The 56,115-nt window shown below is 72.1% G+C and carries 49 protein-coding genes (1 of these 49 only partly in view); 15 read left to right on the top strand and 34 right to left on the bottom strand.

Annotated elements, in window-relative coordinates; translation table 11 throughout:
- The 4 genes from Cba03nite_RS25400 to Cba03nite_RS25385 all read right to left on the bottom strand — a co-directional run.
- Positions 1-96: the 5' portion of a type IV toxin-antitoxin system AbiEi family antitoxin domain-containing protein gene (locus Cba03nite_RS25400; RefSeq protein ID WP_203751029.1), read on the bottom strand. It extends 888 nt beyond the left edge of the window; the window shows 96 of its 984 coding nt (coding positions 1-96); the start codon lies at positions 94-96; its stop codon lies off the left edge, out of view.
- A gap of 195 nt (positions 97-291) precedes the next feature.
- Complete coding sequence (locus tag Cba03nite_RS25395; protein WP_203751026.1) at positions 292-1,386, bottom strand: branched-chain amino acid aminotransferase; 1,095 nt, start codon at positions 1,384-1,386, stop codon at positions 292-294.
- 135 nt (positions 1,387-1,521) lie between these two features.
- The gene (locus Cba03nite_RS25390) at positions 1,522-2,544 is read right to left on the bottom strand and encodes a 3-isopropylmalate dehydrogenase (protein WP_203751242.1); all 1,023 of its coding nucleotides are present in this window, start codon (positions 2,542-2,544) and stop codon (positions 1,522-1,524) included.
- A 192-nt stretch (positions 2,545-2,736) separates the two neighbouring features.
- Positions 2,737-3,285: a GNAT family N-acetyltransferase gene (locus Cba03nite_RS25385; RefSeq protein WP_203751023.1), complete on the bottom strand. Its 549-nt coding sequence runs from the start codon at positions 3,283-3,285 to the stop codon at positions 2,737-2,739.
- 99 nt (positions 3,286-3,384) lie between these two features.
- Between Cba03nite_RS25385 and Cba03nite_RS25380 the strand changes: the two genes are divergently transcribed.
- Entirely contained in the window at positions 3,385-4,242 is an 858-nt protein-coding gene (locus Cba03nite_RS25380) for an alpha/beta fold hydrolase (RefSeq protein ID WP_203751021.1), read from the top strand.
- Positions 4,243-4,431: 189 nt separating this feature from the next.
- Here Cba03nite_RS25380 and serA read toward each other — a convergent pair whose 3' ends face one another.
- The 5 genes from serA to Cba03nite_RS25355 form a co-directional block, all read right to left on the bottom strand.
- Positions 4,432-6,033: a phosphoglycerate dehydrogenase gene (gene serA, locus Cba03nite_RS25375; protein WP_203751018.1), complete on the bottom strand. Its 1,602-nt coding sequence runs from the start codon at positions 6,031-6,033 to the stop codon at positions 4,432-4,434.
- Positions 6,034-6,357: 324 nt separating this feature from the next.
- Positions 6,358-7,368 carry a ketol-acid reductoisomerase gene (gene ilvC / locus Cba03nite_RS25370; protein ID WP_203751015.1) on the bottom strand — a complete coding sequence of 337 codons (1,011 nt, stop codon included), beginning with the start codon at positions 7,366-7,368 and terminating at the stop codon, positions 6,358-6,360.
- A gap of 126 nt (positions 7,369-7,494) precedes the next feature.
- Positions 7,495-8,013: an acetolactate synthase small subunit gene (gene ilvN / locus Cba03nite_RS25365; protein WP_155372026.1), complete on the bottom strand. Its 519-nt coding sequence runs from the start codon at positions 8,011-8,013 to the stop codon at positions 7,495-7,497.
- Positions 8,013-9,833, bottom strand: coding sequence for an acetolactate synthase large subunit (locus Cba03nite_RS25360; protein ID WP_203751012.1), 1,821 nt, complete (start codon positions 9,831-9,833; stop codon positions 8,013-8,015). Before Cba03nite_RS25360 ends, ilvN begins: the two co-directional genes overlap by 1 nt.
- A 180-nt stretch (positions 9,834-10,013) precedes the next feature.
- Positions 10,014-12,380 (bottom strand): putative bifunctional diguanylate cyclase/phosphodiesterase, encoded by a 2,367-nt coding sequence (locus Cba03nite_RS25355; RefSeq protein WP_203751010.1) that lies wholly within the window; start codon positions 12,378-12,380, stop codon positions 10,014-10,016.
- Positions 12,381-12,514: 134 nt separating this feature from the next.
- Between Cba03nite_RS25355 and ilvD the strand changes: the two genes are divergently transcribed.
- Positions 12,515-14,359: a dihydroxy-acid dehydratase gene (ilvD, locus tag Cba03nite_RS25350; protein ID WP_203751008.1), complete on the top strand. Its 1,845-nt coding sequence runs from the start codon at positions 12,515-12,517 to the stop codon at positions 14,357-14,359.
- Positions 14,360-14,456: 97 nt separating this feature from the next.
- On the opposite strand, the gene Cba03nite_RS25345 is transcribed toward ilvD, so the two are convergent.
- Entirely contained in the window at positions 14,457-15,026 is a 570-nt protein-coding gene (locus tag Cba03nite_RS25345) for a thioredoxin family protein (RefSeq protein WP_203751006.1), read from the bottom strand.
- Between the two features lie 144 nt (positions 15,027-15,170).
- Between Cba03nite_RS25345 and glyA the strand changes: the two genes are divergently transcribed.
- The 3 genes from glyA (at position 15,171) to Cba03nite_RS25330 (ending at position 18,309) form a co-directional block, all read left to right on the top strand.
- Positions 15,171-16,436, top strand: a complete 1,266-nt coding sequence (gene glyA / locus Cba03nite_RS25340; protein WP_203751005.1) for a serine hydroxymethyltransferase — start codon at positions 15,171-15,173, stop codon at positions 16,434-16,436.
- A gap of 82 nt (positions 16,437-16,518) precedes the next feature.
- Positions 16,519-17,538, top strand: a complete 1,020-nt coding sequence (locus tag Cba03nite_RS25335) for a LacI family DNA-binding transcriptional regulator (protein ID WP_203751003.1) — start codon at positions 16,519-16,521, stop codon at positions 17,536-17,538.
- Positions 17,539-17,769: 231 nt separating this feature from the next.
- A complete protein-coding gene (locus Cba03nite_RS25330) occupies positions 17,770-18,309 on the top strand; it encodes a dTDP-4-dehydrorhamnose reductase family protein (protein WP_203751001.1) in 540 nt (179 codons plus the stop codon).
- 73 nt (positions 18,310-18,382) lie between these two features.
- Here Cba03nite_RS25330 and Cba03nite_RS25325 read toward each other — a convergent pair whose 3' ends face one another.
- The 3 genes from Cba03nite_RS25325 to Cba03nite_RS25310 all read right to left on the bottom strand — a co-directional run bounded on the left by Cba03nite_RS25325 (position 18,383) and on the right by Cba03nite_RS25310 (position 21,445).
- Positions 18,383-19,441 (bottom strand): IS110 family RNA-guided transposase, encoded by a 1,059-nt coding sequence (locus tag Cba03nite_RS25325; protein ID WP_203750999.1) that lies wholly within the window; start codon positions 19,439-19,441, stop codon positions 18,383-18,385.
- A 232-nt stretch (positions 19,442-19,673) separates the two neighbouring features.
- The gene (locus tag Cba03nite_RS40005) at positions 19,674-20,360 is read right to left on the bottom strand and encodes a MoaD/ThiS family protein (RefSeq protein WP_239126002.1); all 687 of its coding nucleotides are present in this window, start codon (positions 20,358-20,360) and stop codon (positions 19,674-19,676) included.
- On the bottom strand, positions 20,360-21,445 hold the full coding sequence (locus Cba03nite_RS25310) for a WD40/YVTN/BNR-like repeat-containing protein (protein ID WP_203750996.1): 1,086 nt from the start codon (positions 21,443-21,445) through the stop codon (positions 20,360-20,362). Before Cba03nite_RS25310 ends, Cba03nite_RS40005 begins: the two co-directional genes overlap by 1 nt.
- A gap of 113 nt (positions 21,446-21,558) precedes the next feature.
- Between Cba03nite_RS25310 and Cba03nite_RS25305 the strand changes: the two genes are divergently transcribed.
- Positions 21,559-21,915, top strand: a complete 357-nt coding sequence (locus tag Cba03nite_RS25305; RefSeq protein ID WP_203750993.1) for a PH domain-containing protein — start codon at positions 21,559-21,561, stop codon at positions 21,913-21,915.
- A 187-nt stretch (positions 21,916-22,102) separates the two neighbouring features.
- Here the strand turns inward: Cba03nite_RS25305 and Cba03nite_RS25300 are convergent, their stop codons facing one another.
- The 3 genes from Cba03nite_RS25300 to Cba03nite_RS25290 all read right to left on the bottom strand — a co-directional run bounded on the left by Cba03nite_RS25300 (position 22,103) and on the right by Cba03nite_RS25290 (position 25,021).
- Complete coding sequence (locus tag Cba03nite_RS25300) at positions 22,103-23,026, bottom strand: 2-hydroxyacid dehydrogenase (protein WP_203750989.1); 924 nt, start codon at positions 23,024-23,026, stop codon at positions 22,103-22,105.
- A 115-nt stretch (positions 23,027-23,141) separates the two neighbouring features.
- Positions 23,142-24,518, bottom strand: coding sequence for a hypothetical protein (locus tag Cba03nite_RS25295; RefSeq protein ID WP_203750986.1), 1,377 nt, complete (start codon positions 24,516-24,518; stop codon positions 23,142-23,144).
- Positions 24,515-25,021 carry a SigE family RNA polymerase sigma factor gene (locus tag Cba03nite_RS25290; protein WP_203750983.1) on the bottom strand — a complete coding sequence of 169 codons (507 nt, stop codon included), beginning with the start codon at positions 25,019-25,021 and terminating at the stop codon, positions 24,515-24,517. Before Cba03nite_RS25290 ends, Cba03nite_RS25295 begins: the two co-directional genes overlap by 4 nt.
- A gap of 103 nt (positions 25,022-25,124) precedes the next feature.
- On the opposite strand from Cba03nite_RS25290, the gene Cba03nite_RS25285 reads away from it, so the two are divergent.
- Together Cba03nite_RS25285 and Cba03nite_RS25280 are read left to right on the top strand one after the other, a co-directional pair.
- Positions 25,125-26,246, top strand: coding sequence for a PQQ-dependent sugar dehydrogenase (locus Cba03nite_RS25285; RefSeq protein WP_203750980.1), 1,122 nt, complete (start codon positions 25,125-25,127; stop codon positions 26,244-26,246).
- A 19-nt stretch (positions 26,247-26,265) separates the two neighbouring features.
- Complete coding sequence (locus tag Cba03nite_RS25280; protein ID WP_203750977.1) at positions 26,266-27,786, top strand: metallophosphoesterase family protein; 1,521 nt, start codon at positions 26,266-26,268, stop codon at positions 27,784-27,786.
- 84 nt (positions 27,787-27,870) lie between these two features.
- Here the strand turns inward: Cba03nite_RS25280 and gatB are convergent, their stop codons facing one another.
- On the bottom strand, positions 27,871-29,364 hold the full coding sequence (gatB, locus tag Cba03nite_RS25275) for an Asp-tRNA(Asn)/Glu-tRNA(Gln) amidotransferase subunit GatB (RefSeq protein ID WP_203750975.1): 1,494 nt from the start codon (positions 29,362-29,364) through the stop codon (positions 27,871-27,873).
- A gap of 319 nt (positions 29,365-29,683) precedes the next feature.
- On the opposite strand from gatB, the gene Cba03nite_RS25270 reads away from it, so the two are divergent.
- Positions 29,684-30,349 (top strand): MIP/aquaporin family protein, encoded by a 666-nt coding sequence (locus Cba03nite_RS25270; protein ID WP_203750973.1) that lies wholly within the window; start codon positions 29,684-29,686, stop codon positions 30,347-30,349.
- A 72-nt stretch (positions 30,350-30,421) separates the two neighbouring features.
- Here the strand turns inward: Cba03nite_RS25270 and gatA are convergent, their stop codons facing one another.
- The 7 genes from gatA to Cba03nite_RS25235 all read right to left on the bottom strand — a co-directional run bounded on the left by gatA (position 30,422) and on the right by Cba03nite_RS25235 (position 39,576).
- Positions 30,422-31,897 carry an Asp-tRNA(Asn)/Glu-tRNA(Gln) amidotransferase subunit GatA gene (gatA, locus tag Cba03nite_RS25265; RefSeq protein ID WP_203750971.1) on the bottom strand — a complete coding sequence of 492 codons (1,476 nt, stop codon included), beginning with the start codon at positions 31,895-31,897 and terminating at the stop codon, positions 30,422-30,424.
- Between the two features lie 5 nt (positions 31,898-31,902).
- Complete coding sequence (gene gatC, locus Cba03nite_RS25260) at positions 31,903-32,202, bottom strand: Asp-tRNA(Asn)/Glu-tRNA(Gln) amidotransferase subunit GatC (protein WP_203750969.1); 300 nt, start codon at positions 32,200-32,202, stop codon at positions 31,903-31,905.
- A 261-nt stretch (positions 32,203-32,463) separates the two neighbouring features.
- A complete protein-coding gene (locus Cba03nite_RS25255) occupies positions 32,464-34,506 on the bottom strand; it encodes a putative bifunctional diguanylate cyclase/phosphodiesterase (RefSeq protein WP_203750967.1) in 2,043 nt (680 codons plus the stop codon).
- Between the two features lie 191 nt (positions 34,507-34,697).
- Entirely contained in the window at positions 34,698-35,648 is a 951-nt protein-coding gene (locus Cba03nite_RS25250; protein WP_203750964.1) for a GNAT family N-acetyltransferase, read from the bottom strand.
- A gap of 24 nt (positions 35,649-35,672) precedes the next feature.
- Entirely contained in the window at positions 35,673-37,757 is a 2,085-nt protein-coding gene (gene ligA / locus Cba03nite_RS25245; RefSeq protein ID WP_203750961.1) for an NAD-dependent DNA ligase LigA, read from the bottom strand.
- A gap of 37 nt (positions 37,758-37,794) precedes the next feature.
- Positions 37,795-38,844 carry an ADP-ribosylglycohydrolase family protein gene (locus tag Cba03nite_RS25240; protein WP_373315769.1) on the bottom strand — a complete coding sequence of 350 codons (1,050 nt, stop codon included), beginning with the start codon at positions 38,842-38,844 and terminating at the stop codon, positions 37,795-37,797.
- Between the two features lie 30 nt (positions 38,845-38,874).
- Positions 38,875-39,576, bottom strand: coding sequence for an SDR family oxidoreductase (locus Cba03nite_RS25235; RefSeq protein WP_203750958.1), 702 nt, complete (start codon positions 39,574-39,576; stop codon positions 38,875-38,877).
- A 107-nt stretch (positions 39,577-39,683) separates the two neighbouring features.
- Here Cba03nite_RS25235 and Cba03nite_RS25230 point away from each other — a divergent pair, with 107 nt between their 5' ends.
- Positions 39,684-40,379 carry a winged helix-turn-helix transcriptional regulator gene (locus tag Cba03nite_RS25230; RefSeq protein WP_203750954.1) on the top strand — a complete coding sequence of 232 codons (696 nt, stop codon included), beginning with the start codon at positions 39,684-39,686 and terminating at the stop codon, positions 40,377-40,379.
- A 160-nt stretch (positions 40,380-40,539) separates the two neighbouring features.
- Here the strand turns inward: Cba03nite_RS25230 and Cba03nite_RS25225 are convergent, their stop codons facing one another.
- From Cba03nite_RS25225 to Cba03nite_RS25205, 5 genes are all read right to left on the bottom strand, one after another.
- On the bottom strand, positions 40,540-41,559 hold the full coding sequence (locus Cba03nite_RS25225; protein WP_203750951.1) for a methionine synthase: 1,020 nt from the start codon (positions 41,557-41,559) through the stop codon (positions 40,540-40,542).
- A gap of 132 nt (positions 41,560-41,691) precedes the next feature.
- Positions 41,692-42,771: a tRNA 2-thiouridine(34) synthase MnmA gene (gene mnmA / locus Cba03nite_RS25220; protein ID WP_203750948.1), complete on the bottom strand. Its 1,080-nt coding sequence runs from the start codon at positions 42,769-42,771 to the stop codon at positions 41,692-41,694.
- 222 nt (positions 42,772-42,993) lie between these two features.
- Positions 42,994-44,157 (bottom strand): cysteine desulfurase family protein, encoded by a 1,164-nt coding sequence (locus Cba03nite_RS25215; protein WP_203750945.1) that lies wholly within the window; start codon positions 44,155-44,157, stop codon positions 42,994-42,996.
- 127 nt (positions 44,158-44,284) lie between these two features.
- The gene (locus Cba03nite_RS25210) at positions 44,285-45,241 is read right to left on the bottom strand and encodes an electron transfer flavoprotein subunit alpha/FixB family protein (RefSeq protein WP_203750932.1); all 957 of its coding nucleotides are present in this window, start codon (positions 45,239-45,241) and stop codon (positions 44,285-44,287) included.
- A gap of 14 nt (positions 45,242-45,255) precedes the next feature.
- The gene (locus tag Cba03nite_RS25205) at positions 45,256-46,035 is read right to left on the bottom strand and encodes an electron transfer flavoprotein subunit beta/FixA family protein (RefSeq protein WP_203750930.1); all 780 of its coding nucleotides are present in this window, start codon (positions 46,033-46,035) and stop codon (positions 45,256-45,258) included.
- Between the two features lie 249 nt (positions 46,036-46,284).
- On the opposite strand from Cba03nite_RS25205, the gene Cba03nite_RS25200 reads away from it, so the two are divergent.
- Positions 46,285-46,458 carry a hypothetical protein gene (locus Cba03nite_RS25200; RefSeq protein WP_203750928.1) on the top strand — a complete coding sequence of 58 codons (174 nt, stop codon included), beginning with the start codon at positions 46,285-46,287 and terminating at the stop codon, positions 46,456-46,458.
- 6 nt (positions 46,459-46,464) lie between these two features.
- Here Cba03nite_RS25200 and Cba03nite_RS25195 read toward each other — a convergent pair whose 3' ends face one another.
- Positions 46,465-47,271: a GNAT family N-acetyltransferase gene (locus tag Cba03nite_RS25195; protein WP_203750926.1), complete on the bottom strand. Its 807-nt coding sequence runs from the start codon at positions 47,269-47,271 to the stop codon at positions 46,465-46,467.
- Between the two features lie 18 nt (positions 47,272-47,289).
- Here Cba03nite_RS25195 and Cba03nite_RS25190 point away from each other — a divergent pair, with 18 nt between their 5' ends.
- From Cba03nite_RS25190 to Cba03nite_RS25180, 3 genes are read left to right on the top strand one after another with little or no spacing between them, the layout of a single operon-like run.
- Positions 47,290-47,682: a YidH family protein gene (locus Cba03nite_RS25190; protein WP_203750923.1), complete on the top strand. Its 393-nt coding sequence runs from the start codon at positions 47,290-47,292 to the stop codon at positions 47,680-47,682.
- 28 nt (positions 47,683-47,710) lie between these two features.
- Positions 47,711-48,019, top strand: a complete 309-nt coding sequence (locus Cba03nite_RS25185) for a DUF202 domain-containing protein (RefSeq protein ID WP_203750921.1) — start codon at positions 47,711-47,713, stop codon at positions 48,017-48,019.
- Between the two features lie 17 nt (positions 48,020-48,036).
- On the top strand, positions 48,037-48,441 hold the full coding sequence (locus tag Cba03nite_RS25180; RefSeq protein WP_203750920.1) for a PLD nuclease N-terminal domain-containing protein: 405 nt from the start codon (positions 48,037-48,039) through the stop codon (positions 48,439-48,441).
- Here Cba03nite_RS25180 and Cba03nite_RS25175 read toward each other — a convergent pair.
- The 4 genes from Cba03nite_RS25175 to Cba03nite_RS25160 form a co-directional block, all read right to left on the bottom strand.
- Positions 48,438-49,811, bottom strand: a complete 1,374-nt coding sequence (locus Cba03nite_RS25175; protein ID WP_203750919.1) for a GH1 family beta-glucosidase — start codon at positions 49,809-49,811, stop codon at positions 48,438-48,440. The two genes, Cba03nite_RS25180 and Cba03nite_RS25175, sit on opposite strands and share 4 nt — an antisense overlap.
- Positions 49,808-51,115 (bottom strand): D-arabinono-1,4-lactone oxidase, encoded by a 1,308-nt coding sequence (locus Cba03nite_RS25170; protein ID WP_239126001.1) that lies wholly within the window; start codon positions 51,113-51,115, stop codon positions 49,808-49,810. Before Cba03nite_RS25170 ends, Cba03nite_RS25175 begins: the two co-directional genes overlap by 4 nt.
- Positions 51,112-52,278: an alanine racemase gene (locus tag Cba03nite_RS25165; protein ID WP_203751233.1), complete on the bottom strand. Its 1,167-nt coding sequence runs from the start codon at positions 52,276-52,278 to the stop codon at positions 51,112-51,114. Before Cba03nite_RS25165 ends, Cba03nite_RS25170 begins: the two co-directional genes overlap by 4 nt.
- Before the next feature lie 68 nt (positions 52,279-52,346).
- The gene (locus tag Cba03nite_RS25160; protein ID WP_203750918.1) at positions 52,347-53,636 is read right to left on the bottom strand and encodes an MFS transporter; all 1,290 of its coding nucleotides are present in this window, start codon (positions 53,634-53,636) and stop codon (positions 52,347-52,349) included.
- A 259-nt stretch (positions 53,637-53,895) separates the two neighbouring features.
- Here Cba03nite_RS25160 and Cba03nite_RS25155 point away from each other — a divergent pair, with 259 nt between their 5' ends.
- Positions 53,896-55,968, top strand: coding sequence for a hypothetical protein (locus Cba03nite_RS25155; RefSeq protein WP_203750917.1), 2,073 nt, complete (start codon positions 53,896-53,898; stop codon positions 55,966-55,968).
- The last annotated feature ends 147 nt before the right edge of the window (positions 55,969-56,115 follow it).

Genomic DNA, 56,115 nt, shown 5'->3' with positions numbered 1-56,115 from the left:
GTCGCTGTACCCGGCCTGAAGCACCTGCGCGCGGGTGACCAGCCTGCGCTGTGTGTATGCCGTCTCGTCCAGCACGGCGGCTGCGTCGGAAGTCATGTGCGGCAGCGTCACCGCCGGCTCGTCGCGAGACAATCGATCGCAACGTGTTCCTGTGGACAGGCAAGCGCTTGTGGATAACCCCCGTCAGGGCGGGTGATCTGCTATGCGGCACAAGCCGCAGGTGAGATAGGCGGACGTTAAGAAGGGCACCTTCTATAACGCATAGCGTTAAGAAGGTGCCCTTCCTTTGCTTTAGAGGGTGGTGGTCCAGTTGTGGGGGTCGGGGACACGGCCGAACTGGATGCCGACGAGGGTTTCCCGGAGGGCGGCGGTGACGGGGCCGGTGCCGCCGTCGCCGAGCTTGAACTCGCCGTCGACGCCGCGCACCGTGCCGATGGGGGTGAGCACGGCGGCGGTGCCGCAGGCGAAGGTCTCCACGATCTCGCCGCTGCGCGCGCCGTCACGCCACTCGTCGATGCTGACCGGGCGCTCCTCGACGTGGCGGCCCTGCTCGCGGGCGAGCGTGATGACCGAGTCGCGGGTGATGCCGGGCAGGATCGAGCCGTTCAGCTCGGGCGTGAACATCGAGCCGTCCGCGCGTACGAAGAAGACGTTCATGCCGCCCAGCTCGTCCACCCACTTACGCTCGACGGCGTCGAGGTAGACGACCTGGTCGCAGCCGTTGTCGGCGGCCTGGGCCTGGGACAGCAGCGAGGCGGCGTAGTTGCCGCCGCACTTGGCCGCGCCGGTGCCGCCGGGCGCCGCGCGGGTGTAGTCGTCGGAGACCCAGATGCTGACCGGCTTGAGCCCGCCCGCGAAGTACGGCCCGACCGGCGACGCGATCACGCAGAACAGGTACTCCCGGGCCGGGCGCACGCCGAGGAAGACCTCGCTGGCGTACTGGAACGGGCGCAGGTAGAGGCTGCCCTCGGTGCTGGTCGGGATCCAGGCGCGGTCGATGTTCACCAGCTCCCGGACGGAGTCGACGAACAGGTCCTCGGGCAGCGGCGCCATGGCCATGCGCTGCGCCGACTGCGCGAAGCGGCGGGCGTTGGCATCGGGCCGGAACAGGCCGACGGAGCCGTCGGCGCGGTGGTACGCCTTGAGGCCCTCGAAGATCTCCTGGGCGTAGTGCAGTACCGCGGTCGCCGGGTCCATCGGGATCGGCGCCCGTGCCTCGACGCGCGCGTCGTACCAGCCTTTGCCCTCGGCGTACCGGATGGTCACCATGTGATCGGTGAAGACCCGCCCGAAGCCGGGGTTGGCCAGCAGCGCCTCGCGCTCCGTGGCCGATACCGGCTGCGAACTCGGACGGATCTCGAAGTCGATCGTGCCACCGCCACTCATGCGCGCTGCCCTCCATCAGTCGGGGATCTGGGGAAAACTTACCTCTAACGGTCGTTCATCCCCAGCCCGGCCGATGACCAGGGCGGTTTGTGCGCATCCACCCCGGTCACCGCACGGACCGGGGTTCGTGCGGGGTCATGCTACGAGTACGGATACCCGGTCGCCGACCTCGGCGGTGCGAATGGGCTCGCCGGTGCGCCCGGAGAGCTCGGTGGCGACGGCCTCCTCGATCTTGCGGGCCTCGTCGGGGTGGCCCAGGTGCTCCAGGCACAGCGCCACCGACAGGATCGCCGCCACCGGGTCGGCCTTACCCTGGCCCGCGATGTCCGGCGCGGAGCCGTGCACCGGCTCGAACATCGACGGGAACGCCCGGGTCGGGTTGATGCAGCCGCTCGCGGCCAGGCCGATGCCGCCCGTGACGGCGGCCGCGATGTCGGTCAGGATGTCGCCGAACAGGTTGTCCGTGACGATCACGTCGTAACGCTGCGGGTTGGTCACCATGAACATGGCCGCCGCGTCGACGTGCTGGTACTCGGTGGCGATGTCGGGGAACTCCTTGGCCACCTCGGCGAAGGTCCGCGCCCACAGGCCGCCCGCGTGGGTCAGCACGTTGGTCTTGTGCACCATGGTGACCTTGCGGCGGGCGCGCTTGCCGGCGCGAGCGAACGCGTCGCGGATGACCCGCTCCACGCCGTGCCGGGTGTTCAGGCTCTCCTCGGTGGCGATCTCCGCCGGGGTGCCGCGGTGCAGGCCGCCGCCGGCGCCCGTGTACAGGCCCTCGGTGCCCTCGCGCACCACCACGAAGTCGATCTCGCCCGGCTTCACGCCGCCCAGCGGGCCGGACGTGCCCGGCCACAGCCGGGAGGGGCGCAGGTTGACGTACTGGTCGAAGTCGAAGCGCAGCTTCAGCAGCAGCCCGCGCTCCAGCACGCCCGGCGGCACGCTGGGGTCGCCGACCGCGCCGAGCAGGATCGCGTCGTGCTGGGCCAGCTCGTCGCGCACCGAGTCCGGGAACACCTCACCCGTGCGGTGGTAGCGCGCCGCGCCTAGGTCGTAGGCCGTGGTCTCCACGCCCGGCAGCACCGCGTCGAGCACCTTGAGGCCCTCGGCCACCACCTCGGTGCCGATCCCGTCCCCCGCCACGACCGCGATGCGCATACCAGCCCGCTCCTCAGCAACAACCATGTCCACTGTTCTACCGAACGTTAAGCCCGCCTCCCACACAACGGTACACCCGTTCCACATCGTGGACTCCCGCCCGGCGCCGCCACCACCCGTTGATCATGAACTTGTGGACGTGTTCGGCGGCGTGTCGCCACCCTGCCACCGTGATCAACGCACGAAATCGCGTCACGGGTTGCGGTGGTCGCCGAGGAGGCGGCCGCTGCGGATGAGAGGGCGCTTGGAGACGCCGCGTACGGCGCGGCCGGGGTCGGCGTCGGGCTGGCTGCTGCGGACGAACAGGGTGACCGTCACCGCCGGGGCGAAGCCGTTGCGCGACATCAGCGTGGCCGACGCGTTGTTGGTCTGCTCGACGTCGGTCACCACGCGGGTCGCGCCACCGGCGAACAGCGCCTCGCAGCAGGCGTTGACCAGCCGGCCCGCGATGCCCCGGCCCTGGTACGCCGGATCCACCGCGATCCACTCCAGGTAACCCCAGTCGTCGCGCAGCTCGAACGTCTGCGAGCCCAGCACGAAGCCGACCACCGCCGTCCCGTCCAGCGCGACCCAGCAGGCGCTGTCCCCGCTGTCCAGGTGCTCCGCGACGGCCGTCAGGGACCAGGAGGTGTACGGCTTCACCGTGGTGTCGAAGACCCGGTAACCGAGGTCCAGGACCTGGCGCAGGTGCTCGAAGCCGACCGGCGCGATGACTATCTCCGTCTGGGGCGACTCACTCATGCCGGAATGCTGCCATGAACCGGCCCCCAGAGGCCGGATCAGCACCGCTGTGACATAACTAACCGACCGGTCGTTCTTATTCATTGCTAGCCTCCGGACATGAAGGCAGCGATCCTCCTCACCGGACGCCTCGTCAACGCGACCGCCGCGCTCGCCCCGCCCCTGGGCCGACGCCTGGCCTACACGCTCTTCTTCCGGCCCACCGGCCGGGCGCCCGTGCACCCCCGCGAGCAGGCCGTCCACGCGGCCGCCGGGCGCTCGCAGGTGGACCTCGACGGCGTCCCGGTCGCCGTCTACACCTGGGGCGACGGCGCGCGGCCGGTGCTGCTCGTGCACGGCTGGAGCTCGCGCGGCTCCCGTTTCGCCGGGCTGGTCACCGACCTGCTCGACCGCGGCTACAGCCCGGTCGCCTTCGACGCGCCCGGCCACGGCGACTCCGGCGGCAGGTCGACGAACCTGCTGCAGTACGAGCGGATCATCCGGCAGCTGCAGGAGCGGCACGGCACGTTCGCCGCGATCGTCGCGCACTCGTTCGGGGTGCCGTGCGCCTTCCATGCGCTGCGGACGGGCGTGCGCGCCGACCGGCTCGTCGCCGTGAGCGGCCCGGCCGAGTTCGACCACCTGATCACCGAGTTCGCCCGGCAACTGCGGCTGCGGCCCTCGATCGCCGCCTACCTGCGGGTCCGGTCGGTCCGCGACATCGGCGTACCCGACCTGTGGGAACGGTTCTCCAGCACCTTCGAGCCGGATGCGCTCAAGGTGCCGCTGCTGATCGTCCACGACACCGACGACGACGTGGTGTCGGTCGACCACGCGCAGCGCCTGCACGCGGCATACCCGGGATCGCGGCTGGAGATCACCAGCGGGCTGGGGCACCGCCGCATCCTCGGCGATCCGCTGGTCGTCGGCCCGGTCGGCGCATTCCTCGACGCCGGGACCCCGGCCGCGAAACGGTGACCCGTAGACAGCAGCCGGCCCGGTGAGCTGCGGCAAACAGCTCACCGGGCCGGCATTGCCAGCTTGACTGCTCGGCACGCGTGACGGGCGGAGTCACCCGAAGACCCGTCCGTCCCCGCGTAACGGGCGTGTCCGCAGTGGACACCCCAGCAGGTTACCCAGCAGACACCACGCTACGCAAGCGCCCGCTCACTCATCGGTGAGATCAACGGCGCTGACCGAGCCCGCGCCGATGTTCTCGGCGGCGCGCTGCAGCAGGTCCGCCGGGACCGGCGAGTCGACGGTCAGCGTCATCAGCGCCTCGCCACCGGCCTCACGGCGGGCCACCTGCATCGCCGCGATGTTCACGCCGACCGCGCCGAGCACGGTGCCGACCGCGCCGACCACGCCGGGCCGGTCCTGGTAGCGGAAGAACAGCAGGTTGCCCTCGGCGTCCAGCTCCAGGTCGAAGCCGTCCAGCTCGGTGAGCTTGAGCTGCTCGCGCAGGCCGTGGGTGACCACCGCACCGGCGACCGAGACGGTGCGGCCGTCGGGCAGCGCACCGCGTACCGTCACCAGGTTCTTGTGCTCGTTGACCTCGGGGTTGGTGGTCAGGTCGATCTCCACGCCGCGGTCGGCCGCGATCAGCGGCGCGTTGACGTAGGTGACCTGCTCCTCGACGATCGGGCTGAACAGGCCCTTGCTGGCGGCCAGCTTCAGCACCGACACGTCGTGCTGGTTGACGATCTCGCCGCGCACCTCGACGGTGACCCCGGCGGCCACGCCACCGGCGACGGCGGTGAAGACCTTGCCCAGCTTCTCCGCCAGCGGCAGCAGCGGCCGGACCTCCTCGGCGACCACGCCGCCGGCCTGCACGTTCACCGCGTCCGGCACGAACTCGCCCTGCAGCGCCAGCTTGACGCTCTTGGCGACCGCGAGACCGGCCTTGTCCTGGGCCTCATGGGTCGAGGCGCCCAGGTGCGGGGTGGCCACCACGTTGTCGAACTGGAACAGCGGCGAGGTGGTGCACGGCTCCTTGAGGTACACGTCGATGCCGGCGCCGGCGACCCGGCCCTCGGCCAGCGCGTCGGCGAGCGCCTCCTCGTCGATCAGGCCGCCGCGGGCGGCGTTGACGATCCGCACCTCGGGCTTGACCAGCTGCAGCTCCTTGGCGCCGATGAGGCCTACGGTCTCCGGGGTCTTCGGCAGGTGGATCGAGATGAAGTCGCTCTCGCGCAGCAGCTCCTCCAGGCCCACCAGGCGGACCCCGAGCTGCGCGGCGCGGGCCGGCTGCACGTACGGGTCGTACGCGATGAGGCGGGTGCCGAAGGCGGCGATGCGCTGCGCGAACAGCACCCCGATGCGGCCGAGGCCGACCACGCCGACGGTCTTGCCCTGCAGCTCGACGCCGGTGTACTTCGAGCGCTTCCACTCGCCGTTCTTCAGCGCCGAGGAGGCCGAGGCGGTGTTGCGGGCGACCGCGAGCAGCAGCGCGATGGCCTGCTCGGCGGCCGAGACGATGTTGGAGGTCGGCGCGTTCACGACCATGACGCCACGGGCGGTGGCGGCGGGCACCTCGACGTTGTCGAGCCCGACGCCCGCGCGGGCGACGACCTTCAGGCGCGGCGCGGCGGCGATGGCCTCCGCGTCGATCTGGGTGGCGCTGCGCACGATCACGGCGTCGGCGTCGGCCAGCGCGGCAAGCAGCGCCGCCCGGTCCGTGCCGTCCACGTGGCGCACGTCGAAGTCGTGCGCGAGCACGTCGAGCGCGGCGGGAGCGAGTTCTTCGGCGATGAGAACGACGGGAGTCACAGCTTGCCTCACGGAGAGAGTTGGATGACCTCACAAGCCCGGACCGCCGCACTGCGCTTCGGGCCCCTACCCACGCGATGCTACGGGTTCGGCCGTGCTTCGCACGCCGAACCGGCGCCGTGACGGTACTCACGTTCGTGCTGCTCAGTCCGTTTCCGCCCGACTCGTTAACCGGTCAACCGGGCCCGCTGACGGTGCCGGCGGGGCCGGCCCGGCGAAAGCCGCGAAAACAGAGAAACCGGGCCGTGACCAGGGGTCTCCTGGCACGGCCCGGTAGGCCCAGGCCGCATGGTTCGGCGGCTGGACAGTATGGGAGGGGAAAGATCAGGCGGTCTCGGTGATCGGCCGGTCGACCCAGCTCATCATGGCCCGCAGCTTGGCGCCGGTCTCCTCGATCGGGTGCACGGCCCCCTGCTCCTGCAGCTTGGTGAAGTTCGGGCGGCCGTTGTCGTCCTCGGCGACCCACTCGCGGGCGAACTCGCCGTTCTGGATCTCGCCGAGGATGCGCTTCATCTCCTCCTTGACCCGGGCGTCGACGACGCGCGGGCCGCGGGTGACGTCGCCGTACTCGGCGGTGTCGGAGACGCTGTACCGCATCCGGGCGATGCCGCCCTCGTACATCAGGTCCACGATCAGCTTCAGCTCGTGCAGGCACTCGAAGTAGGCCACCTCGGGCGCGTAGCCCGCCTCGGTGAGCACCTCGAACCCGGCCTGGACCAGCGCGGACGCGCCGCCGCAGAGGACCGCCTGCTCGCCGAAGAGATCCGTCTCGGTCTCCTCCTTGAAGGTGGTCTTGATGACGCCGGCCCGGCTGCCGCCGATCGCCTTGGCGTAGGACAGCGCCAGCGCCTGCGCGCCGCCGGTGGCGTCCTGCTCGATGGCGATCAGGCAGGGCACGCCCTTGCCGTCGACGTACTGGCGGCGCACCAGGTGGCCGGGGCCCTTCGGGGCGACCATGGCGACGTCCACGTCCGCCGGCGGGGTGATCAGGCCGTAGCGGATGTTGAAGCCGTGGCCGAAGAACAGCGCCTTGCCCGAGGTCAGGTTCGGCGCGATGGACTCGGCGTAGATGAACCGCTGCGCGGTGTCCGGCGCCAGGATCATGATGACGTCGGCCTCGGCCGCCGCCTCGGCCGGCGTGACGACCCGCAGGCCCTGCTCCTCGGCCTTGGCCCGGCTCTTCGAGCCCTCCTTGAGGCCGACGCGCACGTCGACGCCCGAGTCGCGCAGCGACAGCGCGTGCGCGTGCCCCTGGCTGCCGTACCCGATCACCGCGACCTTGCGGCCCTGGATGACCGACAGGTCCGCGTCGTCGTCGTAGAAGATCTCAACCATTCTCGTTCCCTCTCAAGGTCGCTCGCGGCGCCCCGGCATCTTCGCCCTCGGCTGCCGCGCTCCGGTCCGCGGCCGTACCGCGTCCCACTAAGTGATCGTCTTACCCCGTCCCGGGGCAACGGGTGGTCAGGCGGCGAGGCGCAGGGCCGGGTTGGCGGTGATGCTGCGGGAGCCGCGGCCGATGGCGACCAGGCCGGACTGCACCATCTCCTTGATGCCGTACGGCTCCAGGTCGCGCAGCAGCGCGTCGAGCTTCTCGGCGGTGCCCGTCGCCTCGATGGTCAGCGCGTCGGGGGCCACGTCCACGACCTTGGCCCGGAACAGCTCGACCGTCTCCAGCACCTGCGAGCGCACCGGGCGGTCCGCCCGGACCTTGACCAGCAGCAGCTCGCGCTGCACGGCGGTGGCCGGCTCCAGCTCCACGATCTTGAGCACGTTCACCAGCTTGTTGAGCTGCTTGGTGACCTGCTCCAGCGGCTGCTCGTCGGCGTTGACGACGACCGTGATGCGGGACACCTCGGGGTGCTCGGTCTCCCCCACGGCCAGCGAGTCGATGTTGAACCCGCGCCGGGAGAACAGCCCCGCGACCCGGGCCAGCACGCCCGGCTTGTTCTCCACCAGCACCGAAAGAGTGTGCTTGCTCATCAGAGGTCGTCCTCGTCGAAGGTGGGGCGCACGCCCCGGGCGAACATGATCTCGTCGTTGCTGGTGCCGGCGGCCACCATCGGCCACACCATCGCGTCCTTGCCCACCACGAAGTCGATGACCACGGGCGCGTCGTTGATCGCCATCGCGGCCTCGATGGTCTTGTCGACGTCCTCGGCCGACTCGCAGCGCATGCCGATGCAGCCGAGCGCCTCGGCGAGCTTCACGAAGTCGGGGATGCGGTGCTTGTGGGTGCCCAGGTCGGTGTTGGAGTAGCGCTCGTTGTAGAACAGCGTCTGCCACTGCCGCACCATGCCGAGGTTGCCGTTGTTGATGACGGCCACCTTGATCGGGATGCCCTCCAGCGCGCAGGTGGCCAGCTCCTGATTGGTCATCTGGAAGCAGCCGTCGCCGTCGATCGCCCAGACCACCGCGTCCGGGCGGGCCACCTTGGCGCCCATCGCGGCCGGAACCGCGTAGCCCATGGTGCCCAGGCCGCCGGAGTTGAGCCAGGTGGCCGGCTTCTCGTACGAGATGAACTGGCTGGCCCACATCTGGTGCTGGCCGACGCCCGCGACGTAGACGGCGTCCGGCCCGGCGATCTCGCCCAGCCGCTTGATCACGTACTGCGGCGCGAGGGTGCCGTCCTCCGGCTCCTCCCAGCCCAGCGGGTAACGGGTGCGCAGATCGTTGAGCTGCGCCCACCACTCGTCCCGCGCCGGGTGGGTCTCGCCCTTCAGCGCGGTGATCAGCTCCTCGATCACGTGCTTGACGTCACCCACGATCGGCACGTCCGCGTGGCGGTTCTTGCCGATCTCGGCCGGGTCGATGTCCGCGTGGATCACCTGGGCGTCCGGGGCGAAGCTGTCCAGCTTGCCGGTGACCCGATCGTCGAACCGCGCGCCCAGCGTGATCAGCAGGTCGCTGCGCTGCAGCGCGTACACCGCCGACACCGTGCCGTGCATGCCGGGCATGCCGACGTGCTGGGCGTGCGAGTCGGGGAACGCGCCACGGGCCATCAACGTGGTGACCACCGGGATGCCGGTCAGCTCGGCCAGCTCCCGCAGCACCTCGGTGGCCTGCGCCTTGAGCACACCGCCGCCGACGTAGAACACCGGCCGCTTCGCCGCCATGATCAGGCGGGACGCCTCGCGGATCTGCTTGCCGTGCGGGTGCAGCGTGGGCCGGTAGCCCGGCAGGTCCAGCGCGGGCGGCCAGCTGAACGTGGTCTGCGCCTGCAGCACGTCCTTCGGGATGTCGACCAGGACCGGGCCGGGGCGGCCGGTGGCGGCCAGGTGGAACGCCTCGGCCAGCACCCGGGGCAGGTCCTCGGCGGCCTGCACCAGGAAGTTGTGCTTGGTGATCGGCAGGGTGATGCCCTGGATGTCGGCCTCCTGGAAGGCGTCCGTGCCGATGGCCGGCCGGGCCACCTGGCCCGTGATCGCCACCAGCGGCACCGAGTCCATGTACGCGTCGGCGATCGGGGTGACCAGGTTGGTGGCGCCCGGCCCGGACGTCGCCATGCAGACCCCGACCTTGCCGGTGGCCTGGGCGTAGCCGGTCGCCGCGTGGCCGCCGCCCTGCTCGTGGCGCACCAGGATGTGGCGCAGCTTCGAGTCGAACAGCGGGTCGTACGCGGGCAGGATCGCGCCGCCGGGGATGCCGAAGACCACCTCGACCCCGAGCGCCTCCAGCGACTTGACGAGGCTCTGCGCGCCGGTCACCGCGACCGGGGCGGACTGTGCGCTGGTGGCGGCGGGGGGCGCGGACCGTTGCGCCGCGGCCCGCTGGGCCAGTGTCTCCGGGCTGGGTCTGGTCATGTCAGATCACCTTTGGCATCTGGAAGGTTCGCATCGGCTGCCGTCCAACAAAAAAGCCCTCGTGCAGTTAACGCACGGGGGCTAGCGCACTCTCGTCAGGTGAGAGAGTGCGCTCAGGTAAGTACTCGGGCAGACCGAGAGGTCGACATGGGCCTAGCTTGGCGCATCTCAGCCGATGAGTCAACTGCTCCCGGATGTTGGGACGACCGTGTCGTGGCGTCCCGCGTTCAGGCCGTTCAGCGGCTGCCCGAGCTTGCCGTGCGGGGCGAGCGCGGCGCCCGGGGCGGGCGGCACCGGCGTGCCGTTCGCCGGTGGGCGGGGCGGTGCCGGGGGCAGCGCCTTGGGCGCGCCCGAGGCCGACGCGGCCAGCCGCGCCTCCAGGTGCTCGGCCGGCACGCCCATGCCGAAGAGCTGGCCCTGGCCGTACGGGCAGCCCGTGGCCTCGACCAGCCGGCGGTGCTGCGGCTCGCTCATGCCCTCGGCGATGACCTGCAGGCCCAGCCGCTGGCCGAGGCGGACCACCACGTCCACCATCGGCGCGCCCGGCAGGTGGTCGGTCGGCCCGTCGATGACCAGGTCACGGTCGATCTTCAGGATGTCCACCGGCATGTTGCGCAGCTGCCGCAGCGACGAGTAGCCCGCGCCGAAGTCGTCCAGCGCGATGCGTACGCCGAGCGCGCGCAGCGAGTCCAGGGTGCGCCGGAACTCGTCCAGGTCGGTGGCGACGGCGTGCTCGGTCACCTCCAGCACCAGCCGCGACGGCGGCACCCGGTGCCTGCGCAGCACGTCCTTGACGCCGGTGACGTACTTGGTGGAGTGCAGCTCGCGCGGCGAGATGTTCACCGACACCCAGACGTCGTAGCCCTCCTGCACCCAGCGCGACAGCTGGCGGCACGCCTGGTCCAGCACCCAGGCGCCGATGACCTCGATCTGGCCGGTCTCCTCGGCGATCGGGATGAACTCCAGCGGGCCCACCTGACCCAGCTCAGGGTGCTTCCAGCGGATCAGCGCCTCGGCGCCCACCGGGCGGGTCGAGGGAAGGGCCACCACCGGCTGGTACGCCAGCGTCAGCTCCTGGCGCTCGATCGCGCCGCGCAGCTCGTGCTCGATCGCGGTGCGGCGGCGCAGCTGCCGGTCGTACACCTCGTCGTACAGCTCGACGCGGTTCTTGCCGCGCTGCTTGGCCGCGCGCAACGCGAGGTCGGCGTTGCGCAGCAGGGTCGGGATGTCGTCGGCCGCGCCGCAGCCGGCCAGGCCGATGCTGGCGGACAGGAAGATGTCCGCCGCGCCGTGCTGGTACGGCCGGGACAGCACGGCCAGCAGCCGCTGGGCGACCTTCGCGGCCTCGGCCGGGCGGCTCCACATGAGCACCGCGAACTCGTCGCCGCCCAGGCGCGCGGCCAGGTCGCCGGGGCGCAGGTTGAGCCGCAGCCGCTGGCCGACCTCGATCAGCACCGCGTCGCCGACGTCGTGGCCGCGCATGTCGTTGACGTTCTTGAAGCCGTCCAGGTCCAGGGTGAGCAGCACGCACGGCGGCCCGCCCGCGGCGTCGAGGTACATGGTGCGCAGCAGGCCGCGCCGGTTGGCCAGGCCGGTCAGCGGGTCGGTGTGGGCCAGCTCGCGGAAGTGCGACTCGCTCTCGGCCAGCCGGTTGTTGGCCCGCCGCACGTCGACGATGGCCAGGTACTGCCGACCGACCATGAAGAAGCCGTTGAGGATGCCGACCAGGGCGGTCACCAGCTCGATGCCGGTGTTGCGGGAGTAGCCGTCCACCGCCACCAGCGAGATGGCCAGCACCGGCGCCAGGCCGGTGGCCAGGCCCGAGCTGGGCGACACCGACTCGGCGTCGCTGATCCGCGGCGGCGGGGGCGGCCCGATGAACCACAGGCCCGCACCGGCAGGGATCGCCAGCGCGCTCACCAGCACCACGGCGCCGGTGCCGTAACAGGCGCCGCCCGCGACCCCGGTCATGCCCAGCGCCAGCAGCGCCGCGCCCGCGCAGTGCCGCAGCAGCGGGCCGCGCCACGGCTGGGCGCGCACCACCAGCACCGTGCTCAACCCCAGCACCACGCAGCACAGCACCGCCGCGACCAGCACCGGCACGCAGGCGCCGGGCAGCGCGTGATGGCCGGGCTTGTCCGGCGCGAGCAGGAACGTCCACGCCACGATGAACAGCCCGGAGGCCACCATCAGCGATTCGAGCATCAGGCGCAGCCGCGCCCCGTCGCCGACCACCTGGTCGGTTATCTCCAGCAGGGCCGCCACCAGCAGCAGCGCCGCGATGGAGGCGGGCAGGCCGAGCAGCCCGCCGAGCACGATGCGGCTGCCGATCCGCTCGTCCCAGCCCTCCGGCCAGCCGGCCGTGTGCAGCCACGCGACCGGGGCGGCGAGGGCGTACACCATCAGCGCACCGGCGCAGAGCCGGTTCGCCCGGACGACCAGGCCGTGCTGGTCGACCAACCGATTCTTCGCCAGTGCCCAGACCGCGGGCACAGCGGTCAACACGCTCGCCAGTACGGCTGTCGCGAGCCCCGGGGGGAGGTCCACGTCAACCACTCTGCCGCAGCGCAGAGCACAAAGCGAGACACCTTGTGCGACATTCCCACCCGCACCGCGTCCCGGCTTGTGGACACAGCGCTGCTGAGCTGGGCGCGCTCCCGGACGAGTGACACACTTACGACATGCCCGAGCTGCGTTCCCGCACCTCCACTCACGGTCGCACCATGGCCGGAGCCCGCGCGCTGTGGCGCGCCACCGGAATGACCGACGACGACTTCGGCAAGCCCATCGTCGCCATCGCGAACAGCTTCACCCAGTTCGTCCCGGGGCACGTACACCTCAAGGACCTCGGCGGCCTGGTCGCCGACTCGGTCGCGCGGGCGGGCGGCGTGGGCCGCGAGTTCAACACCATCGCCGTGGACGACGGCATCGCCATGGGCCACGGCGGCATGCTCTACTCGCTGCCCAGCCGCGAGCTGATCGCCGACGCGGTCGAGTACATGGTGAACGCGCACTGCGCCGACGCGCTGGTGTGCATCTCCAATTGCGACAAGATCACGCCCGGCATGCTGCTGGCAGCGCTGCGCCTGAACATTCCGACGGTGTTCGTCTCCGGCGGCCCGATGGAGGCCGGCAAGACCGTCGCCGTCGAGGGCGTGGTGCACACCAAGCTGGACCTGATCGACGCGATGATCGCCGCCTCCAACGACGCGGTCAGCGACGAGCAGCTCGGCCAGATCGAGCGCTCGGCGTGCCCGACCTGCGGCTCCTGCTCCGGCATGTTCACCGCGAACTCGATGAACTGCCTCACCGAGGCGATCGGCCTGGCGCTGCCCGGCAACGGCTCCACGCTGGCCACCCACGCCGCCCGCAAGGCGCTGTTCGAGCGGGCCGGCGAGCTGATCGTGGACCTGTGCAAGCGCCACTACGACGGCGACGACGCGTCGGTGCTGCCGCGCGCCATCGCCACCCGCGAGGCGTTCGAGAACGCGGTCGCGCTCGACGTGGCCATGGGCGGCTCCACCAACACGGTGCTGCACCTGCTGGCCGCGGCCCGCGAGGCGGAGCTGGACTTCGGGGTGGCCGACATCGACGCCGTCTCCCGGCGCGTGCCGTGCCTGGCCAAGGTCGCCCCGAACAGCCAGCAGTACCACATGGAGGACGTGCACCGGGCCGGCGGCATCCCGGCCCTGCTGGGTGAGCTGAACCGCGGCGGCATGCTGCACACCGGGGTGCACTCGGTGCACTCGCCGGACCTGGCGAGCTGGCTGTCCGACTGGGACATCCGCAGCGGTGCCACGCTGCCCGAGGCGGAGCGGCTGTTCCACGCCGCGCCCGGCGGGGTGCGCACCACCGAGCCGTTCAGCACCGAGAACGTGTGGTCCACCCTGGACACCGACGGGGCCAACGGCTGCATCCGCGACGTCGCGCACGCGTACTCCGCCGACGGCGGCCTGGCCATCCTGTTCGGCAACCTCGCCCCGGACGGCGCGGTGGTCAAGACGGCCGGTGTCGCCGAGGAGAACCTGCGCTTCACCGGCCCGGCCAAGGTGTTCGAGTCGCAGGACGACGCGGTCACCGCGATCCTGGGCGGCGAGATCGTCGCCGGTGACGTGGTCGTCATCCGCTACGAGGGCCCGCGCGGCGGTCCCGGCATGCAGGAGATGCTCTACCCGACCTCGTTCCTCAAGGGCCGGGGGCTGGGCAAGGCCTGCGCACTGATCACCGACGGGCGGTTCTCCGGCGGCACCAGCGGCCTGTCCATCGGGCACATCTCGCCCGAGGCGGCCGGCGGCGGCCTGATCGCGCTGGTCCAGAACGGCGACACCATCGCCATCGACATCCCGGCGCGCTCGCTGGTGCTGGACGTGCCCGAGCCGGTGCTTGCGGAGAGGCGTATCCTTCAGGACAAGCGGGAAAAACCGTACACGCCGGTGGACCGGCAGCGCCCGGTGAGCGCCGCGCTGCGGGCGTACGCCTCGATGGCCACCAGCGCGAGCGACGGCGCGTACCGCCGCGTCCCGTAGATCTCCCAGCCCCCGCGTAGGCACCGCCCCCGCGGGATGGCTCCCTCACGCCGGTCGGCCGTGAACCTCCAGTTCACGGCCGACCGGCGTGTCCGCGTCAGGAGGGGTCGTTGCCCGGGAGCCATTTGATCGAGCAGCCGACGCTGGGATACTGCGGCTCCGGCACCGGTTGACCGGCCAGGACCAGGTCGATCGCGGCGGACAGCGTCGCGCCGGTGACGGGGACGTCGTTGCGCGGGCGTGCGTCGTCGAACTGCCCGCGGTACGCCAGGCGGCGCTGCGCGTCGTAGAGGAACAGGTCCGGGGTGCAGGCCGCGCGGTACGCGAGCGCGACCCGCTGGTCGGCGTCGTGCAGGTACGGGAAGCCGAACCCGGCTCGCTTCACCTGCCCGGCGAGATGCTCGGGGGCGTCGTCGGGGTAGTTGCCGGTCTCGTTGGCGCTGATGCCCACCACGGCCAGCCCCTGTGCCGCATACCGGGCGGCGACCTCGCCGAACACCGACTCGATGTGCCGCACGTACGGGCAGTGGTTGGACAGGAACGCCACCAGCAGCGCGGGCGCTCCCGCGAAGTCCTCCAGCGCGACGGTCTCCCCGCTGACCACGTCGGCCAGCGCGAACCCCGGCGCCGGCGTCCCCAGCTCCACCATGAACGAATTGACAGCCATGCACCCATTCTCACCCGCCCGCCGCCCCCGCGGTGATCACGGCCCCGGGGTGGCGACACGCCGCCCATCACGTCCATAAGTTCATGATCAACCCAGCTGAGGGGGGCGGTGGGGGGTGATCAATGCGGGCATAGGATGTTGCGCATGCACGAGCCGAGACTGCCTCATCTGACCGCCGCCGATCCGGCGCTGGCCGCGCTGGTGGAGGGGGAGGCGCGGCGGCAGCACGACAAGCTGCGGATGATCGCGTCGGAGAACTACGTGTCGGCCGCGGTGCTGGAGGCCTGCGGGACGGTGCTGAACAACAAGTACTCCGAGGGGTATCCGGGCCGGCGGTACTACGAGGGGCAGCAGTTCTGCGACCAGATCGAGACGCTGGCGATCGAGCGGGCCAAGGCGCTGTTCGGGACCGCGCACGCCAACGTGCAGACGTACTCGGGGTCGCCCGCGAATCTGGCCGTCTACCTGGCGTTCATGACGCCGGGTGACACGTTCCTGTCGCTGGAGCTGGCGCAGGGCGGGCACCTGACGCACGGCTCGCCGGTGTCGGCGACCGGCAGGTGGTTCCGGCCGGTGCACTACACCGTGGGCCGGGACACCGGGCGCGTCGACATGGACCTGGTCCGGGACGTCGCGCTGGCCGAGCGGCCCAAAATGATCTTCTGCGGGGGTACGGCGATCCCGCGCACCATCGACTTCCCCGCCTTCGCCGCCATCGCGCGCGAGGTGGACGCCGTCCTGGTCGCCGACATCGCGCACATCGCGGGCCTGATCGCGGGCGGGGCCCACCCGTCGCCCGCCGGGCACGCCGACGTCATCACCACGACCACGCACAAGACGCTGCGCGGCCCGCGCGGCGCCATGATCATGGCGAGCGCCGAGCACGCCGCCGCGATCGACAAGGCCGTGTTCCCCGGCCTGCAGGGCGGCCCGCACAACCACACCACGGCGGGCATCGCGGTCGCGCTGCACGAGGCGGCGCAGCCCTCCTTCACCGCGTACGCCCACCAGGTCGTCGCGAACGCGAAGGCGCTCGCGGCGGCACTGACCGACCGGGGCTTCGACCTGGTCTCCGGCGGCACCGACAACCACCTGCTGCTCATCGACCTGACCAACAAGGGCGTCGAGGGCAAGCCGGCCGCGAAGACGCTGGACGCGGCCGGGATCGAGCTGAACTTCAACACGGTGCCGTACGACCCGCGCAAGCCGTGGAGCCCGTCCGGCATCCGGCTCGGCACCGCCGCGCTCACCACCCGGGGCCTGACCGAGCCGCACATGGCCCTGGTCGCCGCGTGGATCGACGCGGCCGTCACCGCCGCGGTCAAGGACGACCAGGCCACCGTCGAGCGGATCGCGGGCGAGGTGCGTGACCTGCTGAAGGGCTTCCCGATGCCGGGATACACCGACTGAGACCTGTGATCGGAGCTCCGTTCGTGCTGAACTGTTCAGCACGGGCGGAGCCCGCTCGTTCGAAATGGCAGCTGGAGCTCATATGAAGCGGGTAACCATCGCCGACATCGCCCGCGCCGCCGGGGTGTCCAAGGGCGCCGTCTCCTACGCGCTCAACGGCCGTCCGGGCGTGTCGGAGGAGACCCGCCGGCGCATCCTCGCCGTGGCCGAGCAGTTCGGCTGGCACCCGAGCAGCGCGGCCCGCGCCCTGTCCGACGGCCGCACCGGCGTGCTCGGCATGATCGTCGACCGGCCCGCCCGCACCCTGGGCATCGAGTCGTTCTTCATGCAGCTCATCTCGGGTATCGAGGCCACCCTGTCGGCCCGCGACGTCAGCCTGCTGCTCCAGGTCACCGAGGACCGCGAGCGCGAGATGGCGACGTACCGGCGCTGGTGGGCACAGCGGCGGGTGGACGGCGTCATCGTCGTCGACCTGCGCCGCGACGACCCCCGGGTGGCGCTGCTGGAGGAGCTGAACATGCCGTGCGTGGTCATCGGCGGCCCGCACGGGCTGGGCACCCTGCCCGGCGTATGGAGCGACGAGGTCGCCGTCACCACGGCAGTGGTCGAGTATCTGGCCGCGCTCGGGCATCGCCGCGTCGCCCGCGTCGCCGGGCTGGCCGACCTGTGGCACACCTCCGTGCGCGGGCAGGCCGTCGCCGACGCCGCCGACCGGGTCGGCCTGACCGACGTGACCACCGTCTACACCGACTACACCGGCGAGGAGGGCGCTCGCGCGACGCGGGCGCTGCTGTCCCGGCGGCCGTCGCCCACCGCGATCGTGTACGACAACGACACCATGGCCGTGGCCGGGCTCGGCGTCGCGCACGAGATGGGCATCGCCGTGCCGCAGCAGCTGTCCATCGTGGCCTGGGACGACTCGCCGCTCTGCCAGCTGCTGCACCCGCAGCTGTCGGCCGTCAGCCGCGACATCGCCGCGTACGGCGGCCACGCCGCCGAGCAGCTCCTCAAGATCCTCGACGGCGCCGAGACCCGCAGCTTCCAGGACACCACCCCCCAGCTCATCCCCCGCGGCAGCACCGCTCCCCCGGCCGCTGCCTGACCCCACCCGCCTGGTGCTGCCGGTCCGGGCCGCCGTCGCTCCGCGCGACCCACAAGATCGCTGTTTCGTGTCAGAAAGTGCAGCCTGACCAGAGGTTCTGACACGAACTAGCGATCTTCGCCAAGCGCGGGCGCGGGAAGCGCGGCCCGGTGAGCAGGCGCGGAAAGCGCGGCCCGGTGAGCAGGCGCGGGAAGCGCGGCCCGGTGAGCAGGCGCGGCTTAAGATCGGGCCATGGTGCTGACCGCGGCGACCGCCCGTGACCTGCTCGGGGCGCTGCCGGTGGCGGTGGTGGATCCGCTGGACGCGCGGGAGTTCGCGGACCTGGAGCGGCGCTTCGGCTTCACGTTCAACCCGGACCACCGCACCCTGCTCGCCACCGGCCTGCCGACCGGCCCTCGCTGGCCCGACTGGCGCACCGACCCCGGCGACCTGCGCGACCGGCTCGCCGCCCCGATCGACGGGGTGCTGTTCGACGTGCAGGAGAACGGCTACTGGCACCCGTCCTGGGGCGAGCGGCCCTCGCGCACCGCGTTCGCGCTCGCCGTGGCCCGCCGGCACCTGGACGCGGCGCCCCGCCTGGTCCCGGTGTACAGCCACCGCTACGCGCCCGCGCTGCCCGAACCCGGTCTGCCCGTGCTCTCCGTCATGCAGACCGACGTCATCGTGTACGGCACCGACCTCGCCGCCTACCTGCGCCGCGAGTTCGGCCTCCCCGGCCCCGGCGCCGCACCCACCGCCACCCCCATCCCCTTCTGGTCCGACCTCACCTGACGGCTCGGCTCGACTTCGTTTTTGGATGGCTGGGCTCGTCGCCCGCGGGCGGGGCCGGATGCTCCTATGGAAGTCAAGCGGTGTTCAGGGCGGCGAAATCCGCCATGAGTGCGGCGTGGACCTCGCGGACGATGTAGCGCTTCAAGCAGCGCATGATCTCTATCTTGGCCAGGCCTTGTTTGGTGCGTCGTTGCACGTAGTTGCGGGTGCGTGGGTCGTAGCGCATGCGAGTGAGCGCGATCGTGTAGAGGGCGTTGTTGGCGGCTCGGTCACCGCCGCGGTTGAGACGGTGACGGTCGGTGCGCCCTGAGCTGGCCGGGATCGGGGCTGCGCCGCACAGGTGGGCCAGCGCGGCTTCGGAGCGCAGCCGGTCGGGGTTGTCCCCGGCGGTGGCCAACAGCTGCCCGGCGACCTCGGGGCCGACGCCGAACAACGCGCTCAGGCGTGGAGCGGTCTTGGCCACCGCTGGGCGCAGCCGCCGGTCGGCGAGGGCGATTTCGGCGTCGAGTGCCTGTATCCGGGTCGCGATCGCGTGCAGCGCGGCGCGCGTCGCGTGAACCGGATCAGTCATGACTGTCTCATCGACGGTCAGGTCGACACAGGCGGTGACCATCGCGGATCTGGGCAGCCCGGCCAGGCCGGTACGCACCGTCTCAGGCGCGGAGGTGATCAGGCCGTGGAGCTGGTTGAGCGCCGCGGTGCGAGCCTTGACCGCGCCGCGGCGGGCCACTCGCAGCGCGCGGATCGCCTCGACCGGCCCGGTGCGGGTCTTGGGCGTGCCGGCGGCCTGTCCGGACAGCGCAGCTCGTGCTGCGGCGATGGCGTCTATCGGGTCTGACTTGCCCTTGCTGCGGCGTGTCCTGCGGTCGGGTCGGTCGACCTCGACCAGGTCGACGCGTTCGCCAGTCAGGTAGCGCGCCAGCCCGGCGCCGTAGGTGCCGGTGCCCTCGACACCGACCTTGGCTACCCGCCCGAACGAGCGGAGCCAGGCCAGTAGTGCCCGGTAGCCAGCCGGGGTGGCGGGGAACTGCTGATCTCCCAATACGCGGCCGGTCTGGTCGACGACAGCGGCGTGGTGGGTCTTGCCGTGGGTGTCTATCCCGCCCGTGACCGGGCGCTTCTTGGCTGCCATGCTGGACTCGTCGTCCCTTTCGCTCGCACCGAACAGGGTCGGCACGCACCCGCCGGACGGGCGGACAGGACAGTGACGGGGCCTCTCGCACAGGCTCCTATAAGGTCACGAATGCCCAGCTGGTGGCGTGCAGGAGCGGTCACCCGGACAGTCGACGAATCCGGCAGAGGACAGCAGTCGTCAGTCAGAGCAAGAGTCAGACAACCGGGTGACCGCTCCTACATCCTCACTGTCAGAGCAGGGCGTACACCGTGGTGGCCTGGGCCACGAGCTGGCCCTTGGCGGTCATGGTGATGTCGGCGAAGGCCATCGAGCGCCCCAGCTTGGTGAGCCGGGCCGTGACCAGCACGTCGCTGCCCAGCACGGGGCGCTGGAACGTGGTCGACAACTGCACCGTGGTCATCGGCACGAAGCCGCCGCGGGCCGCGCTGATCGCGATCACCGTGGCGGTGTCGGCCGCCGCCATCAGGGCCTGCCCGCTCAGCGCGCCGCCCTCCCGGGCGAGCCGGTCCGACCAGGGCAGGCGCAGGGTCGCCCAGTCGGCGCCGGTCTCCTCGACGGTCAGCCCCAGCTCGCGTACCCAGGGCGCGAAGTTGTCGGCGAGGATGCGGTCGCCGTCGAGCACGGGCGCCTCCTCGGCCACGCTGCCGCCCGCGACGCTCGGCAGCACCTGCACCTCCGCGCCGCCCACGACCGGCGTCTCCTGACCTGACAGCACCCGGCAGTCCTCTCCGTCGACGTACACGTTGACGTACCGGCGCAGTTCGCCGCGCTCGTCGCGGATGCGCCGGCCGAGGCGGGGCCAGCGCTGGTCCACCTCGTCGAGCACCGCGCGCAGCGTACCGCCCGCCTGCACCTCCAGCCGTGACTCGCCGCCGACCTCGGTCCGCAGCGCGCCCGGCACCAGCACGGTCACCATCAGAGCCGGACCGCCCGCACGCACAGCACGTCGGGCAGGTGCGCCGCGACCAGCGCCCAGCTGTCGCCCTCGTCGGCGCTGGCGAACACCTCGCCGGTGCGGGTGCCGAAGTAGACCCCGACCGGGTCGCCGTTGTCGACGGTCATCGCGTCACGCAGCACGGACGGGTAGAACGGCGCGGTGGGCAGGCCGTACGCCTGCGGGGTCCAGGTCTTGCCCGCGTCGGTGGTGCGGAAGACGCGGCACTTCGCGTCGACGGGGAAGCGCAGCGCGTCGGCGCTCAGCGGGAAGTTCCACGCGGTGCCGCCGCGGCGCGGGTGCGCCACGATCGGGAAGCCGAAGTCGCTGGGCAGGGTGTCCGCGATCGACGACCAGGTCTGCCCGTCGTCGTCGGACCGGTAGACGCCGTGGTGGTTCTGCAGGTAGAGGCGCTCCGGGTCCTCGCCGTCGCGGGCCACCTTGTGCACGCACTGGCCGAACTCGGGGAACGGGTCGGGCATGAAACTGACCCGGATGCCGGTGTTGGACGGGTGCCAGCTTTCGCCGCCGTCGGTGGTCCGGTAGACGCCGCCGGTGGACATCGCCACCAGCACCCGCTGCGGGTCGGTCGGGTGCGGCAGGATCGTGTGGATCGCCTGGCCGCCGAAGCCCTCGCCCCACTCGGTGCGCTGCGGGTGGTCCCACAGGCTGCGGACCAGCTCGTACGACGTGCCGCCGTTGGTGGAGCGGAACAGGGCCGACGGCTGGGTGCCGGCCCAGACCACGTCGGGCTCGGCGGCCGCGCCGGGCTGCAGCGCCCACACCCGGCCGAGCGCGGTGTCGGTGTCCTGCGGGAACGCGACCGGGGCGTGATCGGGCTCGCGCCAGCACGCGCCCAGGTCGTCGCTGGTGGCCACGCTCGGCCCGAAGTGCGAGCTGTCCACGGCGGCCAGCAGGCGCGGGGTGGCGCGGCGGGTGTCGATGCCGACGGAGTACACCGCGGTCATCGGGAACTGGGGCACGGACATGTCCCACGAGTCCCCGACCCGGTCGCGGCGGGCCAGGAACAGTCCCTTGGCGGTGCCTATGAGCAGCAGAACGGTCATCGTCGACCTCGCTTCTGTCTCAGGAGTCACTTCGGTGAACGAAGGCCACCGTACGTCGCCGGCCAGTATGCCCGTGACGTCCGACACAACAGACTACGTGGAACAATCGCCGGGTGACCCGCTTCCGACACCCCGCCGCCGCCAGCGTCGCCGCCCTGATCGCCGCGCTCGGCGGCATCCCGCTCGCCGCGCAGGGCGGGTTCTGGCCGCTGGTCCTGGTCGTGCCGGTCGCCGTCGCGATCTGGGCGTGGCGGGCCGGCACCGACGTCAACCCCAACGGGCTGCGCGTGCGCGCTCTGCTGGGCAGCCGCATCGTGCTCTGGCCGGAGGTCAGCGAGCTGCGCGCGGACGGCGACAAGCGCGTGGTCGCGGTGCTCACCGACGGCAGCGCGCTGCCGCTGACGGCCGTACGCCCCGCTGATCTGCCGAAGCTCGTCTCCGCCGCGGGCCAGTCCCTCACCACGGCCTGACCCGCGGGCCCATCGCGGTCCGCACCTTCCCGGGCACCGCAGCGGCGCCCGCAAAGCCGCACTCTCCCCGAAACTGCAGCCGAGCCGCGCCTTGAACCTGCACTTTCCCCGAAACTGCAGCCGAGCCGGGCCCTGGAGGCGCACTTTCCCCGGAACTGCGGCCCGGAGACGGCCCGCACACGGCGGGTCAGTAGCCGTCGTGGACCTGGTTGTCGAGGGGTTCGCCGGTGAGGTAGCGGTCGAGCTGGCGGCGGACGAGGCGGTACGCGCGCGGCAGCAGGCCGCGGACCGAGCCGGCCACGTGCGGCGTGATCAGGACGTTGGGCAGGTCCCACAGCGGGTGCCCGGCGGGCAGCGGCTCGGGGTCCGTCACGTCGAGCGCGGCGCTGATCCGGCCGGAGGTCAGCTCCTTGTTCAGCGCGGCGGTGTCGGCGACCGGGCCGCGCGCGGCGTTGACCAGCAGCGCCCCGTCGGCCATGGCGGCCAGGAAGCCCGCGTCGACCAGGCCGCGGGTCTGCGGCGTCAGCGGCACCAGCAGCACCACGACGTCGGCCTGCGGCAGCAGCCGGGGCAGTTCGTCGACGCCGTGCACGCCGTCGCGCGCGGTGCGGGCGACGTACGCCAGGTCGACCTCGAACGGGGCCAGCCGCGCCGCGACGGCCGCGCCGATGGAGCCCGCGCCGACGATCAGCACCCGCTTGCCGCCCAGCTCGTCGGTCGGCGTGACCTCGGCGTACGCCCACCGGTGCGCGGCCTGCGCGCGGGCGAAGTGGTCGAAGCGGCGCAGCGACGCGAGGATCGCGCCGACCACCCACTCGGCGGTGTGCGAGTCGTGCACGCCGCGCGCGTCGCACAGCGTCACGTGCGACGGCAGGCGGCCCACCCAGGCGTCCGCGCCCGCGGTGATCAGCTGGATCACCTTCAGCGAGGTCATCCGTTCGGCGAGCCCGACGACGTCGCCGCTGCTCAGGAACGGCGGCACCCAGAACTCGACCTCCGCCGGATCCCCGGGCAGCGGGGCGTCGGGCCGGGGCAGCACCGCCAGCTCGACGCCCGCGGGCAGCGGGTCCAGCAGGTCACGTCCGGCCTCATGGGCGATCCACATCCGCACGCCCCCACGCTAGCCGCCGCCGATCTTCGCCGCAGCACCCCGCCGCCATCGCCCAACCGTTAAGAAGGGCACCTTCCTATACATATAGCGATAAGAAGGTGCCCTTCCTTGGGGGTCAGGACCAGTCGTCGATGTCGGGGAGCGGAAGGTGCTCGGACGGCAGGGGGTATGTGCCTTCGCCGACGACCGCCCCGGCGGCGTTCAGCGCCCGCAGGGTGTAGGTGCCGTCGTTGCGCTGCAGCGTGGTGCCGACGCCGCCGACGAGCGTCACCGTGTCGAGCAGCTTGCCGGCCCTGTCCCGGACCTGCACCGTGGTCGCGCTGCGCGGGGCCAGGAGCAGCATCGAGAACCGCTGCTGCGCGTCGGGGCGCGGAGCCTGCGCCACGGACGGGTCGTTGGGGAAGTCCAGCATGACGCCCACGACCAGGTCGGGATCGGTCACGTCGGCGGAGGTGACCATGGACATCCCGCCGCTGTCGGGCACGGTCCAGCTGGACAGCCGCCACCAGCCACCGTCCAGCGGTGAGCCGACGACGCTGTAGGTCAGCAGCTCCGTGCCCGGCGGGCGGCCCATGAACAGCAGCCGTGGCGGCCCTACGGTGTCGAACTCCATCGACGTGCGCAGGTGCTGCGCCGCGACGCCCGCGTCGAACTCGCCGCGCGCCCCGGCGACGCCCGCCTCGATCTCCGCGGCTGAGACGTCGCGCACCCGGTACCCCGTGCCGGGCGCGACCGCCTGGCCGCGGAAGTGGACGGTTCCGTCGCAGGTGACCCGCTGCCACGCCCACGGCTTCCCGATCAGCGCGAAGTCGCCGTCAGGCGCGTCCGCCCAGGTCAGCGGATCGGCCCTGACGTCGGCGACGGCGATGACACATCCGGCGGGGGCGAGCGCGAGCGTGGTCCTGCCCACCCGGTACGCGGCCAGCGGCCGCAATGCGAACCGGTGCACGGTCGGCTCGTCCGGCTCGTACCTCTGGTCGTCGCCGCTGTTCAGCAACTGCGGGCTCGCTCCCCGGGGGGCCGTGGCCACGATGCCCTGCTGGCGCCCGCCGTCCGTGCGCACCGCGAGCACCAGCCGCGTCTCCTCGACATCGCCCGCGAACAGGATCTTCACCTGGCCGCCCCGCACCGCGCCCACGTCGTGCTGCTGGAGCAGCCCGGTGAGCTCGTTCACGAACGCGCTGTCCGCGGCGAGGCCGCCCCGCACCGGCGAGTCGATCAGCCGCCGCAGCCAGGGCGTGAGCGGCTCGCCGTGATCCTCCACCGGGGCCGAGCCGGACGGGCCGCCGAGCACCGGCGGCGCCGCTGCCTGGATGCCGATCGGGCCGAGCAGCGCCGCGACGACCGCGACCACCGCGCCGGTGCTCCAACCCGCCACCGCCGCCCGCCGCGACCTGCGGTGCCGCCGCATCAGGCGGCCGTACGGGTCCTCGCCCGGCACCACCGGTCCGGCCAGCCTGGCCAGCCCTTCGATCAGATCCCGCTCGCTCATGCGATCACCTCCGCGACGTCGCCCGCGCACCGGGGCTCCGGGCGCAGCACCTCCCGCAATCTGGCCAGCCCGCGGCTGGCCTGTGACTTCACCGAACCCACCGAGCAGCCCATCACCGCGGCGGTGTCCGCTTCGGACATGTCTTCCCAGTACCGCAGCACCAGCACCGCCCGCATGCGCACCGGCAGCTTCGCCAGTGCGGTGAGCAGCTCGTCCCGCTCCGCGTACGCGGCGCTCCCGTCTGCTCTCCCCCGTTCCGGCAGCACGCCGGTGAGCAGCTCGCGGGAGCCGATCCGCCGCCACACGCTGGTGCGCTGGTTGACCAGCGCCCGGCGCAGGTACGCCATCGGATCGTCCACCAGGTCCCAGCGCCGGTACGCCTTCAGCAGCGCCGACTGCACGAGATCCTCGGCGGCGTGGGTCGAGCCGGTGAGCAGGTAAGCGGTGCGCAGCAGCTCGCCGTAGCGCAACTGCACGAACTCGCGGAACCCGTCCTCCGCCATACGGCTCCTCCTTCCGTCGCCCTTCCCGACGCGGTTTACGGGGCCCAGGTTGAGAGAATCGAGGCAGTAGTTGAGCACATCCCACGGCGTTAGGCTGGATCGCATGTCCTCGCACCGGGTTCGCACCGGACTGGCCGCCGCGGTCACCGCGCTCGCCTTCACCGCGGCCTGCTCGGCCGAGGGTCCCGAGAGGGTGGCCACGCAGCCGCCACCGCCTCCGTCGGCGCAGCCGTCCGGCTCTCCCGCGCTCACCCCCCGGGTCGCCGATGTGAAGACACTGGTCACCGGGCTGCGCGCGCCGTGGGGCGTGGCGTTCCTGCCCGACGGCTCGGCGCTGGTCACCGAACGCGACAGCCGCCGCGTGGTGAAGGTGTCCGCCGGGCCGAAGCCGAGCGTGACCGAGGTCGGCGTGATCCGCGAGGCCGACTCCAACGGCGAGGGCGGCCTGCTCGGCATCGCGGTGTCGCCGAACTACGCGCAGGACCAGACCGTCTTCCTGTACTACACCGCGCAGGACGACAACCGGGTCGCGCGCTGGAAGCCGGGCGGCCGGCCGGAGCCGATCGTCACCGGCATCCCGATCTCCGGTATCCACAACGGCGGACGGCTCGCCTTCGGGCCCGACGGCTACCTCTACGCCACCACCGGCGACGCGGCCACCCGCGGCAACTCGCAGGACCTGAAGAGCCTCGGCGGGAAGATCCTGCGCATGACGCCGGACGGCAAACCCGCGCCGGGCAACCCGTTCGGCACGCTGGTCTGGTCCTACGGCCACCGCAACGTGCAGGGCATCGCCTGGGACTCCGGCGGTCACCTGTGGGCCACCGAGTTCGGCCAGAACACCTGGGACGAGGTCAACCGCATCGAGCCGGGCAAGAACTACGGCTGGCCCGAGGTCGAGGGCGCGGCGGGCGAGGGCGCGTACGTCGACCCGGTCGCGGCCTGGCCCACCGACGAGGCGTCCTGCTCCGGCGCGGCGATGGCCGGTGACGTGCTGGTCGCGGCCTGCCTGCGCGGCGAGCGGCTGTGGCTGCTGCCCGCGGGCCCGGACGGCGTGCTGCACGGCAAGCCGGTGGCGGCGCTGACCGGCGAGTACGGCCGCCTGCGCGACGCGCACACCGCACCCGACGGCACGGTGTGGGTGCTGACCAGCAACCACGACGGGCGCGGGGACCCGGCCGACTCCGATGATCGGATTCTTGCCATAACCCTCGCTCCCGCGTGACGGCGGGCATGATGGGGCGATGACTCGGTTGGCGCGGTGGGTCCGGCCACCGGCGTGGTCCGGGCGCATTCCGTGGCGGCGTATCGGCGCCGCGACGGGCGTGTTCGCCGTGTCCGTCGCCGGCCTGGCCCTGGGCCTGTACCTGTGCGGCGCCACCGGCGTGGACGTCGGGCCGTTCCGGGCCACCATGGCGGTCACCCCGTCGCTGTACGGCGACACCGAGGTGGTGCTGCCGCCGCTGGGCTCGCTGCAGCTGGACAGCCACGACGGCCCGGCCCGGCTGATGGTGCGCCTGGACGCGCTGGACCGGGCCCGCACCGAGGCCCTGATCACCGACCCTGCGGGCATCACGGCGGCCAGCCGCACCGCCGTCGACGACGTGCGCGCCGGGGTGACCCGGCTCGTGCTGCGCACCACCGCCGTCGCCGTGCTGGCCGCGATGCTGCTGGCCGCGCTGGTGTACCGGCGCATGACCCGGGTCGCCTGGTCCGGCGGGCTGGCGCTGGCGGTGATGATGAGCGCGTTCGGGGCGGCGTTCGGCACGTTCAACCCGGGCGCGCTGCGCGAGCCGCGCTACGAGGGGCTGCTGGCCAACGCGCCGTCGGTGATGGGCAACGCGCAGCGCATCGCCGACCGCTACGACGAGTACGCGGCGCAGCTGCAGAAGCTGGTGAGCAACGTCGGCAACCTGTACGCCACCGTGCAGAACCTGCCCGTCTACTCCCCCGAGGACGACAACCTGCGCGTGCTGCACGTCTCCGACCTGCACCTGAACCCGGCGGCGTGGGGCGTGATCCGGACCGTGGTGGAGAACTTCCACATCGACGTGGTCGTCGACACCGGCGACATCACCGACTGGGGCAGCGAGCCGGAGAAGGCGTTCGTCGCCTCGATCGCGCTGCTGAAGGTGCCGTACGTGTACATCCGCGGCAACCACGACTCTCCGGTCACCGAGGCCGCCGTCGCCGCGCAGCCCAACGCGATCGTGCTGGACAACAAGGTGGTCAACGTCGCCGGGCTGACCATCGCCGGGATCGGCGACCCGCGGTTCACACCCGACAAGGGCCAGGAGCCGGCGGGCGAGGGCCAGTCGAAGGCGACCCTGGAGCGGGTGATCGGCATCGGTGACCGGCTCGCCGACACCATCGGCAGGCAGCCGGGCGACATGGTGGACCTGGCCCTGGTGCACGATCCGACCTCGGCCGGGCCGCTGGCCGGATACGCCCCCGTCGTGCTCGCGGGGCACCTGCACCACCGCGAGGTGCGCAAGCTCGGCGACGACGAGACCATGCTGATGGTGCAGGGTTCGACGGGCGGCGCGGGGCTGCGCGGCCTGGAGGGCGACAAGCCGACCCCGCTGACCATGTCGGTGCTCTACTTCGACGACAACCGCATGCTGATGGCGTACGACGACATCACCGTCGGCGGCACCGGCCTGGCCGAGGTGGCCCTGTCCCGGCACGTGGTCGAGGACCCCTCGACCAGCCCCGCCGCCCAGCCAGGGGCATCGCCCCGCCCCATCCCTACCCGCACACGTTAAGAAGGGCACCTTCCTATACGCATAGCGTGCCGAGCTGCTGCTCGTCTCGCTCCGCGAGCCGACGAAGGTGCCCTTCCTTGCGGTTCAGCTGAGGCGGGCGAGGACCAGTTCGCGGACGGTCTTGGCGTCGGCCTGGCCCTTGGTGGTCTTCATGACCGCGCCGATGATGACGCCGGCGGCGGCGTGGTTGCCGGCGCGGATCTTGTCGGCGACCGCGGGGTTGGCGGCGATGGCCTCGTCGATGGCCGCGGTCAGCGCGCCGGTGTCGGAGACGACCTCCAGGCCGCGGGCGGCCATGATCTGCTCCGGGTCGCCCTCGCCGGCCAGCACGCCCTCCAGCACCTGGCGGGCCAGCTTGTCGGTGAGCTTGCCCGACTCGACCAGGCTCTGCAGCTGCGCGACCTGCGCCGGGGTGGCGCCGACCGACTCCAGCTCGACGCCGTCGGCGTTGGCCTTGCGGGACAGCTCGCCCAGCCACCACTTGCGCGCCGCCTCGGGCGAGGCGCCCGCGGCGACGGTGCGCTCGATCAGCTCGACCGCGCCCGCGTTGAGGATGGACTGCATGTCCAGGTCGGACAGGCTCCACTCGGCCTTCAGCCGGGCCCGGTGCGCCCGGGGCAGCTCCGGCAGGGCGGCCTTGAGCTGCTCCACCCAGGCCGGCTCCGGCGCCAGCGGCACCAGGTCGGGCTCGGGGAAGTAGCGGTAGTCGGTCGCGGTCTCCTTGGAACGGCCGGACGTGGTGTCGCCGGTGTCCTCGTGGAAGTGCCGCGTCTCCTGCGTGATGGTGCCGCCCGCGTCGAGCACGGCGGCCTGGCGCAGCATCTCCGAGCGCACCGAGCGCTCCACGCTGCGCAGCGAGTTCACGTTCTTGGTCTCGGTGCGGGTGCCCCACTCCTCGCCCGGCTTGTTCAGCGAGGTGTTGACGTCGCAGCGCATCGAGCCCTGCTCCATGCGCACGTCCGAGACGCCCAGGGCGCGGATGACGTCGCGCAGCTCGGCGACGTACGCCTTGGCGACCTCGGGGGCGCGCGCGCCGAGGCCCGGCACCGGCTTGGTGACGATCTCGACGAGCGGGATGCCGGCCCGGTTGTAGTCGACCAGCGACTCGGTCGCGCCGTGGATGCGGCCGGTGGCGCCGCCCACGTGCAGCGACTTGCCGGTGTCCTCCTCCAGGTGCACCCGCTCGATGCCGATGCGCACCAGCTCGCCGTCGACCTCGACGTCGAGGTAGCCGTCGGTGCACAGCGGCTCGTCGTACTGGCTGATCTGGAAGTTCTTCGGCATGTCCGGGTAGAAGTAGTTCTTCCGGGCGAAGCGGCACCAGGTGGCGATGCTGCAGTTGAGCGCGAGTCCGATGCGGATCGTCGCCTCGATCGCGGCCCGGTTGGCCACCGGCAGGCTGCCGGGCAGGCCCAGGCAGACCGGGCAGACCTGGGTGTTCGGGTCGGCGCCGAAGACGGTGGGGCAGCCGCAGAACATCTTCGTCTGGGTGCCCAGCTCGACGTGCGTCTCCAGGCCGATGACCGGCTCGTATCGGGAGGTCACCTCGTCGAAGGTGGGCAGCACGTGAGTGCTCATCTCCTCGCTCCAGGCTGCTTGGGTGGGCGCCGCGACGCCGCCGGACAAAACAACCACCAGCCTAGTAGCCCGTCCGGGCGCGCCCACACCGGGTTATCGCGCCCTCACCACCATCGATCATGACCAAACGAGTGGCGTACGTCACAACATGAGCTGATCGAACGATGCCCCATTCATTCATTCGTCGTTGTGCGGCGATCATTTCCGGCCGATCCTGAATGCACCCTGAGAACGCCGCTCGCCCGACCGGTCACCCCTGTCCGACCTGCCGGTTTACGCGCGACGTTCTTCCCCTCATCGATGCACAGGGAGGTGCATGATGGGTTCCGCAACGCTGTCCCGCCTCACCGCCGAGGTCCTCGGCACAGCGGTTCTGGTCTTCTTCGGTGTGGGTGCCCTGCTCGTCGGCGGCGGCCCGCTGCTCGCGGGCGCGGTCGGCCTGATGATCGCCGCGGCCGCCGCCGCGTGGATCTTCGGCGGGCACTTCAACCCCTGGCTCACCCTCGCCGCCGCCGTCCGCGGCAGCATGGACTGGGCGGGCGCGGCCGTGATCATCGTCGCGCAGCTGGTCGGCGGCTTCGCCGGCGGCCTGCTGATGTGGCTCTGCTACGGCGAGAACGGCGTGCAGGGCGGCCTCGGCGCCAACCGGCTCGCCGAGTCGGCGAGCTCCGGCATGGGCCTGGTCGCCGCGATCGTCGCCGAGGCACTGGCCGTGTTCGTGCTGGCCTGCGTCATGTTCGCGGCCGGTGACGGCGAGCGCTCCGGCATCAGCCTGGGCCTGGCGTACGCGGGCGGCACGCTCGCCATCGCCGCGGTCACCAGCGCCTCGCTCAACTTCGCCCGCACCTTCGGCCCCGAGCTGGCGCTCACCCTGGCCGGCGGCCCGGCCGACTGGTCCGACATGTGGGTGTACGCCGTCTCCGGCGCGCTCGGCGCCGTGCTGGCCGGCCTGCTCTACCCGCGGCTGAAGGGAGCCGCCTCCTAGCACCCCTCCCGCCTCCTCAGCGACGGCGAACGGCGCCCCCGCTCCGGGGACGCCGTTCGCCGTTTCAGCTGCTCAGAGTGCGGGCGGGGTGAACGTGCCCACCGTCGACTCGACCGCGGCGGCGATCCGGTACATCCGGTCGTCGGCCATGGTCGGCGCCATCACCTGCAGGCCCACCGGCAGCCCGTCGGACAGGCCGGCCGGCACCGAGATGCCGGGGCCGCCGTACAGGTTCGTCGGGATGGTGTACAGGTCGGCCAGGTACATCTGGTACGGGTCGGCCGTGCGCGCGCCCAGCTCGAACGCGGTGAACGGGGTGGTCGGCGAGACCAGCACGTCTACCTGCTCGAACGCCTGGGTGAAGTCGCGCGTGATGAGCGTGCGCACCTTCTGCGCCTGGCCGTAGTAGGCGTCGTAGTAGCCCGACGACAGCGCGTACGTGCCGATGATGATGCGCCGCTTCACCTCGTCGCCGAAGCCCGCCTCGCGGGTCAGCGACATGACCTCTTCGAGCGAGTTGCGGCCGTCGTCGCCGGTGCGCAGGCCGAACCGGACACCGTCGAAACGGGCCAGGTTCGACGAGCACTCGCTCGGCGCGATCAGGTAGTACGCGGGCAGCGCGTACTGGAAGTGCGGGCAGGACACCTCGACGACCTCGGCGCCCAGCTTGGTCAGCGCCTCCACGGTGTCGCGGAACACCGCCATGACCCCGGGCTCGGCGCCTTCGCCGCTGAACTCCTTGACCAGGCCGACGCGTACGCCGGTCAGGTCGCCGCTCGCGCCCTGGCGGGCCGCGGCCACCACGTCCGGCACCGGCATCGGGATCGACGTCGAGTCGCGCGGGTCGTGCCCGGCGATGACCTCGTGCAGCAGCGCCGCGTCGAGCACGGTGCGCGCGCACGGGCCGGGCGTGTCCAGCGAGGACGAGAAGGCGATCAGGCCGTAGCGGGAGGTGCCGCCGTAGGTCGGCTTCGCGCCGACGGTGCCGGTGACGGCGCCCGGCTGGCGGATCGAGCCGCCGGTGTCGGTGCCGATGGCCAGCGGGGCCTCGTACGCGGCCAGCGACGCGGCCGAGCCGCCGCCCGAGCCGCCCGGGATGCGGGTCAGGTCCCACGGGTTGTACGTCGGGCCGTAGGCCGAGTACTCCGTCGACGAGCCCATGGCGAACTCGTCCATGTTGGTCTTGCCGAGCATGACCATGCCCGCCTCGCGGATCCGGGTCATCACGGTCGCGTCGTACGGCGGCCGCCAGCCCTCCAGGATCTTCGACGCGGCCGTGCTCGGCACGCCCTTGGTCGCGATGACGTCCTTGATCGCGATCGGGACACCGGCCAGCGGGCCGAGCTTCTCCCCCGCCGCGCGCTTCGCGTCGACGGCGCGCGCCGCCTCGACCGCGCCCTCGGTGTCCACGTGCAGGAACGCGTGTACCCGGCCGTCGACCTCGGCGATGCGGTCCAGGTGCGCCCGGGTGACCTCCTCCGCGGAGACCTCGCCGGAGGCGATCTTCTCCCCCAGGGCGGCTGCGGACAGCTTGATCAGATCACTCATCGGGGTCACTCCTCATCCGCAAGGATCTGGGGGACACGGAACCGGTCCTCGGCGGCGTCCGGCGCGCCCGACAGCGCCTCGGCGGTGGTCAGGCCGGGCACGATGACGTCCTCGCGCAGCACGTTGACCAGCGGCACCGAGTGCGACGTCGGCGGGATGTCGTCCGCGGCGACCTCACCGACCCGCGCCACCGACTGCAGGATCACGTCCAGCTGGCCGGCGAAGCGGTCCAGCTCCTGATCCGTGACGGCGAGCCGCGACAGGCGCGCGAGGTGCGCGACCTCCTCGCGGGAGATGGCGGCCATGACTGCCCCCTAGACGTAGCGGCGAACTCGGACAGCACGGAGGATGGCACCCACTCCGCGCCCGTAGCGAGTCTATTTGTCACCCCTGCCGCCTTCCGCAGCGCCCCTGCGCGCCGCGCGCCGCCCCCAAGATCACCCGACTTGCCAGGCACATGGGCGAATGCGCGCCCAAGATACGCCCACCTGCCAGGCAAGTCGGCGGATCTTGAGCGCCGCGCCGCGCCGCGCCGGGCGGGCGGGCGGGGATGCGGGGGCGGGAGGTCAGGAGAGGGCGGGGAGGGTGGTGCGGGAGAGCCAGTCGGCGAGTTCGTCGGGGGGAAGGGGGCGGGCGTAGAACCAGCCCTGGGCGATCTCGCAGCCGGCGGACTGGAGCAGGCGCCAGGCGCGCTCGTCCTCGACGCCCTCGGCGACCACGCGCAGCCCGAGCGCCCCGGCCAGCTCGATGATCGACCGTACGATCACCAGGTCGTCCGGGTCGTCGGCCATGGACAGCACGAACGAGCGGTCGATCTTCACCTCGGACAGCGGCAGCCGCCGCAGGTGCTGCAGGGACGAGTAGCCGGTGCCGAAGTCGTCCAGCGCGATGCCGACCCCGAGCAGCTGCAGCCGGGTCAGCGTGGCGAGCACCCGGTGCGGGTCGGCCATCAGCGCGCTCTCGGTGATCTCCAGCTGGAGGCGGCACGGCTCCAGGCCGTAGCGGCCCAGCAGATCCTCGATCTGCTCGACGATGGCGCCGGTGTGCAGGTCCCGCACGCTGACGTTGACCGCCATGCGGACCTGGAGCCCGGCGGCGTCCCACTTGGCGAGCTGGACCATCGCCTCCTCGATCACCCAGGCGGTGAGCAGGCGCATCACCGAGCTGGGCTCGGCGACCCGGATCAGCTCGTCGGGGCTGACCGGCCCGCGGGTCGGGTGCTGCCAGCGCAGCAGCGCCTCCACGCCGACCACGCCGCCCGTGGCGATCTCGACCTGGGGCTGGTAGAAGAGCCGCAGCCCGCCCTTGTCCGGGCGGCCGAGCATGGCGCGCAGGTCGGCGAGCAGACTGAGCCGCTGCGGCGAGTTGTGGTCGGCGTCGGGGTGGTAGACGGCGATCCCGTCCCCGTTGTGTTTGGCCGTGTACATGGCCACGTCGGCGTGGCGGAGCAGGGTGGCGAAGTCGGTGCCGTGGTCGGGGTACAGCGCGACGCCGATGGAGCCGCTGACGTCGAGCGGCATCCCGTCCAGCACCACGGGGTTGATCAGCACCTGCTCGATCCGCTCGGCCAGCTCACGCGCCTCGTCGGCACCGTCGAGCCGCTTGGCCACCACGGCGAACTCGTCGCCGCCGAGCCGGGCGACCAGGTCGCCCTCGCGCACCACCCGGTCCAGCCGGTCGCCGACCGCGATGAGCAGCCGGTCGCCGACCTCGTGCCCGAGCGAGTCGTTGACGTGCTTGAACCGGTCGAGATCCAGCAGCAGCAGGCCGAACCGGCAGCGCGCGTCGCCCTGCACGGCGCGCTGGGCGTGCCCGGCGACCGCGGCGGACACCTCGCCGATGAGCGCCTTGCGGTTGGCCAGGCCGGTGAGGGTGTCGATGTTGGCGAGGTGGCGCTGCTCGGCGGTGATGATGGACAGCCGGCGCACCGCGAGCAGCGGCAGCACCAGCACCAGGATCAGCTGCGGGGCCACCTCGGTCTGCGCGGCGATGACCGGGCCGAGCATGAGCAGGGCGCCGGTGCTCAGCGCCTCGTTGGCCAGCGGGCCCATGATGATGGGCAGCAGCGAGCCGCCGTCGCGCAGCCAGATCGCCGCCGCGGTGGTCAGGTACTTCACCGCGAACCACGCGGTGGCCGAGGCGACCAGCGCGAGCAGGCCCGGCGCGGCGTCGCCGCTGATCAGGTGCAGCGTGCCGTACGCGATGCCGAACGCCAGCGCGTACTGGCCGAGGTTGAACACGGCCCGCCACAGCGCGTGCCGCAGCCGCAGCGAGGACACCGCCACCGCGAGGCCCTGCACCACCACCGCGGCGGCCAGGCCCGCGTCGATCATGATGGCGAAGGTGAAGCAGATCGACGGGTAGATGGCCGCGGTGTTCCACCGGCCGGGCAGCGTGACGGGCAGCGCGTCCCCGGCGACGGCGAGCACGGTGAGCAGCCAGAAGCCGAGGCTGGCGTGGGCCAGCACGTCAGGCAGGTTGGCGAGGTCACGCACAGTGAACGCCGCCGCCAGCAGCGTGACGGCGATGACGAACGCGCCGAACGGCCGCCGCCGCTCCGCGGGCACCCGATTGCGATGTGCCTGCAGTGCATGGGGTGTGGCCGCCATGGACACCTTCCCGAGGCCGTTGGACGCGCGACCGCGCCGCCCATATCGCGGCTGGTCACTTCACTCTAAGCCCGAAAACGCCCGAGACCACTCTCCGCGTTGGCGTGTGACGAAGATGTGATTGTTTGACCTTTTCTACGGTCACGCATCGTAAGACCCATGCAACTACGCGTATATAACTCTGTGCGTCCTCACTGGAGCACCACGCGGATCGCGGTGTTGCGGTAACCGGCGCGCGCGAACGCCGCCGCCATCGGCCGGTTGCCCAGATCGGTGTCCGCGCCGATCTCCTCGGCGCCCTCCGCCACCAGCATCGCCGTCGTCTCGGCCAGCAGGTCGTCCACGTAGCCGTGACCGCGCTGCGCCGGCACCACCGCGATGTAGCCGACCACGGCCCGCGCCGGGTTGCGGGCCGGCACGATGAGGCCGACCTGCGCGCCCTCCGGCGTGTACGCCGCGCGCCACCACTCTCGCGGGGACGGCATGCCGGCCAGCTCCTCGATCATGAGGCGCGCCGCCTCGTCGAGGCCGTGCCGGGCCACGTCCCGGCCGGTGTACCCGTCCAGCGAGCCCTGCGCCGCGGCCCGGCAGATCGCCGTCGCCTCGGCGTCGTCCACCTCGCGGAACACCAGCCTCGTGGAGCGCTCCGGCACCCCGTCGGCCAGTGCCCAGGTGTAGTTGAAGCGCTCGATGAACGGCACGTATCCGGCGGCGGCCGCCGCGGCCAGCCGGTCCTCGGTGGCCTCGCGTACGCCGTCCAGCTCGCGCCAGCCCGGGGGCAGGAAGACGTGGTATTCGGGGCGGGCGCCCTCGGCCGTACGCAGCTCGCGCAGCGCCGCCGTCAGCAGCGCCGCCCCGATCTCCAGCCGGTCCGGCTCCTGCCCCAGCTCGAACCAGTCCAGGCTGAACGGGTGGTCCTCGCCCGGCATACCCCAGAACGCGCAGCGGGCGACGGTCCGCCCACCGCGCCGGGCCACCCAGCTCCACTCGGGACGGTAGTAACCGTCCGCGAGCGTCTCCGTCCACGACCGGCGGGACTCCAGCCCCACCCCCGGCGTCGGGGGGTGGGGGTAGTCCAGGAACAGGTCCTCCTCGCCGGAGCGCAGCGGGCGGATGTCGAGATCGTTCGCAAAAGTCGTCATCGCTGACGACCCTAGATCATCTGTCTAGGCGTTTTCCCGCCGCGCGTCGGAGTACGCCTTCGCGGCCTCCGGGCCCTCCTCCAGCAGCACGGCGAAGCCCGGCTCGTCGAGCGTGGGCACGCCCAGCGACAGCGCCTTGTCCAGCTTGGACCCGGCGCTCTCGCCGACCACCACGAACGCGGTCTTCTTCGACACCGAGCCGGAGACCTTCGCGCCGAGCGCGGTGAGCCGCTCCCCCGCCTCGTCCCGGGTGAAGCCCTCCAGCGTGCCGGTGACCACGACGGTCAGGCCGTCCAGCGGCTTCGGGCCGGTGTCGGCGACGGGCTCCTGGTCCATGCGCACACCCGCGGCCCGCCACTTCTCGACCACCTCGCGGTGCCAGTCCTCGGCGAACCACTCGCGCACCGCCTCGGCGATGGTGCCGCCGACGTCCTCGACCACCGACATCTGCTCTACCGAGGCGGTCCCGATCTTCTCGATGTCGTTGAAGTGGTCGGCCAGCGCCCGCGCCGCGGTGGGGCCGACGTGCCGGATGGACAGCGAGGTGATCACCCGCCACAGCTGCTGCTGCTTGGCCTTCTCCAGGTTGGCCAGCAGCTTGCCCGCGTTGGTGGACAGCGTGCCGTCCTTCTTCAGGAAGAACGCCGCCTTGCCCAGCTGCGCCTCGTCGAGGGTGAACAGGTCGCCCTCGTTGGTCACCACGCCGCTCTCGACCAGCGCGATGGCGGCCTTCTCGCCCATGCCCTCGATGTCGAGGCCGTCCCGGCCGCCCAGGTAGATGATGCGCTCGATCACCTGCTTGCGGCAGTGGCGCGCGTTGGGGCAGCGCAGGTCGACGTCGGCCTCCTTGGACGGGGCCAGCTTCGTGCCACAGGACGGGCAGGTCTCCGGCATGGTCCACGCGGTCTGGGTGCCGTCGCGCAGCGCCTCCACCGGGCCCAGCACCTCGGGGATCACGTCGCCCGCGCGCCGGATCACCACGGTGTCGCCGATCAGCACGCCCTTGCGGGCCACCTCCTGCTGGTTGTGCAGGGTCGCGCTGGTGACCGTCACGCCGCCCACGAACACCGGCTCCAGTACCGCGTACGGGGTCACGCGGCCGGTGCGGCCCACGTTCACCTCGATGCCGAGCAGCTTGGTGTTGACCTCCTCGGGCGGGTACTTGAAGGCGATGGCCCAGCGAGGCGCGCGGCTCGTGCTGCCGAGCTTCTGCTGCTCGGCCACGTCGTCGACCTTGACCACGACGCCGTCGATGTCGTGCTCCAGATCGTGCCGGTGCGCCTGGTACTCGGCGATGTACGCCTTCACCTCGTCCAGCGACCCGACCACCTGCCAGCGCGGGCTGGTCGGCAGGCCCCATGCCTTGAGCTGGGCGTACGCGTCGGACTGGCTGACCGGCTCGAACCCGGTGCGCGCCCCGATGCCGTGCACGATCAGCTCCAGCGCGCGCCGCGCGGTGATCGACGGGTCTTTCTGCCGCAGCGAGCCCGAGGCGGCGTTGCGCGGGTTCACGTACGTCCGCTCGCCCGCCTCGACCTGGGCGGCGTTGAGGTCGGCGAACGCCTGCGCCGGGAAGTAGATCTCGCCGCGGATCTCCACCAGATCCGGCGGGTTGTCCCCGGCGAGCCGGTGCGGGATGCCCTTGATGCGGCGCACGTTGGCGGTGACGTCCTCGCCTGTGCGGCCGTCGCCGCGGGTCGCGCCCCGGGTCAGCCGGCCCTTCTCGTAGGTCAGGTTGACCGCGAGGCCGTCGATCTTCAGCTCGCACAGGTAGCGCACCGGCGCACCCGCGTCCCGCTCCACCCTGGTCGCCCAGGCCGCGAGCTGGTCGTCGTTGAACGCGTTGTCGAGGCTGAGCATGCGCTCGGCGTGGTCCACGGCGGCGAACCCGGCCCACTCGCCCGCGCCGACCCGCTGCGTCGGCGAGTCCTGCGAGACCAGCTCGGGATACGCCTGCTCCAGCGCCTCCAGCTCGTGCATCAGCTCGTCGTACGCGGCGTCGGACAGCGTCGGCGCGTCGTCCACGTAGTAGCGGTGCTGCGCGTCGTTGATCCGGGCCACTAGCTCGGCATACCGCGTCCGGACCTCGTCCGTTACCTCACTGGTCACCCGTGCACGGTAACCGGAACCCCCGACACCGCCGACGTCAGTCCCAGGCGGCGCCCAGCGTGGCGAGCTGGTCGGCGTACTCGATGCGGTCCGCCCAGCTCGCGGGCCAGATCGCCATGCCCGCCGCCGCGCCGTGGAACGCGCCCGCCAGGCACGCGATCGAGTCGGAGTCCCCGCCCGTCGCGGCGGCCCGGCCCAGCGCCGCCACCGGATCGTCCGCGTGCCGCAGTGCCGCCAGCAGCGCCGAGGCCAGCGCCTCCTCCGCAATCCAGCCCTCGCCCGTCTCCCGGCACACGTCGCCGCCGGAGTCGGGCCTGCGCAGGGCCGCGATCAGCGTGTCCAGCACGTCCGCGCACTCGTCCCAGCCGCGCGCGATGAACTCCTCCGGGCTGGTCACCCCCGGCCGCTGCCACAGGTCACCGAGCCAGTCCCCGCGATACACGGTGCGCTGCTCCGCGCAGCGCTCGCGGAGCAGGCCGGGCAGTTCGGCCAGTGCCGCGCCGTCGCGGGGCAGCCGCACCGCCAGCGCCGTCAGCTCGGCCGCGGCCAGCCCCGTCGGGTGCCCGTGGGTCAGGCCCGCCTGGAGCTGCGCGATCCCGGCCAGGGTGTCGAGGTCGTAGTCCGGCACCAGGCCGACCGGGGTGACCCGCATGTTGGCCCCGCAGCCCTTGGACCCGGCAACGGTGGCGCGCTGCCAGGGCATGCCGGCGGCCAGGTTGGCGCAGGCGTTCAGGCAGGTCATGCCGGGTGCGCGGTTGTTCTCCGGGCTCTTGGCCCAGGCCAGGAAACGCGCCCGCAGCAGCGGCTCCAGCACCTCCGGCGTGGGCGCCGACGCCTCGTGCAGCGCCCAGCCGACCGCCAGCGCCATCTGGGTGTCGTCGGTGACCAGTGCAGGTTCGGGCAGCTCGCGCGGCCCGCCGGGGCCGTACTCGGCCGTGATCTGGTCGTATCTGCGGAACTCGGTCGGCTTGCCCAGCGCGTCGCCGTACGCCAGCCCGAAGAGCGACCCGCCGGCCGTGTCAGTCACCGTCACCTGCGGCAGTCTTCCATCCCGCCGCAACACCGGCCGCGCCCGCCCGCTCCCCATCCCCACGGCGGGCGGGCGCGGCACGGCGGGTCAGGCGGACAGCGCCGGGTACAGGTTGCGCAGGTCGCCGGACAGGCCCGCCTTGACCCGGCGGCTGGTCTCGTCGGCGAGCACCTCGGGCTGCGCCGCCTCGACCGCGTCGAGCACCTGCGTCACCACGTCGCGCGGGGGCACCTTCGGGCCGTCCACGTGCGCGGCCATGTCGGTGTCCACGTAGCCCACGTGCACGGCGGTGACCAGCGTGCCCTGCTCCTTCAGCGCCAGGCGCAGCGCGTTCGTCGCCGCCCACGCGGCCGCCTTCGCGGCGGAGTAACCGGCCGTGTTCGGCAGGCTCAGCCAGGACAGCGCGGAGAGCATGTTCACGATCGCGCCGCCGCCGTTCGCACCCAGGATCGGCGCGAACGCGGCCGACACGCGTACCGGCCCGAGGTAGTTGGTCTCCATCTCGCGGCGCAGCGCGTCCTCGCCGTCGAGGACCCCGGCGCCCGTCGCGATGCCCGCGTTGTTGACCAGCAGCTGCACGTCGCCCGCCTGCGCGGCGGCCGCCGCGACCGAGGCGGGGTCGGTGATGTCCAGCTGGAGCGGGATCACCCGCGGGTCGGTGATGGAGGCCGTGTCGCGCGCGGCGGCGTACACCTTCGCCGCGCCCCGTGCCAGCAGCTCCTCGGTGTACGCCTTGCCCAGCCCGCGGTTCGCGCCGGTCACCAGCGCCACGGAACCTTCGATCTTCATCTCGCCTCCTGGTGTCTCTGTCACCAGCAACGCTATACGAAACATATAGCGTATGGCTTGAGATACGAATCATATAGCTCAGACCAGACGACAGATATGCTCGAACCATGCCCAAGCGGATGTACGGCCAGCTGTGCCCGATCGCCCGCTCGCTCGACGTCCTCGGCGAGCGGTGGACCCTTCTCATCGTGCGCGAGCTGCTGCTGGGCCCGAAGCGCTTCAAGGAACTGCTCGCCCTGCTCCCCGCGACCGGCACCAACCGCCTCGCCGAGCGCCTCCAGCTCCTTGAACGCAGCGGGGTGGTCACCCGGCGGGCCGTGCCCGGCGCCACCGAGCTGCGCGCCTACGAGCTGACCGAGTACGGCGAGCGCCTGCGCCCGCTGCTGGCCGGCCTCGCCGCCTGGGGCGCCGAGCTGCCGCTGGACGACGAGGTCGACCCCGACTCCGCCCGCGCCGACCTCATGGCGCTCTACCTCACCGAACACGCCTCACCCGGAGCGGCCGCCGGGCTGCGGGAGACGTGGCAGTTCCACGTCGGTGACGAGGTCTTCCACGTGACCGTCGCCGACGGACGGGCGCACACCCGCTCCGGCCCCGCGCCCGTGCCCGCCGACCTCACGCTCACCTGCGGACCGGCCGCCTTCGACGCTCTGACCCGCGGCACCACGAGCCCGGCAGACGCCACCGCCTCCGGCGCGCTCACGGCGACCGGCGACCTCGCCCTGCTCGACCACCCGTTCCGCGTCCTCCGGCTGCCGACGGCGGGCTTCCGGCCCTCGGCCACGCCCCCGCCCCACCTCTGATCAGTGCCGGGCTGTCCGCAGGAAGGTTCCGTGGCCGAGGCCGTCCAGACCGCGGCGCCGGGCCGGTCGGCGAGGCGGTGCGCCGGCTCGGCCGGCACTCGACCGCGAAGCCGTCCCGAGGCGCGGCGTCCGCGGGTCCCCGAGCGATCGCGGTGACGGCCTACTCGCCGGTGAGGCGGCGGGCCGCTTCGCGGCAGGCCTTCAGGACCGCCTGGGCGTACGCGGGCGGCGCCCCCGCCAGCCCGCATGCGGGCGTGACGACCACCCGTTGCGGCAGCAGCTCGTCGGCGAACCCGAGGTCGCGCCACAACCGCCGTACGCGGTCGGCGAGCGCCGCGCTGTCCGGCCGCTTCCCGCTCGCCGGTGGCGTGGTGCGCGCGACGCCCGCGAACAGCCCCAGCCCGGCGTCGATCGCCTCGCCGATCGCGTCGAGCTTCTCCGCCCCGTTCCCGATCAGCTCCAGGTCCAGCGCGAATGCGGCGGCCCCTGCCTCGCGCAGCAGGCCCAGCGGCGCGTCCGGCGCGCAGCAGTGCACGACGACCGGCGCCCCGGCCGCGCTGATCACCGAGGCCAGCGAGTCGCGGACCGTCGAGGCCGCGACGGAGCGGTACGTGTGCAGTGTGCTCGCGGTGCGCACCCGTCCGGCGAGCACCGCGGGCAGCGACGGCTCGTCGAGCTGGAGCAGCACCGTCGCGCCCGGCACCCGGCGGCGCACCTCGGCGACGTGCGCCTTGAGCCCCTCGGCGAGCGAGTCGGCGAGATCGCGGGCGGCGCCGTGGTCGGACACCACCGCCTCGCCCAGCGCCAGCTCGATCGAGGCGGCCAGCGTCCACGGCCCGGCCGCCTGCACCTTCAGCGTGCCGGTGTACCCGTCGGCCTGCTCGGTGAGCTGGTCCAGGTCGCGCTCGCGCAGGTCGTACGCCCGGCGCAGCTCCCGGCCAGTGCCCCCCGCGACGCGCCAGCGCCCGGTGTACAGCTCCACCGGGAACTCGACGAGCAGCCCCGCGCTGCGGCCGATCATGTCGGCGCCGGGGCCGCGCGCGGGCAGCTCGGGCAGGTACGGCAGGTCGGGCAGCTCACCGAGGGTGAACTTGACCGCCTCGGCGATGTCGGTGCCGGGCAGCGACCCGATGCCGGTCGCCGATCCGGCGGGCCACAGCGGTGCCTCGGGTTCGGTCATGTCAGCTCTCCCGATGTGCGCGCGGTCTGGACGCGGTCGTACCCGCGGCCGATGGCTGTTTCGGGGAAACTGCGTGAAAGCGCGGCCGCGAAAGTGCAGTTTCCCCGAAACTGTGGCACGGCCCGCGGCCGGTCACGACGCGGTGGTGATGGTGGCGCTGCCGAGGACGACGTCGCCCGCCGGGTCGGGCCGGTAGGCGACGACGGCCTGACCGGCGGCGATGCCGCGTTCGGGGCGGCGCAGCCGGACGTTCATGGCGGTGCCGTCCAGCTCGACGACGGCGGGTGCCGGGCGGCCGTGCGCGCGCAGCTGCACCTCGCATTCGATCGGCCCGGTGGGCGGGTCGCCCGCGGTCCACACCGTGCGCGCACCCTCCACCTGCGACACCTCCAGCGCCTCGGCCGGGCCGACGGTGACGGTGTTGCTGACCGGCGTGATCGACAGCACGTACCGGGGACGGCCGTCCGGGGCCGGGCGCCCGAGCGCGAGCCCCTTGCGCTGGCCGACGGTGTACGCGTACGCCCCGTCATGGCGCCCGAGCACCTCGCCGCTGGCGGCGTCGACGATGTCGCCCGGCTCGCTGCCCAGGTGCTTGCGCAGGAAGCCCTGGGTGTCGCCGTCGGCGATGAAGCAGATGTCATGCGAGTCGGGCTTGTCGGCGACGGCCAGGCCGCGGGCGTGCGCCTCGGCGCGCACCTGCTCCTTGGTCGAGTCGCCGAGCGGGAACATCGAGTGCCCGAGCTGCTCCCGGTTGAGCACCGCCAGCACGTAGGACTGGTCCTTGGCCAGGTCCACGCTGCGCCGCAGCAGCCCGTCCGCGCCCAGCCGCGCGTGATGCCCCGTGACCACCGCGTCGAACCCCAGGGCCAGCGCCCGGTCCAGCACCGCGGCAAACTTGATCTTCTCGTTGCACCGCAGGCAGGGATTGGGGGTACGCCCCGCGGCGTACTCCGCCACGAAGTCCTCGATCACGTCCTCGTGAAACCGCTCAGCCATGTCCCACACGTAGAACGGGATCCCGAGCACATCAGCCGCCCGCCGCGCGTCGTGCGCATCCTCCTTGGTGCAGCACCCCCGCGCCCCCGTCCGATGCGTGGCCGCATTCCGCGACAGGGCCAGGTGCACCCCGGTGACGTCATACCCCGCCGCCACCGCCCGGGCAGCCGCCACCGCCGAATCCACCCCACCCGACATAGCCGCTAGAACCCGCACCGCCAAATCCTACCCGCCGCCCCACCCCACCCCCGCGCCCCGCCCACCCACGTTGATCATGAACTTATGGACGTGCTGGACGGCGTGTCGCCACCCCACCACCGTGATCAGTTCAGTTCGACTCCCAGTCGATCACGGCGCCAAGGTCGTGACACACCGGCGAACACGTCCATAAGTTCATGATCAACGCACGGGCCACGCGGGGGCGGGGGGAGGACGGGGTTAGCGGGAGAGGCCGGCGCGGCGGGCGCGGTCTACGGCGGCGGGGAGGGCGGTGAGGAGGGCGTCGAGGTCGGCCGGGGTGCTGGTGTGGCCGAGGGTGAAGCGGAGGGAGGAGCGGGCCGCTGCGGGGTCGGCGCCCATGGCGAGGAGGACGTGGGAGGGCTGAGCGACGCCGGCGGAGCAGGCCGAGCCGGTGGAGACGGCGATGTCCTGGGCGTCGAGCAGCAGGAGGAGGGCGTCGCCCTCGCAGCCGGGGAAGCCGAAGTGGGCGTTGCCGGGCAGGCGGGCGCCTGGTTCGGCGGGGTCGGCGCCGTTCAGGACGGCGTCGGGGACGGCGGCGCGGACCCGGGCGATCAGCTCGTCGCGCAGCGCGGCCAGGCGCTGGGCGTGCTGCTCCTGGTGCTTGCCGGCGTGCTCGACGGCGACGGCGAAGGCGGTGATGGCGGGCACGTCCAGGGTGCCGGAGCGGACGTCGCGCTCCTGGCCGCCGCCGTGCAGCAGCGGGGTGCAGGGCACGTCCCGGCCCAGCAGCAGCGCGCCGATGCCGACCGGACCGCCGAGCTTGTGGCCGGTGACGGTGAGCGCGGCGGCGCCGCTGGCGGCGTAGTCGACCGGGACCTGGCCGACGGCCTGGATGGCGTCGGTGTGCAGCGGCACGCCCCGCGCGGCGGCCAGCGCTGCCAGCTCCGCCACCGGCTGCACGGTGCCGACCTCGTTGTTCGCCCACATCACCGAGGCCACGGCGACGTCGTCGTCCAGCGCCTCGGCGAACGCCTCCGGCAGGACCCGTCCGGTGCCGTCCACGGGCAGCCAGGTGATCTCGGCGCCCTCGTGGTCGGCCAGCCACTGCACCGCGTCGGTGACGGCGTGGTGCTCGACCGCGCCGGCCAGCACCCGGCGCCGCAGCTCGGTGCGCCGGGACCAGTAGATCCCCTTCAGCGCGAGGTTGTCGCTCTCGGTGCCGCCGCCGGTGAAGACGACCTCGGACGGGCGGGCGCCGAGCACGGCGGCGATGCGCTCGCGCGACTCCTCCACCCGGCGGCGGGCGCAGCGGCCCGGGCCGTGCAACGACGACGCGTTGCCGACCTCACGTGCGGTGGCGACGTAGGCGTCCAGCGCCTCAGGCAGCATGGGCGTGGTCGCCGCGTGATCAAGGTAGGCCATCTCGCCGCCAAGCCTAGCCGTAAGGGTGCTTACCCGTAGCCCAGGTGTACGCCGTTCGCGGACGTGCGTGAATGCGGAGGAGGGCCCGGCAGGCACGTGACCTGCGGGCCCTCCTCGACGCGTACACCTAGCGGCGCTTGCGGATCTCCTCGGCGGCCTGCGGCACGACCTGGAACAGGTCGCCCACCACGCCGAAGTCGGCCAGCTCGAAGATCGGCGCCTCGGTGTCCTTGTTCACCGCGACGATGGTCTTCGAGGTCTGCATGCCGGCCCGGTGCTGGATCGCACCGGAGATGCCGAGCGCGACGTAGAGCTGCGGCGACACCGTCTTGCCGGTCTGGCCCACCTGGAACGCGTGGGGGTAGAAGCCGGAGTCGGTGGCCGCGCGGGAGGCGCCGACGGCCGCGCCGAGCAGGTCGGCCAGCTCCTCGACGACCTTGAAGTTCTCCGCCGAGCCGACGCCGCGGCCGCCGGACACGACGATCGAGGCCTCGGTCAGCTCGGGGCGGGCGCCCTTGGCCTCGGCCACCCGCTGGGTGACCACGGCGAGCTTGTCGGCGTCGGACAGGGCGACCTCGACCTGCTCCACCGACGGCGTGGCCGCGGCGGGGCTGGGCGTGAGCGAGTTCGGCCGCACGGTGACCAGGGGCAGGCCCTTGGTGACCTTGGACTTGACGATGGTCGAGCCCGCGAACACGACCTGGGTGGCGGTGCCGTCGGCGGCCAGCTCGACCGCGTCGTAGAGCACGCCGTTGTCCAGCTTGACCGCGAGGCGGCCGGCGATCTCCTTGCCCTCCTGGGTCGAGCCGATCAGCACGGCGGCCGGCGACACGCTCTTGACGAGCTGCGCGAGCGCGGTGGCCTTCGGGGCGACCAGGTGGTTGGCGATGTCGTCGCTCTCCGCGGCGTACACCTTCGTGGCGCCGTACTCGCCGAGCTTGTCGGCGATGGCGGCGGCCGTGCCGGGGGCGCCCAGCACCACCGCGGCGGGCTCGCCGAGCGAGCGCGCCAGGGTCAGCATCTCCAGCGTGACCTTCTTGACCGTGCCGCCGGAGGACTCGACGACTACCAGAACCTCAGCCATTGTCGGCACGCCTCTCAGACGAACTTCTCGGACGACAGGAACTCGACCAGCGCCACGCCGCCCTCACCGGAGTCGGCGACCTTCTGGCCGGCGCTGCGCGGGGGGCGCTTGCTGTGCGACAGCACGGTGGTGGCGGCGCCAGCCCAGCCCACCTCGTCCGCGGGCACCTTCAGGTCGGCCAGCGACTGCGTGGTCACCGGCTTCTTCTTGGCCGCCATGATGCCCTTGAAGGACGGGTAGCGCGGCTCGTTGATGGTGTCCCACACGCTGACGATCGCGGGGGTGGCGGCCGTGACGACCTCGTACCCCTCCTCGGTCTGGCGCTCGACGGTCAGCTGCGAGCCGTCCACGGTGAGCTTGCGGGCGCCGGTCAGCGCCGCGTAGCCCAGCCGCTCGGCGAGCATGTGCGCCAGCACCTGGCCGCGGGCGTCGGTCGACTCCGCGCCGGCGATCACCAGGTCGGGCGCGAGGCCGCTGATCGCGGCGGCGAGCACCTTGCTGGTGCCGAGCGCGTCGGTGCCGGCCAGGGCGTCGTCGAGGACGTGCACGGCCCCGTCGGGGCCCATGGACAGCGCCTTGCGGATCGACTCGGTCGCCCGCTCCGGGCCCATCGTCAGGATGGTCACCTCGCCGCCGTGCGCCTCCTGCAGCCGCAGCGCCTCCTCGATGGCGTACTCGTCCATCTCGTTGATGACGTTGTTGGCCGAGGCGCGGTCGACGGTGTTGTCGTCCGCGCGCAGGTTGCGCTCGGCGCCGGAGTCCGGCACCTGCTTGACAAGTACGACGATCTTCATCGCGCTCTGACGACCCTCCTGAGTTGAACGGACGTTCATGCCCTCGCCGCAAGGCTGTCGCCTGACGCGTCGCGGGTCAAGCTCGACCGGCTGTGGACGTTGCCACTTTTGCCGGTATGCCGTGGGTTACTGACGAGTAATTTATTGCCGCCATCCATCTACCCGCCAGGACGGGCGGCAATAGTGACAGAGGTCACCCCGTCATGATGCCCATCCCGTAGAGTCACGCTTAGCAGGAGGTGTCACGACATGACCACAAAAACCGCACCCCTGCCGGATACCACCGCCACGGACACCGGCGAGCCGCCGGAGGCGCAGCACCACCGGCAGCCCGAACCCGACGAACACCTGTGCACCTGCGGACGCCTGCGCGACGAGTGCGTACGCGACTCCATCCGCGACCTCTGGGATCTGTCCCGCTGAGCGTGCTCAGGCGGTGGGCGGCGACCAGATGTAGGGCGTCGTCGTGGTTACCGTGACCAGGCCCAGGCGCTCCAGGATCGGGCGGCTGTCCGGCGACGCGTCCACCTGCAGGTAGCGATAGCCGCGCTCGACGGCGCGGATGGCCCGGTGCGCCACCAGGGCCTTGTAGATGCCCTTGCCGCGCCACTCCTCCAGCGTCGAGCCGCCCCACAGGCCCGCGAACTCGGTGCCCTTCTCGTAGCGCACCCAGCCGGCGCTGACCACGAGGTCGCCCGCCTCGGCCACCACGACGGTGAGCCCCTGCGGGTCGGCCGCGATCTCCCGCGACAGGCCGGACAGCAGATGGCTGCGGTCGGCCTGCCAGACCGCCTCCTCCATCGCGACGATCCGGGCCAGGTCGGCGCGCTCGGTGACCTCGCGCAGCGTCACGCCCTCGGGCAGCACGGGCGGCTTCGCCAGCGGCTCGGCCAGGCCGATCACCACCGCCTCCAGCTCCTCCGGCACGAACCCGGCCGCCACCAGGCGCTCGGGCAGGTCCGCGGGCTTGTCGTGGCCGCGCAGCTTCCACTCGACCTGCTCGCCCCGGGCGGCGTAGAAGTCGCGCTGGCGGGCGATGAGCGCGTCCAGCTCGTCGCCGGGCAGGTGGGAGACGTCGCGGTAGGTGACGAAGCCGCCGTGGTCGAGGCCGCTGATGCGGATCACGGGACCGTCGTGCTCGACGGTCACGCCCTCCGGGAGCGGGTCGGGGGTCTCGGAACGCAGCTGTGTGTCGTACGCCCTGAGCAGGGCGTCCCGATCAAGTTCAGAAGTCATCGCCCTGATACTAGGAAGGTGCTGGGTAGAGTCCGCAACTGGTTTGATCCGCGTGAGGTGCGCGAGGTGGGCACCACGCCCGACTACCGCTTCTCGCTGGCCAACGAGCGCACCTTCCTGGCGTGGATCCGCACCGGCCTGGCCATGATCGGCGGCGGCCTGGTGGTGGCCCAGTTCCTGCCGCCCATGGCCGTGCCGCACCTGACCAAGGTCCTGGGTATCGCGCTGATCCTGCTCGGCGCCGGCTGCGCGCTGCGCGCCATCGACCACTGGATCCGTTGCGAGATCGCGATGCGCACCGGCCGCCCGCTGCCGCCCTCCCGCTTCCCCGCCGTGCTCGCCGTCGTGGTCGCCCTCGGCTCCCTCGCCCTGCTCGCCGAGGTGCTCATCGACTGGTGGCGCGCCCGGTGAACGGCGCCCATCCGGCGGACGGCGGGCGGTGAGAGGCGCGGCGGACCCGGGAGCGCAGCCGGAGCGGACACGGCTGGCCTGGCGGCGCACCGTGCTCGCCGCGACCGCCTGCGCGCTGCTGCTGTTCCGGCTGGCGTTCGAGCGCGGCCTCGACCCGGCGGGTGCGGTCGGGCTCGCGCTGGGCCTGCTGTGCTGGCTGGCGATGCTGACGCTGGCGCACCGGCGGATCAAGGAGATGGCCAGGCCGCGCCCGGCCGGGGTCGCCCGGTTGCTGGCCGCGGTGGCCGTCTCGTGCATCGCCGTCGCGCTGTTGGGGGTATTACTGATCCTGGCGTGAGGTCTACTCTCTACGCCGTGGGCCGACTCGGATTGATCTTCTTCTTCGCCAGCCTCCTCATCACCGTCGCGGCGCTGGTCAGCTGCCTGTCCGCGGAGGAGGACCGGCTGCGGACGCTGCCCCGATGGGCCTGGGTGCTCATCATCCTGTTCTTCTCCCCGATCGGCGGCATCGCCTGGTTCATCGTCAGCCGGGCCGACGCCGCGCCCCGCCGCAACGTATGGCGGCAGGGCAGCGGCTTCCCCGAGGCACAGCGCCCCGGCCGGCCGCTCGCGCCCGACGACGACCCGGAGTTCCTGCGCCGGATCGCCAAGGAGGCCAAGGAGACCCAGGCCGCCGACCGCGAGCTGCTCAGCAAGTGGGAGATGGACCTGCGCCGCCGCGAGGAGGAGCTGCGCAAGCAGGAGAAGCCCGAGGACTAGCGCTGCCGGAGCAGCTCCGCCAGCCAGTGGAACGACGCCTTGGGCGTACGCCGTTGCGTCGCGTAGTCCACGTGCACCAGCCCGAAGCGCTGGCTGTAGCCCGCGGCCCACTCGAAGTTGTCGAGCAGGCTCCAGACGTAGTAACCGCGCAGGTCCAGCCCTGCCGCGCGGCGCGACAGCGCCACCGCGAGGTGCTCGCGCAGGTACGCCACGCGCTCCGGGTCCGGCACCGTGCCGTCGGCGACGACCGCGTCCGGGAAACTCGCACCGCCCTCGGTGACGTACAGCGGGGGCAGCCGGTCACCGTAGCGTTCGGACAGCTCGTCGAGGGTGTCGCCGAGCCCGTCCGGGCACACCGGCCAGCCGAACCCGGTCCGGGCCGCGCCCTCGATCTCGGCGAAGGCGAACGGCAGCTCGCCGACCCGAGCGAAGTCGCCCTCGGGCGTGTGGTCGCTGGCCGTCTCCGGATCGGCCAATGCCACCCGGCTCGGGTAGTAGTAGTTGACGCCGTAGAAGTCCAGCGGTGCCGAGATCACCCGGAGGTCCTCGGCGGGCAGCTCGCTGAGCACGCCGAACATGTCCGCGAACGGCTCCGGCGCCTGCGGGTAGCGGCCCAGCAGCACCGGGTCCTCGAAGATCCGGTTGGCGATGAGGTCGTACAGGGCCGCCGCGAGCTGGTCCTCCGGCTTGTCCGAGGCCGGCACGACGGGCGTGTGCACGTTGGTGATGCCGAGCTGCCCGGCGACCCCGGCCGCGCGCAGCGCCCGCACCGCCAGGCCGTGGCCGAGCAGCTGGTGGTGCGCGACGGGCAGCGCGTCGAACAGCAGCGCCCGGCCCGGGGCGTGCGCGCCGGTGGCGTAACCGGCCAGCGTCACCGAGTGCGGCTCGTTGATGGTGATCCACTTGCCGACCCGGTCGCCTAGCCGCGCTCCGACCAGCGCGGCGTAGTCGGCGAAGCGCTCGGCGGTGTCCCGGTTGAGCCAGCCGCCCGCGTCCTCCAGAGCCTGCGGGGTGTCCCAGTGGAACAGGGTGGCCACCGGCTCGACGCCACGCGCCAGCATGGCGTCGACGAGCCGGTCGTAGAAGGCCAGACCGTCCGGGTTCGCCGGTCCCGTGCCGTCCGGCTGGATGCGCGGCCACGCGATGGAGAAGCGGTACGCGTCGGCGCCGAGTTCGCGTACCAGATCAAGGTCCTGCTCGTAGCGGTGGTAGTGGTCGCAGGCGACCGCCCCGGTGTCACCGTTCAGGACGTTGCCGGGGGTCGCGCAGAAGGTGTCCCATACCGACACCCCGCGGCCGCCCTCGGTGACGGCGCCCTCGATCTGGTACGCCGCCGTGGCGACCCCGACCTGGAAGTCCTTCGGGATCACTTGCCCAGCACCCGGTCCAGGTAGTCGTTGCCGAACACGCGCTCGGGGTCGAGCTTGTCGCGCACCGCGAGGAAGTCGCCGAAGCGCGGGTACGACCCGGCCAGCGTGCTCGCGTCCTGGTAGTGCATCTTGCCCCAGTGCGGCCGGCCGCCGTGCGCCCGGAAGATCTGCTCGGCCAGGCGGAAGTAGGTGTGCGGGTCCTCCTTGAAGAACCGGTGGATCGCGATGTACCCGCTCTCCCGGCCGTGCGCGGTGGACAGCCAGATGTCGTCCGGCGCGGCGACCCGCACTTCGACCGGGAACGAGATGCGCCAGCCGTTCTGCTCGATCATGCGGTCGATGGCGCGGAGCACGTCGGGCACCTCCTCGCGCGGCAGGGCGTACTCCATCTCCCGGAAGCGGACCTCGCGCTTGGTGGTGAAGACGGAGGTGGAGACGTCGGTGAACTCGCGGTTGTTGGTGAGCCGCTGGGCCAGCCGGTTGATCGGCGGGGTCAGCGCGGGCGCGGCCTTGCCGAGGTTGCAGACCCAGTTGAAGGCCGTGTTCGACATCAGGTCGTCGTCGAGCCAGCGCTGGAAGCCACCCAGCGGCTTACTGGGCGCGTCCATCGGCAGCCGGGTGTTTGTCTTGGTCAGCGCGGTCTTCGTATGCGGGAACCAGTAGAACTCGAAGTGGTCGGCTCCCAGCGCCCGCTGCTCCCACTGCGCCAGCACCTCGGCCAGCGGCTCCGGCTTCTCCACCGCTTGCAGCTTGAACGCGGGCACGCACTGCACCGTGATGTCGACCAGCACGCCCAGCGCGCCCAGGCCCAGCCGGGCCGCGCCGAGCAGCTCCGGGTTGCCGGTCTCCGAGATCTCCAGCAGCGCGCCGTCGGCGGTGGCCAGGGTCACCGCGACGATCTGCGTGGCCAGGCCGCCGAACGCGTGCCCGGTGCCGTGCGTGCCGGTCGAGGTCGCGCCCGCGATGGTCTGCGCGTCGATGTCGCCCATGTTCTGCAGCGCCAGCCCGTACGGCTTGAGCAGCTCGGGCAGGCGGTAGAGGTGGGTGCCGGCGGCCAGCTTGACCTGCTGCCGCTCGGTGTCCACGGCCAGCACGCCCTGCAGGTTGCGCAGGTCGAGCTGCACGCCGGGGGCGACGGCGATGCCGGTGAAGCTGTGCCCGGCCCCGATCGGCTTGACCCGCAGCCCGTCGGCGCGCGCGGCGGCGATCGCCTGCACCACCTCGTCCGGACTGGACGGATACGCGACCCGCGCCGGGGTCACGCTCTCGATGCGGCTCCAGTTCCGCCACACAGCACTGCTCACAGGAAAGCCTTTCCTTCACCACGGTACGTGGCCACCGCGCCCGCCACCGCGTCTTGATCGATCACATGCAGCTCGTCCAGGTGCTCGGACAGCTCGCCCGCCTTGGTGTGCCGCAGCCACACCCGGTCGCCCAGGCGCAGCCCCGCCGCCGCCCTGCCGACCACCGGCGTCTGCACCTCGCCGGCCATCTCCCGGGGCACCATGCGCAGCCCCTGCGGCCACACGATGCGGGGCAGCCGGTCCGCGCCGGGCGGGCCGGAGGCGATCCAGCCGCCGCCGAGCAGGGTCACCCGGTCCGGGGCGGGACGGCGTACCACGGGCAGCGCGAACGCGGCCGCGGGCGCCGGGGTGAAGTGGGCGTAGTTGTCGAACAGGTGCGGGCCGAACAGCCCCGAACCGGCCGCGATCTCGGTGACCGAGCCGTCCGTGCCGGTCGCCTCCAGGCTGCCGGTGCCGCCGCCGTTGACGAACTCCAGCGGCGCCAGCTCAGACACCGCCGCGACGGCCGCCGCGCGACGCTCGCGCAGCTCGGCCATGGACGATCGCTGGATCGCGCGCACCAGCGCGCCGCGCACCGGGCTGCCCTGCGGGGCGTTGCCCAGTCCCGCGATCTGCGCCTCGTACCCCATCATGCCGACCAGCCGGAAGCCGCGCCGGGCGACGACCGCCTCGGCCAGCGCGCGGGCCTGCTCGGCCCGGTGCACCGGGGAGCGCCACACGCCGATGTGGCCCAGCAGCCGCGAGCGGTACGACGAGTCCAGCTCGATGGCGACCCGGACCGGCTCGCGCGCGTCCGGCGCGACGACGGAGTCCACCAGGTCCAGGTGGTCCACCGAATCGATCATGAGGGTGACCCGGGCGGCCAGCTCGGGCGAGGCGGCCAGCCGCGCGATGGCGGCCCGGTCGGCGCTCGGATAGCCGACCACCACGTCGTCGATCGTCTCGGCCAGCCACAGCGCCTCGGCCAGCGTGTACGCCAGCACGCCGTGGTAGCCGGGCAGCGCCAGCACCGCGTCGAGCACCGCGCGCACCCGCACCGACTTGCTGGCCACCCGGATCGGCACGCCGTTCGCGCGGCGGGCCAGGTCGTGTGCGTTGTGCGACAGCGCGGCCAGGTTGAGCACGCCGAACACCGGGTCCAGCGCGGCCGTGGCCGCGTCCATGGCCGGCCAGTACTTCGCCGGGTCGGCCCAGGGCCGGGCCGTCGTCGCCTCGTGCAGCTTCAGATCCATCAGCGCACCCCCTTCACCGGCAGCACAACGAGCGCACCGACCACCGAGGTGATGCCCGCCGCCACGTAGAGCGCGCCGAAGCCGCCCATATCCGCCACGATGTACGCCCCCAGCAGCGGCGCCAGCGCCTGCGGTACGGCCGTGGCGATGTTCATGATGCCCAGGTCCTTGCCGCGCGAGGCCGGGTCCGGCAGCACCTGGGTGGCCAGCGCCTGGTCGACCGACAGGAAGCAGCCGTAGCCCAGGCCCAGCAGGCCCGCGCCGACCGTGGCCACCGGCAGCGTCGGCCAGAACGCCAGCAGCAGCGCGGCGGTGCCCTGCAGCGCCGACGACACCAGCACGAACACCTTGCGGCGGCCGATCCGGTCGGACAGCCGGCCCAGGAACAGCGACGCCAGCACCACGAACAGCATGTAGATCAGGGTGAGGACGAGCAGGGTGTCCTCGGCGTTCTCCACCTTCACCTGGTACATCAGGAAGTACAGCAGCAGCGTGGTCCCCAGCGCGTTGCCGACGTTGACCAGGATCCGGCTGAGCAGCGTCCAGCCGAAGTCGGGGAAGCGGCGCGGGCTGATCCAGAACCCGGACGCGAGCGCCCGCAGGCTGAACGGCGGCCGGTCGGCCCGCGGCAGCACCTCGTCGCGTACGCCGAACACGAACGGCAGCACCAGCACGATCAGCAGCGCGGCCATCAGGGCATACCCGATGAACTGGCTCAGCGCCAGCGCGGTGACCAGCACGATGCCGAGGATGGTGCCGATGGCCTGCGGCGCGGAGATCCAGCCGGAGACGTAACCGCGCTGGCCCACCGGCACCTGGTCCGAGATGGTCGCCGTGAGCGCGGCGGTGAGCACGCAGAACCCGATCAGCGTGAGCGTCCACCACACGCCGATGCCGACGATGTCCTCCTGCGCCCCGAGCACCACCAGCGACGCCGCGAACAGCAGCGCCCCGCCGATGATCCACGGGCGGCGGCGGCCCAGCCGGGACGCGGTGCGGTCGGACAGCGCGCCGGTCAGCGGGTACGCGATCAGCGCGAAGACGCCCGCGATGCCCGACACCACGCCGAACGCCACCACGTTGTCCACCCAGTCGGTGGCCTTCAGCTGCGCCTCAACCTGGATCGGCAGCAGCAGCTGCACCGGGGTCAGCTGCGCCATCCACACGCCCAGCCAGGCCACCGCGAACAGGCTGATCCAGCGCCCCGTCACGGGCCGGACCGGCTCGGCGAACGGCGCGGGCGCGGGCGTGGCGGTGTCGCTCGCGGCGAGCGTGGCCGGTTCGGTCATGGGGGTGCCCCTCAGCGCGATGTGAGTCCCGTCGCGTGGACCCTAGAGAACTTTTCACGTTTCCACCAGACACCCCACCCGGACAGCTGACACGGTCCGCGATGATCGCCCGCCCACCCGCGATGATCGCCCGACTTGCCAGGCACGTGCGCGAATGCGCGACCATGATTCGCCCAGGTGCCAGGCAAATCGGATGACCTTGCGGGGTGGCGGCGCGGGGTCTGGCAAGAATGTGAAAGATTCTCTAGGCTGCGCCGCCATGAAGGCATACACCCGCTTGCTCGGCATCGTGGCCGTGGCGGCGATCGCCATACTCGGCCCCGCCGCCACCGCCTCGGCCCACGAGGAACGACCCACCCGCGAGCTGGAGGGCACCGGCAGCGTCCCGGTCTACCGGACCACCGGCCCCACGCTGCTGGTCTGCAAGAGCGACCCGGCCGACTTCGCCACCCGCGTCGCGGGCTTCCCGGCGGACCTCAAGGCGGCCAACGAGCAGCTGTGGCAGCAGTGCCAGCAGGGCGGCTACCGCCACATCCAGCAGGCGGTGGACGCCGCGCACCTCCCGGGCACCATCATCAAGATCCTGCCGGGGGTGTACCTGGAGGAGCCGAGCATCGCCCCGGCCAGCCCCGAGTGCGCGGCCATGGAGAACGGCGCGGTGCGCGGCAAGATCTACGGCTACCCCGTGCTCACCTGGGACCAGCAGCTCGCCTGCCCGCACCTGGCCAACCTGATCGCCATCCTGGGCAAGAAGAACCTGCAGCTGGAGGGCACCGGCGCGAGCCCGATGGACGTGCTCGTGGACGCGCAGTACAAGAAGCTCAACGCGATCCGGGCGGACAACGCCGACGGTGTGTACTTCCGCAACATGTCCGCGCAGCGGGCGCAGTTCAACGCCTTCTACGTGATGGAGACCGACGGCTTCGTGCTCGACCGGACCATCGGCCGCTGGAACGACGAGTACGCCTTCCTCACCTTCGCGGTCGACCACGGCCTCTACACCGACTGCGAGGGCTACGGCAACGGCGACTCCGCCTTCTACCCCGGCGCCGCGTCGAACATCAACAAGGACCGCGGGCACGACGTGCCGCGCTACGCCGTCGAGATCCAGCGCTGCTACGGCCACCACAACACGCTGGGCTACTCCGGCACGGCCGGCGACTCGGTGTGGGTGCACGACAGCGTGTTCACCGAGAACACGGCGGGTATCGCGACGGACAGCGCGTTCCCCGACCACCCCGGCATGCCGCAGAACCACTCGAAGTTCGAGCGCAACATCATCGCGAACAACAACGTCGACTACTACAAGCACATCGTCGACGGGACCTGCAAGAAGCCGTTCGAGCAGCGCGGGTACGAGCAGGGCGTGGTGTGCCCGGCGGTCGGGCTGCCGGTCGGCGCGGGCGTGGTCAACCCCGGCGGCAACTACAACATCTGGCGGGACAACCACATCTACGGCAACCGGTACTCCGGGTTCGTGACCAGCTTCGTGCCGGGCTTCGTGCGTAACGACACCGAGTTCGCGCAGCAGTTCGACACCTCGCACCACAACCGGTACATCGACAACGTGATGGGGGTCAGCGAGAAGGGCGAGGCGAAGCCGAACGGCATCAACTTCTGGTGGGACGGGCAGGGCGTCGGCAGCTGCTGGACGGACATGTCCGGCACGAACATCCGTACCGTGCCCGCCTGCGGCGACGACGAGCTGCCCGCCCCGGGCACCCACCGCTACCTCGGCGAGCCCGCCGGGACGCTGAAGATGTACGCCTGCGCCGGGTACGACGGCGGGCGGCAGCACCTGCCGTCGGACTGCGACTGGTACGGCGCGTACGCCGCGCACGGCCTGGAGCGCATCGAGGTCAAGTGGGCCTTCGGCGGCGCGGTGGTGCTCGGCCTGCTCGCCATCGGGCTGTACTACCGCCGCCTGCGCGCTTCGAAGCGGGGGCTGGTGGGCCTGCTGCTGGCCGTCGGCGGCCTGGTCGTCGGCGTGTTCGGCACGATCGAGATGGGCAGTGTGCTGCACCCGATCGGCCTGGCGCTCTACGGCGCGGGCTTCGCGCTGCTTGGCCTGGCCCTGCGCGCCACACCGGCCCGCAAGCTGGGCGTGATGACGCTGCTCGTGGCGGTGTTCGCGCTGCTCGGCGCGGTGGACCACGGGCTGCTGATGATCCCGTACCTGCCGGTCTCCCCCGCCCTGCTGCGGGTGCTGATGGAGATCGTCTGGATCCCGTGGGCGCTCGGCGCGGTGCTCGCCGCCCCGCGTACCGCCACCGCTGTCGACCCGGCCACGGATCCGGCCGCTCCCGCCGCGCCGGAGCCCGCCGCGGCGTGACGTGCTTCCGGATCTAGAAGAGTTGTTGTCGCTGGGGCGACAACAACTCTTCTAGATCCGCTCCCCGCCGGACACGACGGCGGCGTGGCACCGGGCGCGGCCCCCGACCTGCGTCGATCTTGCGCGAAGTGTTAGGGATATGCCCGG

This window comes from Catellatospora bangladeshensis, from assembly GCF_016862575.1.
In the GTDB taxonomy this organism is placed as follows: Bacteria; Actinomycetota; Actinomycetes; order Mycobacteriales; family Micromonosporaceae; genus Catellatospora; species Catellatospora bangladeshensis.
This window is presented reverse-complemented; position numbering and strand designations above follow the sequence as displayed.

What these genes read in the sequence shown, in the direction of transcription:
- Cba03nite_RS25395 (WP_203751026.1), bottom strand. Translation starts at nt 1,386, where the DNA reads ATGAGTGGCGGTGGCACGATCGACTTCGAGATCCGTCCGAGTTCGCAG.
- Cba03nite_RS25390 (WP_203751242.1), bottom strand. Translation starts at nt 2,544, where the DNA reads ATGCGCATCGCGGTCGTGGCGGGGGACGGGATCGGCACCGAGGTGGTG.
- Cba03nite_RS25385 (WP_203751023.1), bottom strand. Translation starts at nt 3,285, where the DNA reads ATGAGTGAGTCGCCCCAGACGGAGATAGTCATCGCGCCGGTCGGCTTC.
- Cba03nite_RS25380 (WP_203751021.1), top strand. Translation starts at nt 3,385, where the DNA reads ATGAAGGCAGCGATCCTCCTCACCGGACGCCTCGTCAACGCGACCGCC.
- ilvC (WP_203751015.1), bottom strand. Translation starts at nt 7,368, where the DNA reads ATGGTTGAGATCTTCTACGACGACGACGCGGACCTGTCGGTCATCCAG.
- ilvN (WP_155372026.1), bottom strand. Translation starts at nt 8,013, where the DNA reads ATGAGCAAGCACACTCTTTCGGTGCTGGTGGAGAACAAGCCGGGCGTG.
- Cba03nite_RS25360 (WP_203751012.1), bottom strand. Translation starts at nt 9,833, where the DNA reads ATGACCAGACCCAGCCCGGAGACACTGGCCCAGCGGGCCGCGGCGCAA.
- ilvD (WP_203751008.1), top strand. Translation starts at nt 12,515, where the DNA reads ATGCCCGAGCTGCGTTCCCGCACCTCCACTCACGGTCGCACCATGGCC.
- Cba03nite_RS25345 (WP_203751006.1), bottom strand. Translation starts at nt 15,026, where the DNA reads ATGGCTGTCAATTCGTTCATGGTGGAGCTGGGGACGCCGGCGCCGGGG.
- glyA (WP_203751005.1), top strand. Translation starts at nt 15,171, where the DNA reads ATGCACGAGCCGAGACTGCCTCATCTGACCGCCGCCGATCCGGCGCTG.
- Cba03nite_RS25335 (WP_203751003.1), top strand. Translation starts at nt 16,519, where the DNA reads ATGAAGCGGGTAACCATCGCCGACATCGCCCGCGCCGCCGGGGTGTCC.
- Cba03nite_RS25330 (WP_203751001.1), top strand. Translation starts at nt 17,770, where the DNA reads ATGGTGCTGACCGCGGCGACCGCCCGTGACCTGCTCGGGGCGCTGCCG.
- Cba03nite_RS25325 (WP_203750999.1), bottom strand. Translation starts at nt 19,441, where the DNA reads ATGGCAGCCAAGAAGCGCCCGGTCACGGGCGGGATAGACACCCACGGC.
- Cba03nite_RS40005 (WP_239126002.1), bottom strand. Translation starts at nt 20,360, where the DNA reads ATGGTGACCGTGCTGGTGCCGGGCGCGCTGCGGACCGAGGTCGGCGGC.
- Cba03nite_RS25310 (WP_203750996.1), bottom strand. Translation starts at nt 21,445, where the DNA reads ATGACCGTTCTGCTGCTCATAGGCACCGCCAAGGGACTGTTCCTGGCC.
- Cba03nite_RS25295 (WP_203750986.1), bottom strand. Translation starts at nt 24,518, where the DNA reads ATGAGCGAGCGGGATCTGATCGAAGGGCTGGCCAGGCTGGCCGGACCG.
- Cba03nite_RS25290 (WP_203750983.1), bottom strand. Translation starts at nt 25,021, where the DNA reads ATGGCGGAGGACGGGTTCCGCGAGTTCGTGCAGTTGCGCTACGGCGAG.
- Cba03nite_RS25285 (WP_203750980.1), top strand. Translation starts at nt 25,125, where the DNA reads ATGTCCTCGCACCGGGTTCGCACCGGACTGGCCGCCGCGGTCACCGCG.
- Cba03nite_RS25280 (WP_203750977.1), top strand. Translation starts at nt 26,266, where the DNA reads ATGACTCGGTTGGCGCGGTGGGTCCGGCCACCGGCGTGGTCCGGGCGC.
- gatB (WP_203750975.1), bottom strand. Translation starts at nt 29,364, where the DNA reads ATGAGCACTCACGTGCTGCCCACCTTCGACGAGGTGACCTCCCGATAC.
- Cba03nite_RS25270 (WP_203750973.1), top strand. Translation starts at nt 29,684, where the DNA reads ATGGGTTCCGCAACGCTGTCCCGCCTCACCGCCGAGGTCCTCGGCACA.
- gatA (WP_203750971.1), bottom strand. Translation starts at nt 31,897, where the DNA reads ATGAGTGATCTGATCAAGCTGTCCGCAGCCGCCCTGGGGGAGAAGATC.
- gatC (WP_203750969.1), bottom strand. Translation starts at nt 32,202, where the DNA reads ATGGCCGCCATCTCCCGCGAGGAGGTCGCGCACCTCGCGCGCCTGTCG.
- Cba03nite_RS25255 (WP_203750967.1), bottom strand. Translation starts at nt 34,506, where the DNA reads ATGGCGGCCACACCCCATGCACTGCAGGCACATCGCAATCGGGTGCCC.
- Cba03nite_RS25250 (WP_203750964.1), bottom strand. Translation starts at nt 35,648, where the DNA reads ATGACGACTTTTGCGAACGATCTCGACATCCGCCCGCTGCGCTCCGGC.
- Cba03nite_RS25240 (WP_373315769.1), bottom strand. Translation starts at nt 38,844, where the DNA reads ATGGGGAGCGGGCGGGCGCGGCCGGTGTTGCGGCGGGATGGAAGACTG.
- Cba03nite_RS25235 (WP_203750958.1), bottom strand. Translation starts at nt 39,576, where the DNA reads ATGAAGATCGAAGGTTCCGTGGCGCTGGTGACCGGCGCGAACCGCGGG.
- Cba03nite_RS25230 (WP_203750954.1), top strand. Translation starts at nt 39,684, where the DNA reads ATGCCCAAGCGGATGTACGGCCAGCTGTGCCCGATCGCCCGCTCGCTC.
- Cba03nite_RS25225 (WP_203750951.1), bottom strand. Translation starts at nt 41,559, where the DNA reads ATGACCGAACCCGAGGCACCGCTGTGGCCCGCCGGATCGGCGACCGGC.
- Cba03nite_RS25215 (WP_203750945.1), bottom strand. Translation starts at nt 44,157, where the DNA reads ATGGCCTACCTTGATCACGCGGCGACCACGCCCATGCTGCCTGAGGCG.
- Cba03nite_RS25210 (WP_203750932.1), bottom strand. Translation starts at nt 45,241, where the DNA reads ATGGCTGAGGTTCTGGTAGTCGTCGAGTCCTCCGGCGGCACGGTCAAG.
- Cba03nite_RS25205 (WP_203750930.1), bottom strand. Translation starts at nt 46,035, where the DNA reads ATGAAGATCGTCGTACTTGTCAAGCAGGTGCCGGACTCCGGCGCCGAG.
- Cba03nite_RS25200 (WP_203750928.1), top strand. Translation starts at nt 46,285, where the DNA reads ATGACCACAAAAACCGCACCCCTGCCGGATACCACCGCCACGGACACC.
- Cba03nite_RS25195 (WP_203750926.1), bottom strand. Translation starts at nt 47,271, where the DNA reads ATGACTTCTGAACTTGATCGGGACGCCCTGCTCAGGGCGTACGACACA.
- Cba03nite_RS25165 (WP_203751233.1), bottom strand. Translation starts at nt 52,278, where the DNA reads ATGGACGCGGCCACGGCCGCGCTGGACCCGGTGTTCGGCGTGCTCAAC.
- Cba03nite_RS25160 (WP_203750918.1), bottom strand. Translation starts at nt 53,636, where the DNA reads ATGACCGAACCGGCCACGCTCGCCGCGAGCGACACCGCCACGCCCGCG.
- Cba03nite_RS25155 (WP_203750917.1), top strand. Translation starts at nt 53,896, where the DNA reads ATGAAGGCATACACCCGCTTGCTCGGCATCGTGGCCGTGGCGGCGATC.